The 44792-nt window shown below is 50.9% G+C and carries 43 protein-coding genes and 3 pseudogenes; 29 read left to right on the forward strand and 17 right to left on the reverse strand.

Features of this window, described 5'->3' with window-relative positions:
* Nucleotides 1-158: 158 nt before the first annotated feature.
* Together ACOI6Z_RS25615 and sopA are read right to left on the reverse strand one after the other, a co-directional pair.
* A complete protein-coding gene (locus ACOI6Z_RS25615; protein ID WP_004206785.1) occupies nt 159-1130 on the reverse strand; it encodes a ParB/RepB/Spo0J family plasmid partition protein in 972 nt (323 codons plus the stop codon).
* The gene (sopA, locus tag ACOI6Z_RS25620) at nt 1130-2296 is read right to left on the reverse strand and encodes a plasmid-partitioning protein SopA (RefSeq protein WP_000523812.1); all 1167 of its coding nucleotides are present in this window, start codon (nt 2294-2296) and stop codon (nt 1130-1132) included. The genes ACOI6Z_RS25615 and sopA overlap by 1 nt, the downstream gene beginning before the upstream one ends.
* Before the next feature lie 750 nt (nt 2297-3046).
* Here sopA and ACOI6Z_RS25625 point away from each other — a divergent pair.
* Nucleotides 3047-4057, forward strand: a complete 1011-nt coding sequence (locus ACOI6Z_RS25625; protein ID WP_038992771.1) for a replication initiation protein — start codon at nt 3047-3049, stop codon at nt 4055-4057.
* Nucleotides 4058-4774: 717 nt separating this feature from the next.
* On the opposite strand, the gene ACOI6Z_RS25630 is transcribed toward ACOI6Z_RS25625, so the two are convergent.
* Both ACOI6Z_RS25630 and ACOI6Z_RS25635 read right to left on the reverse strand, forming a co-directional pair.
* Nucleotides 4775-5515, reverse strand: coding sequence for a tyrosine-type recombinase/integrase (locus ACOI6Z_RS25630; RefSeq protein ID WP_001515717.1), 741 nt, complete (start codon nt 5513-5515; stop codon nt 4775-4777).
* 720 nt (nt 5516-6235) lie between these two features.
* On the reverse strand, nt 6236-7204 hold the full coding sequence (locus ACOI6Z_RS25635) for an IS5 family transposase (protein WP_077264187.1): 969 nt from the start codon (nt 7202-7204) through the stop codon (nt 6236-6238).
* 407 nt (nt 7205-7611) lie between these two features.
* Between ACOI6Z_RS25635 and ACOI6Z_RS25640 the strand changes: the two genes are divergently transcribed.
* The gene (locus ACOI6Z_RS25640; RefSeq protein WP_004098969.1) at nt 7612-8520 is read left to right on the forward strand and encodes an HNH endonuclease; all 909 of its coding nucleotides are present in this window, start codon (nt 7612-7614) and stop codon (nt 8518-8520) included.
* Nucleotides 8521-8928: 408 nt separating this feature from the next.
* On the opposite strand, the gene ACOI6Z_RS25645 is transcribed toward ACOI6Z_RS25640, so the two are convergent.
* The 4 genes from ACOI6Z_RS25645 to silR form a co-directional block, all read right to left on the reverse strand.
* Complete coding sequence (locus tag ACOI6Z_RS25645) at nt 8929-9279, reverse strand: DUF305 domain-containing protein (RefSeq protein ID WP_038992679.1); 351 nt, start codon at nt 9277-9279, stop codon at nt 8929-8931.
* A 143-nt stretch (nt 9280-9422) separates the two neighbouring features.
* Complete coding sequence (gene silE, locus ACOI6Z_RS25650; protein ID WP_000790483.1) at nt 9423-9854, reverse strand: silver-binding protein SilE; 432 nt, start codon at nt 9852-9854, stop codon at nt 9423-9425.
* Nucleotides 9855-10104: 250 nt separating this feature from the next.
* Nucleotides 10105-11580: a copper/silver sensor histidine kinase SilS gene (gene silS, locus ACOI6Z_RS25655; RefSeq protein ID WP_023316436.1), complete on the reverse strand. Its 1476-nt coding sequence runs from the start codon at nt 11578-11580 to the stop codon at nt 10105-10107.
* Nucleotides 11573-12253, reverse strand: coding sequence for a copper/silver response regulator transcription factor SilR (gene silR / locus ACOI6Z_RS25660; RefSeq protein ID WP_000697969.1), 681 nt, complete (start codon nt 12251-12253; stop codon nt 11573-11575). The genes silS and silR overlap by 8 nt, the downstream gene beginning before the upstream one ends.
* A gap of 189 nt (nt 12254-12442) precedes the next feature.
* Between silR and silC the strand changes: the two genes are divergently transcribed.
* From silC to ACOI6Z_RS25695, 7 genes are all read left to right on the forward strand, one after another.
* Nucleotides 12443-13828, forward strand: a complete 1386-nt coding sequence (silC, locus tag ACOI6Z_RS25665) for a Cu(+)/Ag(+) efflux RND transporter outer membrane channel SilC (protein WP_023316435.1) — start codon at nt 12443-12445, stop codon at nt 13826-13828.
* 28 nt (nt 13829-13856) lie between these two features.
* Complete coding sequence (gene cusF / locus ACOI6Z_RS25670; RefSeq protein ID WP_001246153.1) at nt 13857-14210, forward strand: cation efflux system protein CusF; 354 nt, start codon at nt 13857-13859, stop codon at nt 14208-14210.
* Nucleotides 14211-14323: 113 nt separating this feature from the next.
* Nucleotides 14324-15616, forward strand: coding sequence for a Cu(+)/Ag(+) efflux RND transporter periplasmic adaptor subunit SilB (gene silB / locus ACOI6Z_RS25675; protein ID WP_004098959.1), 1293 nt, complete (start codon nt 14324-14326; stop codon nt 15614-15616).
* Between the two features lie 10 nt (nt 15617-15626).
* The gene (gene silA, locus ACOI6Z_RS25680) at nt 15627-18773 is read left to right on the forward strand and encodes a Cu(+)/Ag(+) efflux RND transporter permease subunit SilA (RefSeq protein WP_004098958.1); all 3147 of its coding nucleotides are present in this window, start codon (nt 15627-15629) and stop codon (nt 18771-18773) included.
* Between the two features lie 86 nt (nt 18774-18859).
* Nucleotides 18860-19300, forward strand: coding sequence for a DUF411 domain-containing protein (locus ACOI6Z_RS25685; protein WP_000758228.1), 441 nt, complete (start codon nt 18860-18862; stop codon nt 19298-19300).
* Nucleotides 19301-19426: 126 nt separating this feature from the next.
* Entirely contained in the window at nt 19427-21874 is a 2448-nt protein-coding gene (gene silP, locus ACOI6Z_RS25690) for an Ag(+)-translocating P-type ATPase SilP (RefSeq protein ID WP_004098955.1), read from the forward strand.
* Between the two features lie 40 nt (nt 21875-21914).
* Nucleotides 21915-22112 (forward strand): DUF2933 domain-containing protein, encoded by a 198-nt coding sequence (locus tag ACOI6Z_RS25695; RefSeq protein ID WP_000843497.1) that lies wholly within the window; start codon nt 21915-21917, stop codon nt 22110-22112.
* Nucleotides 22113-22145: 33 nt separating this feature from the next.
* Here ACOI6Z_RS25695 and ACOI6Z_RS25700 read toward each other — a convergent pair whose 3' ends face one another.
* Nucleotides 22146-22883, reverse strand: a complete 738-nt coding sequence (locus tag ACOI6Z_RS25700; protein WP_004118669.1) for a peptidoglycan DD-metalloendopeptidase family protein — start codon at nt 22881-22883, stop codon at nt 22146-22148.
* 288 nt (nt 22884-23171) lie between these two features.
* Complete coding sequence (locus ACOI6Z_RS25705) at nt 23172-23621, reverse strand: copper resistance protein (protein ID WP_001023257.1); 450 nt, start codon at nt 23619-23621, stop codon at nt 23172-23174.
* A gap of 233 nt (nt 23622-23854) precedes the next feature.
* On the opposite strand from ACOI6Z_RS25705, the gene pcoA reads away from it, so the two are divergent.
* From pcoA to pcoE, 7 genes are all read left to right on the forward strand, one after another.
* Nucleotides 23855-25672: a multicopper oxidase PcoA gene (gene pcoA / locus ACOI6Z_RS25710; protein ID WP_000925242.1), complete on the forward strand. Its 1818-nt coding sequence runs from the start codon at nt 23855-23857 to the stop codon at nt 25670-25672.
* Nucleotides 25673-25677: 5 nt separating this feature from the next.
* A complete protein-coding gene (gene pcoB / locus ACOI6Z_RS25715; RefSeq protein WP_001378118.1) occupies nt 25678-26568 on the forward strand; it encodes a copper resistance outer membrane transporter PcoB in 891 nt (296 codons plus the stop codon).
* A 39-nt stretch (nt 26569-26607) separates the two neighbouring features.
* Nucleotides 26608-26988, forward strand: a complete 381-nt coding sequence (gene pcoC, locus ACOI6Z_RS25720) for a copper resistance system metallochaperone PcoC (protein ID WP_000025662.1) — start codon at nt 26608-26610, stop codon at nt 26986-26988.
* Between the two features lie 55 nt (nt 26989-27043).
* The gene (pcoD, locus tag ACOI6Z_RS25725) at nt 27044-27922 is read left to right on the forward strand and encodes a copper resistance inner membrane protein PcoD (RefSeq protein WP_080821469.1); all 879 of its coding nucleotides are present in this window, start codon (nt 27044-27046) and stop codon (nt 27920-27922) included.
* A gap of 54 nt (nt 27923-27976) precedes the next feature.
* Entirely contained in the window at nt 27977-28657 is a 681-nt protein-coding gene (pcoR, locus tag ACOI6Z_RS25730; protein ID WP_001188930.1) for a copper response regulator transcription factor PcoR, read from the forward strand.
* Entirely contained in the window at nt 28654-30054 is a 1401-nt protein-coding gene (pcoS, locus tag ACOI6Z_RS25735) for a copper resistance membrane spanning protein PcoS (RefSeq protein ID WP_001211180.1), read from the forward strand. Before pcoR ends, pcoS begins: the two co-directional genes overlap by 4 nt.
* A gap of 217 nt (nt 30055-30271) precedes the next feature.
* Complete coding sequence (gene pcoE / locus ACOI6Z_RS25740; RefSeq protein WP_023292111.1) at nt 30272-30706, forward strand: copper resistance system metallochaperone PcoE; 435 nt, start codon at nt 30272-30274, stop codon at nt 30704-30706.
* A gap of 179 nt (nt 30707-30885) precedes the next feature.
* Here pcoE and ACOI6Z_RS25745 read toward each other — a convergent pair.
* Nucleotides 30886-31048: pseudogene (locus ACOI6Z_RS25745) on the reverse strand (type II toxin-antitoxin system RelE/ParE family toxin).
* A 36-nt stretch (nt 31049-31084) separates the two neighbouring features.
* Entirely contained in the window at nt 31085-31204 is a 120-nt protein-coding gene (locus ACOI6Z_RS25750) for a type II toxin-antitoxin system RelE/ParE family toxin (RefSeq protein ID WP_009654306.1), read from the reverse strand.
* Between the two features lie 83 nt (nt 31205-31287).
* Here ACOI6Z_RS25750 and tnpA point away from each other — a divergent pair, with 83 nt between their 5' ends.
* The 6 genes and pseudogenes from tnpA (at nt 31288) to ACOI6Z_RS25780 (ending at nt 36220) form a co-directional block, all read left to right on the forward strand.
* Nucleotides 31288-31692 (forward strand): IS66-like element accessory protein TnpA, encoded by a 405-nt coding sequence (tnpA, locus tag ACOI6Z_RS25755; protein WP_023290559.1) that lies wholly within the window; start codon nt 31288-31290, stop codon nt 31690-31692.
* Complete coding sequence (tnpB, locus tag ACOI6Z_RS25760; protein ID WP_196038058.1) at nt 31689-32036, forward strand: IS66 family insertion sequence element accessory protein TnpB; 348 nt, start codon at nt 31689-31691, stop codon at nt 32034-32036. The genes tnpA and tnpB overlap by 4 nt, the downstream gene beginning before the upstream one ends.
* Before the next feature lie 48 nt (nt 32037-32084).
* Nucleotides 32085-33623, forward strand: coding sequence for an IS66-like element ISKpn24 family transposase (locus tag ACOI6Z_RS25765; protein ID WP_070611373.1), 1539 nt, complete (start codon nt 32085-32087; stop codon nt 33621-33623).
* Between the two features lie 38 nt (nt 33624-33661).
* Nucleotides 33662-33895: pseudogene (locus ACOI6Z_RS25770) on the forward strand (arsenic metallochaperone ArsD family protein); the annotation flags it as partial.
* An 18-nt stretch (nt 33896-33913) separates the two neighbouring features.
* Nucleotides 33914-35671, forward strand: coding sequence for an arsenical pump-driving ATPase (gene arsA, locus ACOI6Z_RS25775; protein ID WP_023292112.1), 1758 nt, complete (start codon nt 33914-33916; stop codon nt 35669-35671).
* 121 nt (nt 35672-35792) lie between these two features.
* Nucleotides 35793-36220: pseudogene (locus ACOI6Z_RS25780) on the forward strand (GNAT family N-acetyltransferase).
* A gap of 32 nt (nt 36221-36252) precedes the next feature.
* Here the strand turns inward: ACOI6Z_RS25780 and arsC are convergent.
* Genes arsC through arsR form a run of 5 tightly spaced genes read right to left on the reverse strand, consistent with a single transcriptional unit; the run spans nt 36253 to nt 40561 of the window.
* On the reverse strand, nt 36253-36678 hold the full coding sequence (gene arsC, locus ACOI6Z_RS25785; RefSeq protein WP_007779002.1) for a glutaredoxin-dependent arsenate reductase: 426 nt from the start codon (nt 36676-36678) through the stop codon (nt 36253-36255).
* Between the two features lie 12 nt (nt 36679-36690).
* Complete coding sequence (arsB, locus tag ACOI6Z_RS25790; RefSeq protein ID WP_023292114.1) at nt 36691-37980, reverse strand: arsenite efflux transporter membrane subunit ArsB; 1290 nt, start codon at nt 37978-37980, stop codon at nt 36691-36693.
* A gap of 47 nt (nt 37981-38027) precedes the next feature.
* On the reverse strand, nt 38028-39779 hold the full coding sequence (arsA, locus tag ACOI6Z_RS25795) for an arsenite efflux transporter ATPase subunit ArsA (protein ID WP_016151356.1): 1752 nt from the start codon (nt 39777-39779) through the stop codon (nt 38028-38030).
* A gap of 17 nt (nt 39780-39796) precedes the next feature.
* Nucleotides 39797-40159: an arsenite efflux transporter metallochaperone ArsD gene (gene arsD, locus ACOI6Z_RS25800; RefSeq protein ID WP_004206665.1), complete on the reverse strand. Its 363-nt coding sequence runs from the start codon at nt 40157-40159 to the stop codon at nt 39797-39799.
* 51 nt (nt 40160-40210) lie between these two features.
* Nucleotides 40211-40561 carry an As(III)-sensing metalloregulatory transcriptional repressor ArsR gene (gene arsR / locus ACOI6Z_RS25805; RefSeq protein WP_004206664.1) on the reverse strand — a complete coding sequence of 117 codons (351 nt, stop codon included), beginning with the start codon at nt 40559-40561 and terminating at the stop codon, nt 40211-40213.
* A gap of 357 nt (nt 40562-40918) precedes the next feature.
* Between arsR and ACOI6Z_RS25810 the strand changes: the two genes are divergently transcribed.
* The 7 genes from ACOI6Z_RS25810 to ACOI6Z_RS25840 all read left to right on the forward strand — a co-directional run bounded on the left by ACOI6Z_RS25810 (nt 40919) and on the right by ACOI6Z_RS25840 (nt 44689).
* On the forward strand, nt 40919-41167 hold the full coding sequence (locus tag ACOI6Z_RS25810) for a hypothetical protein (RefSeq protein WP_004193994.1): 249 nt from the start codon (nt 40919-40921) through the stop codon (nt 41165-41167).
* On the forward strand, nt 41164-42375 hold the full coding sequence (locus ACOI6Z_RS25815) for a hypothetical protein (RefSeq protein WP_032415728.1): 1212 nt from the start codon (nt 41164-41166) through the stop codon (nt 42373-42375). Before ACOI6Z_RS25810 ends, ACOI6Z_RS25815 begins: the two co-directional genes overlap by 4 nt.
* A gap of 133 nt (nt 42376-42508) precedes the next feature.
* Nucleotides 42509-43000 (forward strand): hypothetical protein, encoded by a 492-nt coding sequence (locus ACOI6Z_RS25820; RefSeq protein WP_004206662.1) that lies wholly within the window; start codon nt 42509-42511, stop codon nt 42998-43000.
* A gap of 60 nt (nt 43001-43060) precedes the next feature.
* Complete coding sequence (locus tag ACOI6Z_RS25825; protein ID WP_004206661.1) at nt 43061-43264, forward strand: HHA domain-containing protein; 204 nt, start codon at nt 43061-43063, stop codon at nt 43262-43264.
* Nucleotides 43265-43277: 13 nt separating this feature from the next.
* Nucleotides 43278-43508: a hypothetical protein gene (locus tag ACOI6Z_RS25830; protein ID WP_004206660.1), complete on the forward strand. Its 231-nt coding sequence runs from the start codon at nt 43278-43280 to the stop codon at nt 43506-43508.
* A gap of 444 nt (nt 43509-43952) precedes the next feature.
* The gene (locus tag ACOI6Z_RS25835; RefSeq protein WP_003026799.1) at nt 43953-44219 is read left to right on the forward strand and encodes a DUF1778 domain-containing protein; all 267 of its coding nucleotides are present in this window, start codon (nt 43953-43955) and stop codon (nt 44217-44219) included.
* Nucleotides 44207-44689: a GNAT family N-acetyltransferase gene (locus tag ACOI6Z_RS25840; protein ID WP_032429294.1), complete on the forward strand. Its 483-nt coding sequence runs from the start codon at nt 44207-44209 to the stop codon at nt 44687-44689. The genes ACOI6Z_RS25835 and ACOI6Z_RS25840 overlap by 13 nt, the downstream gene beginning before the upstream one ends.
* Nucleotides 44690-44792: the final 103 nt, after the last annotated feature.

A 44792-nucleotide genomic window follows, 5' to 3' on the forward strand; every position in this document is an offset into this window, starting at 1 on the left:
GCGATGCAGGTGGGACCGTGGTCCAAGGCAGATAAGCTGACAGATGACGCAGGTGGGACCGTGGTCCCAGAGAGAATATTCAGGCCAGTTATGTTTTCTGGCCTGTGAGAAAGGAAATGAAGTAAAGGGAGATCACCGTAGAATAATGCGTGTCCGCATCAGACTCCTGGTTTCTCAAGCTCCTTAAGAATGGCTTCTATTTTCTCTATACACTCCGCAGGAATGCGGGACTTATCCAGGTTAAGCACCATTTTATCGCCCTTATACAATGCTGTTGCCCCTGGAGCAAACTGATGACGTGAGCTCAGATTAACTCTTGATGCGGGAGATTGTTTCAGTACGGATGTTAAAAGACTAATGACCTCTTCAGCTTCAAAGATTAGTCCCGCTTTCTTCTGATCGTGGAGAGTCTCAGCCTGCTGCTTCAGTAATTCTTCTTTATCTGCAAAAGCCTTCTGAAGGGCTTCACCTGACCGGGCAGACAGTTCTCCAGGATGTGCAAACAGGGCAACAACGGATTTAGGCAGTTTGGCCGTATTAATACAGCGGGTAATGATCTTACGAGAAATGTTTTCCGCATCGGCAAGCGCAGAAATATTTCCTGCAAACTCATTCTGCAGCCGGCTTGTATAACGCAGGCCACGTTCATAAGCACTCGTCGGCCGATAATCGTTACCCAGTCGGGACAATGCAGCCATCTGCTCATCGTCCAGTTCACCAACCAGAACGCGATAATCACTTTCCGTCAGGATTGCGGCTTTACGGCGACGGCTGCCGTCTGCAATTTCTATGACATCAGAAACCCGGCGGCCGAAAGCTGGAGTCTGCTGACCGGTCAGTAAAAATGAAGGAATGAGATCATCCAGAGCATCTTCGGTAAGTAGTTCCTGATCGCGCTCATTGCCTGACCATACGCGTGAAGCGCTCTCAACAGAGTCTCCCCGGAGCACCTCAAGGGTAAATTTTACTTCCCGCCCACTTACCGGAAGAGAGATTGCATTACCGCGGGCCATAGCACCCACGCGCGCAATTAATGAATCCACCATCGGCGCGGCCGGCGCCGGTGATGAAGTATCTTCAGTCGATTGAGTATGTGTGGTATGTCTTGGAATGACAGGAGCACGCTTCATTATCTAATCTCCCAGCGTGGTTTAATCAGACGATCAAAAATCTCATTGCAAACAGGCTCCCAGATAGAGAGGGCATTACGCCAGGCACCGGTTGAAGAACGTTGATCAATAGCCTGTTCAAAAACGGTTCTCATACGGATCTGACCTTTGCCGACTTCATCCGTTTCGCGCACAACATTTTTAAGGACCATGCTTCCCCAGGCATCCCGAATTTGTTCTTCCATCCACGGGGACTGCGAGCCATTATTATTACTGTATTTGGTAAGCAGAATACGGACATCTGGCTCGAAGCCTTTAAGATCCACGTTCTTAAGCAGGTCACGAAGCATATCGAAAAACTGCAGTGCGGAGGTGTAGTCGAACAGCTCTGCCGGAGTAGGGACAATCAGAACATCAGCAGCGCATACAACATTTATCGTACCGATACCAAGGTTGGGTGCGCTGTCGATAACTATCACGTCATAATCATGAGCGACAGTTTCAATGGCCAGACGGAGCATCAGGTGCGGGTCAGCAGGTAATTTGCCTTCGTCAAATTTCCCCATCAGCTCGGTTTCAATGCGGTGCAGTGCCAGACAGGACGGGATGATATCAAGGCCAGGCCAGCAGGTGGGCTTTATAGCGTAGCTGGCGTCATCCTTTTCCCCAAGATAAAAGGGCAGGAGAGTGTCCTCAGCATGAATATGAAGATCGGGCACCCATCCGTGATACATAGAAGCAGTTCCCTGTGGGTCATTGCCTTCAACAAGCAGAACACGGAGTCCTTTCAGAGCAAGATCCTGAGCCAGGTGAACGGATACTGAGGTTTTGTAAACACCACCTTTGTGAGCTGCAACGCCAATCACCGGCGGAAACGCATCTTCAGCACGGCGCAGTCGTGTACCAAATACATCCCGCATGTGATTGATTTGTTCGATGGTATAACCAACGCGTTGCTCAACTCTCCCACGGGTTTCCATATCAGGGTGCGGCAGCCGGCCAGCTTTCTCGGCATCCCTGATAGCCTGAGATGACACGCCAACTAAATCTGCCGCTTCACCAATCCTCCAGCGCCGGGTTATTTTCCGGGCTTCCGGACTGTCATCATTAAACTGTGCAATGGCGATTGCTTTCGTCATTTCATGACCAGCACTTATGCACTGGTTGAGTGTATCCATGAGTCCCATACTGAACATCCTTTAATCATCACTTTGCATTATTTTATTAAATCTTGGAATTTATTGCAAAGCAACAATAAAATCGCAAAGTGCACGAAAAAGTGCAAAGTGAACCACATTGGGTAATGAAAGAACGCAGGGGATTACAAAAGAGTACATACCGCAGTCAATATTAATCACTGCCGCTCGCCGCAGTAAGCGATCTCACACAGTGAGAAAGCGGCGAGGAAGCGGAAAATCACAGAATTCACAGATTGCACGTACGTCGGGTTGCTAAAGATGGCTCGGGATCAGCCAGTTATAATGAAATTGACTGCGGTATGTAATATATTGACTATGGTATGATGCTTACCGCATCTGTGTCGAGGAAGAGGAAAGACGACTCAGCATACCGCAGTCAATGTTTCATTGTTGTACTTGTAGATCTCAATCTTCCAGAGCGTATTCAGGAAAATAAGGCCAGGGTTCTGGATATCTGGCGTGGCGCTTCCGGGCTTGTATCTGGGTTATTCATGGTCTCGATCCAATAATTGATCCCAAGGAGATCATAATGAGATCCAAAAGAGATCCCCGGATCGCTCCAGCATGCGCTGTAACTGGCTTTAACGTCTGTCTGGATCGACTGTGGAATGTAAAATGTTGACTGTTATATGCATAATCTAATACTGTGATATGCAACGGTATTTACTGAGGTATGTATATCCGTTGACTGCGATACGTATTACTACATCCTTTTGTGGATAACCGTTGAGGATCAAGATGACGAGCGAAAATAACAGCTTACTTCTGAACCTTCAGGAGGTTGATAAGACAACCGGTGAAGTTGTTAAGCTGGATGTCAACAGCACCAGTACCGTGCAGCCAGTAGCGCTCATGAGACTCGGTCTCTTCGTCCCAACTCTGAAATCAACAGGGAAGAGCAAGGCGAACCGGAAAAACGTTACAGACGCGACTGAGGAGCTTGTACAGCTGTCCATTGCCAAAAGCGAAGGATACACTGACGTTAAGATCACCGGTTCGCGTCTTGATATGGACACGGATTTTAAAGTCTGGCTGGGGATAATTCGCTCCATGTCGGAGTATGGGGTAAAAAGTGACACCCTGGAACTGTCGTTCGTCGAATTCGTTAAGATGTGCGGATTTGACTCCCGTCGTTCAAACAAAAAAATGCGCGATCGCATCAGTAATTCCCTGTTTAAACTCGCCTCGGTTACGCTGAAGTTCCAGAGCGAGACCAAAGGATGGACCACACATCTGGTGCAGTCAGCCTATTATGACATCAACGAGGATATCGTTGAGATCAAGGCTGAACCTAAGCTGTTTGAGCTTTACCACATGGACAGAAGGGTACTGCTGCGGCTGAAAGCCATTGACGCCCTGCAGCGCAAGGAATCAGCCCAGGCGCTTTATACCTACATCGAAAGTCTTCCCCCGAATCCTGCACCTATTTCCATGAAACGGATGCGTGACCGGCTGAATCTCACCTCAAATGTCTATACGCAGAACCACACGGTGCGTAAGGCGATGGAGCAGCTGCGGGATATTGGTTATCTGGATTACACCGAGTTTAAACGTGGCCGAGCCACCTATTTCAGCGTGCATTATCGCAACCCCAAACTCATCAGTGGCCCTGTGAAGGTTCCGCGCAATGAGGAAGAAGAGAAGGCGCCAGAGCAAAATTATGACGAAGTCATTAAGGCGCTGAAGGCTGCGGGCATCGATCCTCTTAAACTGGCTGAAGCCCTCTCAGCGATGAAGCCAGAAAATTGACTGCGATATGCATATCATGACTGCCGTATGCCGCTAAGGACATTCCATTGACTGTGATATGCATCACGCATACCGCAGTCAATATTTATTCTCTATCATGTCTGCCCGGATCGAACAATATTGACTGTAATATGTGATTTCGGGTCTTGATACGCAGATATTGACTACGGCATGCGGGTTTAACGGGGGTATTCCCTGGTCTGTTCACTATTTCATGGGTGATAACATGCCACAGTCAATTTTTCAGTAAAGCTCTATACCCCTTACGAAGATCTCAATCGGATGCTGAGACGGTCATGTTACCTGATGGTATCCGTTCCCCTGTGTACTGCAGATTTAGCCCGGCAGGATGAGACTGCAGCTGTTTGTATAACCCGGCGCCAGCTTCACGCTGCTAAATGCGATCAGGAAACGGGAGCCGGATGGCAGAAAAATGTGGGCCACAGATGGTCAATGACTGTCGCAGTTAACGGGATGATTCGCTGAGCTTTCAGGAAATAACGCACCGTGGGATGCACGGCCAGAATGCCTGCATTGTGCCCTGTCTTGTCTGCGGTATGTTGATGCCTGCAGGATTGCAGGTCACCGGGTAAGACCACGGCGGTTCAGTCATCAGCATGATGGACTGGTGTGCTGGAGCAGGGAGGGGGCTGAATGCGCTCTGCTCCTGTATTCCGTATTAGCGGAATACAGGACGTCATGCCAGGCGTGCCAATCTCAGCCGGCCGGGGGCAGGGAGCGAAGGATCTCCGCGGCATCGCGACCGTCACCGGTAAAGGGAACGGCCAGGGTGGCAGCCATGTCCAGCGCAAATACCCGGGTATAGACTTCCATCGAGCGCGGATCCTTATGCCCGGCCAGTGCCTGGATGACCTTCCTGGGCTGCCGGTGATAAAGCATGTGCATAATATAGCTGTGACGGAAAGTATGCGGCGTCACGGGGATCGAAAAATGCACGCCGTCAGCTTCAGCCCGCTTCACCGCCTGTTTCAGCCAGTTGCGCATTGTCTCATCCGTGACCGGCCATAACGGCTCACGCCGGCGGGGGCGGGTGGTGACCATCCAGCTTTCCATCTGACGCACAAAACTGGCATCCGTCAGCGGCACCAGTCGCACTTCATCTTTTGGTGGCCGCCCGCGCCGCGCGCGCACTTTCTCCGACAGCACCCTAACAAACGGGCGCAGACCATCCAGGTCGAACGATTCCGGGGTGAGCGTCCGGGCTTCACCGATACGGATCCCGGTATTCCACATGGTGGCGAACAACATGTGGTGACGCTGGTCAGGCATATACCAGAGGAGGGCGCTCACTTCCGGCGCCAGGAGGTAAGCCGGCGTGGCACCTGTTGAGGTGGCCATCCGCCGGAGTGCCACCGCGGTCGCAAAATCAACGCCCGGGGCGATCGGCAGCAGGGAGACGCGTTCTGGTGAATTCTGCAGGGGAATGATGCTGTTCATGAGTTATTTTTCACGTAGCGCACGCACTGTTTATGGATACAGGTATTTTGCACCTGACGGGCCGATCCTGCCATGACAATAAATCGCAGCGCGCGGATCCTTTTGTTGTCTTATCCCGCATTATTGCGGGTAAAACCAAATACGTAAAGGATCCTTTTTCTGCTCAGATCCTCCATGAAGCCAGTCATGACGCGGGTTGATGGCTGTTTTACGGTTTTTGGGAGAATTGGGGTAATGCCAGGAAAACAGGATCGAACCAAAAAAGGAAGGAAGCAGAGAAGGGGAGGATGCGCTACGTGAATTCTGACCTGGTACACCCCTGTAACCCTGTCAGTTTTCACGCAGCGCAATGTAGTCACTGACTAGTGTCAGTTAAGATGACGGCCTGCATCCTGATGCTGACTTAATATACGGATAATAAAAATTTCAGTATTAGTATGCAGAAAATAAAGCATATACCGTTCAACGGGTAGTGCCAATATGTATTCTCCAGTTCAGGAAAGGGGAGCGATATTATGGTCACTCAAAAACAAAAAATACCGGAGAGCAAATTAATATATCTTTCGGCCCGCTCCTCATCGAAATGGTGGTACCCGTAATACCAGATATCCTCAAGATCCTGGTTGGCTTCCGGTGTGAGTTTAACAGTTTTCACCAGCAGGTCGGCTTTGTTGAATAAATCAGATTTCGGGTAAGTCTCCCCCGTAGCGGGTTGTGTTTTCAGGTAATACGCACGCTTTCAGGCATACCTGCTTTCGTCATTTTGTTCAGCGCTCGTACCAGGGCCATAGCCTCCGCAACCTGACTATCGTAGTCACGCAGCGTCAGTGAACCCCCGAACAGCTGTTTTACCCGGTACATCGCCGTTTCCGCTATCGAGCGACGGTTGTAATCTGTTGTCCATTTCCACCGCGCATTACTCCCGGTCATTCGCTGATTAGCCACTGCACGGTTACGGTCTGCATATTCACCGGGCCAGTAACCCGCACCTTTTCGGGGAGGGATAAGCGCGCTGATTTTCTTACGCCGCAGTTCATCGTGACATAGCCGGGTATCGTAAGCGCCATCGGCGGCGGCTGACCTGATTTTCCGGTGGGTTTGCCGGATAAGACCCGGGAAGGCTTCTGAGTCCGTCACATTGTTCAGCGACAGGTCAGGGCAGATGATTTCATGTGTTTTACTGTCAACGGCGAGATGCAGCTTACGCCAGATACGGCGGCGTTCCTGGCCATGCTTTTTGACTTTCCACTCGCCTTCACCGAAGACCTTCAGCCCGGTGGAATCAATCACCAGATGCGCGATTTCACCCCGGGTGAACGTTTTGAAACTGACATTAACCGACTTTGCGCGCTTGCTGACACTGGTGTAATCCGGGCAGCGCAACGGAACATTCATCAGTGTAAAAATGGAATCAATAAAACCCTGTGCAGCCCGCAGGGTCAACCTGAACACGCGTTTAATGACCAGCACAGTCGTGATGGCAAGGTCAGAATAGCGCTGAGGTCTGCCTCGTGAAGAAGGTGTTGCTGACTCATACCAGGCCTGAATAGCTTCATCATCCAGCCAGAAAGTTATGGAGCCACGGTTGATGAGGGCTTTATTGTAGGTGGGCCAGTTGGTGATTTTGAACTTTTGCTTTGCCACGGAACGGTCTGCGTTGTCGGGAAGATACGTGATCTGATCCTTCAACTCAGCAAAAGTTCGATTTATTCAACAAAGCCTATCCACCCGTTAAACAAAATGATTAATATTTAAAAATACTCGTTGAACACCCGTGCCGTAATAATGAAGTACATTAAAAACGTTATCCGGTCATGTGAAGCTGAGACCGTCTCTTCGTCATGTAAAATGCCGTACTTTCTTTGTCGTGAAGAATGACCGGGTTAAGTCCATAAGGTTGAGAGGAAGTCTGCTGATGTGATACGCTCAAGGCGAGATTTATCTCAGTGAGAACTCACGGCAACAAAAAGTTTTTGGACAACAAAACACAAAGTTGTTTTGGACTGTAGGAGTCCAAGAGACAATGACATTACATACAACGCCGTGTAACGGATTTTACATTATTACAAAGCCTGTGTTACAAGAGAGTTATGGACATGATTGAAAAAATATGTGAAGTAATTGATGGTGAATACGTCTGTGATATAGATATTAGCGTTGAAGAATGGAAGATTTTATTAAGGGATAAAAAAGTTTTTGATGACAAAAGTATTGCAGCGTTAAAAAAATGGTTCATTGAGCCAGACCATTCCTGTACATGTTTCGATATCGGCAAGAAGTACGACCTGCACAGTATGAGTGCTAATGGTGTAATCAATGGGTTGGGTGGAAGAGTTCAGAAGCAGCTTGGCCGATTCGAGGTTAAAGGAGTCGGAAAGATTGCTTCCGGGACAAAATTCATTACAGTCATGAAAAGTAGAGAAATTAAAGGAAACCCAAAGCGAAATTTATGGACTATCCGTGAAGAACTTGTTCAGGCAATAAAAGAACTAGATTTTTTTAGTACGAACGAAAGCTCAAGCATTGATTTTTACTCAGATAATGATTTGATCACTGCTCTAGAAGAAAGTAATCACTTTGACGTTACTCAGACATTTGAGTATAGCGAAAAAGCGAAACCTAAGAAAGCTGCAATAGAAGTCAAAAATGGACTCTCATACCCAAGAAGTAAATCTGTTTCAAAAAATGCGCTTAACAAAGCTGATTATAAATGTGAAATTAATTGCGACCATCCAACGTTCAGAAGGCGAAACTCTCCTCTAAATTACACAGAACCTCATCACATTGTCCCGATGTCAAAGCAAGACTATTTTGAGAATTCACTGGATGTGGAAGAGAATATCATATCACTATGTTGCAACTGCCATAAACAAATTCATCTTGGCAAGGGGTTTGAAGATATGTTGAGGAAAATATATGCCGAGCGGAAAGATGTATTAAAAAAAGCGGGAATCGAGATATTATTAGAGGATTTGATTCTTTTTTACAAGATGGAAGATAATTAATCTTCGAGAAGATGCATGCTTATTTTTATTTTTTTAGCAATGAATGTGAAATACTGCCTGACTATCAATCCTGTCATGTGGTTCAGATTTATGGGGGAGGATTTTAATATTTAACCAGCATGGCATGTCGATCAATCGGTTAAGTATAGCGCCAGGTAACCAGACGGATTTTCCCTCTCAGGCGGGAGTCGTTATCCATCGTCCAGTACCTGATTAAAAGTAGGAGTAATTACAAGAAAATTAAATTGTATGACTATTATTTCCGTTCAGAAAAGAAAGTTACATTTAAAACCCGAAATGTTACATTAAAAACCCGAAATTATTCGGGTTTTTAATTAGTTAAGTGCTATATATTTTCGTGTCCGGGGGTACCCTAAGAGGGTGCGCAAGACAACACTCCAGTGTTCATTATTTATGTCTGTCAAGCCATTTATTCATCTGCTCAATTTCACCTTTTTGAGCTTTAATGATGTCCTGCGCAAGCTTTCTCATTTCGGGATCTTTTCCGTATTTGAGCTCGGTCTCAGCCATTGCGATTGCCCCTTCATGGTGTGCGATCATACCTTTTGCAAAGGCCTTATCGGGATTGGATTCATTAACGGCGGCCATCATTTTTTCATGCATATTTTTCATGCCAGCCATATATTCCTGTGATGATGCCGATGAGTGCATATCTGACATTTTCATTTCCGAATGTTCAGCAGAAATGGCTGGCAGGGATAACATTAATATTACAAAAAGGGTGTTTTTGATTTTCATATAATAATTCCTTTCAGACAGGTACCGGTTAAGTGTAGCTGAGTCAGACAAAAAAGCCCCCTGACGGGGGGCAAAAATGTAGCAACGTTGTTTCAGGAAAATCTATCAGGGAAAAGGTAACAGCACGGATACTACCGTCGCATTCAGCCTGCATTGATCATGCGGCGGTGCGCTTCGGCCATGGCCTGATGTGGGCCGGATTGCCCGTTATTCATGAATTCATGGGCAACCGCTGCTCTTTCATGCTCATTCATCGCCGCGTAAGACGTTGACGGGACGGTCGTGGATACCGTGTTATTTCCCATCATCTTCTGATGACTTTCCACCATTTTCTGGTGCGCATCCGCCGAGCCGTTCGTCATGGTCTCATGAGCAATAATGGCCTGTTCATGCTGGTCCATACCGGTCATACGAGGAGCAGTCCCCTGGATCCCGACAGGAGCCGCAGCAGACTGCATCTGGTGAGCAGGAGCCTGTGCATTGTTGACGCGATCATGGATATTCACGGTTTCAGTGGCCCAGGCCGATGAAATTAAACCAAAGCCCAGCAAAGATGCTAATACGATATTTTTCATGATAACTCTCCATTTCTGAATTAGTGATGTCCGGGGAAGTACAACCGGTGTTTTCAGTTCCATAACTGAAACAAGTTCGGCAGCGTTTATTTCTCCGGAAGAGGGCTGGATATTCATTTCCTGGCGTACTCTGACGCCGGGTATTGATGAAGCAATCCAGCCTTCCTGATAAGTTGCACTAATTATATCGAATGGCTTCTGTTTGCTGCATGACAGGCTAATGACATCTTTGTCATTTACATCTTTATTTTCAGCATTGGGTTTCCGGGATCATTTTCTCCAGTCTGGGCACGGATAAGATAAAACGCGTGGAGCGTACGTCTGATTCCACCTGCACTCTTCCGTGATGTGCTTCCACGATTGACTTCACAATCGCAAGGCCGATGCCGCTGCCTTCTCCTTTTCGTTGTCTGGATGGATCCACCCGATAAAAACGGTCAAACAGCCTTGATAAATGTTCTTCAGGGATCGGTTTCCCCGGATTTTCAATCACAAGGTCAAAAAAGCTCTCCTGCTCTCTTATTGAGACGGTGATTGCCTGTCCCTCCGGGGTATAACGCAGGGCATTGGATAACAGATTATTGATCGCCCTTCTGAACATTTGTGGATCTCCCTCAACCAGGCAGGGCATCCCGTTAAATTTGAGCGTGATATTGCGTTCTTCGGCCCAGGCTTCGAAAAACTCGAAGACTTTCATGACTTCCGCTCTGAGGTCAAACATGACCCTGTCAGGTATCAGCTGATTATTATCTGCCTGTGCCAGGAACAGCATATCGCTGACCATTTTGGTCATCCGGTTATACTCTTCAAGACTGGAATAGAGGACATCCTCAAGTTCCCTCTGTGTTCGATCCTGACTCAGTGCGATTTCAGTCTGCGTCACCAGATTGGTGATGGGCGTTCTGATCTCATGCGCGATATCGGCAGAGAAATTGGCCTGGCGGGTAAAGACATCCTCAATCTTTCCAATCATATGATTGAACGAGATAACCAGTTGCTCCAGCTCAATGGGAACGCGTGTCGGTTCCAGTCGCGCATCAAGATTCTCGGAGGTGATGTTTTTAATGGCATTGCTGACATTACGAAGGGGCAGGTGCCCCTGACGGACAGCGATTCGAATGATCAGAACAATCAACAGGCTTATCACGACGGCAATCGCAATCAGGTTCTTTTTCAGCGCATCGAGGTAATGGAGATGGAAATTAATGGATAGGCCAGTCAGCATGACATAGTTCTGCTGTTTGCCCTGAAATATCGCCTGACCAGAGGAGGCGATAATCCTGTATGTTTCCATCTTCATTTCGGACCCGGTATCCATCGGTCCCGCAGGATCCTCCACCGTCCAGAGAAAGACATCCCGTGCGCGGCTGTGCTCGCTAAAATCTGCTGAATTCACTGCCGGGCGTAGTGCCGCCCCCTGAGCTGAGCTAAAGAGCACTTCACCCCTGGGATTGAAGAGCAAAAGGGCAACGTTGCGGTAGCTGGCAATTGATTCCTTTATTTTGCTTATTTTTTTATCATCCGGATCCACCGGGGACTGCAGTATACGGTTCAGTGTGGTGCTGATTTGTTGAAGATCGCTGACATCCTGCTCGGCAAAATGATTTTCAACAGAATGCAGCATAAACCAGGTGAAGGCGATAAAAGCCAGTATCGTGGACAGGCTGATAAAAAAGGTCAGCCGCAGAGCGAGTGAGAAAGGGCGTCTGGAAGGTTTGCTATGCATCCGGGACCTCCAGCATGTAGCCCACGCCCCGGACTGTCTGGATCAGCTTTGTCCCGTAATCGTTGTCTATTTTAGCGCGGAGTCGCTTTACTGCGACATCGATCGCATTAGTGTCGCTGTCAAAATTCATGTCCCAGACCTGAGAGGCAATCAGGGAGCGGGGAAGAACCTCTCCCTGATGGCGAATGAAGAATTCCAGCAGGCTGAACTCTTTACTGGTGAGCACAATGCGGTTTCCGGCGCGACTGACTTTTCTGGATACGAGATCAATCGAGAGGTCAGCCACCTTAAACTGGCTTTCCGTGATCATCGTGTTTCCCCGCCTCAGAAGGGTTCTCACCCGGGCGAGCAGTTCGGCAAACGCAAAGGGTTTAACCAGATAATCGTCCGCACCCAGTTCCAGTCCTTTGACCCTGTGTTCGATCGTGCCGAGGGCTGTCAGCAGTAAGACCGGCATACCCTTTCCGGCAGTGCGCAGCATGCGGATGATATCCCAGCCGTTCACATCAGGTAGCATGATATCCAGAATGACTAAATCATACTCGGCTGTCATGGCGAGATGATATCCGGTAAGACCATTATCAGCGTGATCCACTACGAACCCTGCCTCTGTAAGCCCTTTGCTGAGATATTCACCTGTTTTAATTTCGTCTTCGACGATCAATATTTTCATCTTGCTCCCCGGCTGGCTGCTAATGTCATTTTATTGCGCCCACGATCGTTATCAACGGATTACAGCAAAAATGACAACATTGTCATTATCCTGTCACCCGGCAAACAGAGAGCGTTCGGTAAAGTATCCCTATCAATACTCTGGATTTCGTTTGAACCATTTACCAGGTCTGCCTGTACGAGAAGCGTTATGTTCAAATTAAAATTACTCAGCATCAGTACCATATTCATCCTGGCTGGTTGTGTTTCTCTGGCACCTGAATATCAGCGTCCGCCAGCTCCGGTTCCCCAGCAGTTTTCATTGTCTAAAAACAGTCTGACGCCTGCGGTAAACAGCTATCAGGATACGGGCTGGCGAAACTTTTTTGTCGATCCCCAGGTCAGCAGGCTGATCGGTGAAGCCCTGACTAATAACCGTGATTTGAGAATGGCTGCCCTGAAGGTTGAAGAGGCCCGGGCCCAGTTCAACGTCACGGATGCAGATCGTTATCCCCAGCTGAATGCCTCATCCGGGATCACATACAACGGTGGTCTGAAAGGTGACAAGCCGACCACACAGGAGTACGACGCGGGTCTGGAGCTCAGCTATGAGCTCGATTTTTTCGGCAAACTTAAGAACATGAGTGATGCTGACCGCCAGAACTACTTTGCCAGCGAAGAAGCCCGTCGGGCCGTACACATCCTGCTGGTCTCCAGCGTTTCACAGAGCTATTTCAGCCAGCAACTGGCGTACGAACAACTCCGTATTGCGCGGGAAACGCTGAAAAATTATGAACAGTCCTATGCTTTCGTTGAGCAACAGCTCGTGACCGGGAGTACGAACGTTCTGGCACTTGAACAGGCGAGAGGACAAATCGAAAGTACCCGCGCCGAAATAGCCAAACGAGAAGGCGATCTGGCTCAGGCAAACAATGCCCTGCAACTGGTGCTGGGAACGTACCGCGCACTTCCGTCAGAAAAAGGGATGAAAGGCGGGGAGATCGCACCAGTAAAATTGCCACCAAATCTGTCGTCACAAATTTTGCTGCAGCGACCGGATATTATGGAAGCGGAATATCAGCTGAAAGCGGCTGATGCCAATATTGGCGCAGCGCGAGCGGCCTTTTTCCCCTCCATTACCCTGACCAGTGGTCTTTCCGCAAGCAGTACGGAGCTGTCAAGCCTGTTTACGTCAGGAAGTGGAATGTGGAATTTTATCCCTAAAATTGAAATTCCTATTTTTAATGCTGGCAGGAATAAAGCCAATCTGAAGCTGGCTGAAATTCGCCAGCAACAATCGGTGGTTAATTACGAACAAAAAATTCAGTCAGCCTTTAAGGATGTTTCCGACACGCTTGCGCTGCGCGACAGCCTTAGCCAGCAACTTGAGTCACAGCAGCGTTATCTTGATTCACTTCAGATAACTCTCCAGCGTGCCAGAGGATTATATGCAAGTGGTGCTGTCAGTTACATCGAAGTGCTGGATGCAGAACGTTCCCTCTTCGCTACGCAGCAAACCATTCTCGATCTTACCTATTCCCGACAGGTTAACGAAATTAATCTGTTTACCGCGCTGGGTGGCGGTTGGGTAGAGTAAATTTATTTAATTAATCAGGAAATTAAAAATGCGTAATTCACTTAAAGCCGTTTTATTTGGTGCCTTCTCTGTCATGTTTTCTGCCGGTCTTCATGCTGAAACACATCAGCATGGCGATATGAATGCTGCCAGTGATGCTTCGGTACAGCAGGTTATCAAGGGCACCGGTGTCGTTAAAGACATTGATATGAATAGTAAAAAGATTACCATTTCGCACGAAGCAATCCCTGCTGTGGGCTGGCCTGCAATGACCATGCGCTTCACTTTTGTTAATGCAGACGACGCTATCAATGCCCTGAAAACCGGCAACCATGTCGATTTCTCGTTTATTCAGCAGGGCAATATCTCCTTACTCAAAAGCATTAACGTTACGCAATCCTGATTATCAGTCCGGAGCGAATACATCCAGTGCGCCTGAACATTCATTAAGGGATTGCTGTGAATGAATGATCGGGCGCATATGCCAGGTGTTTTGATTTTTCAGCGAGAAATTGTATGGCTTCTTTAAAGATAAAATATGCTGCAATAATTATCAGCAGCCTCATAGCAGGGGGGCTGATATCGGTTACTGCCTGGCAGTATGTAAACTCATCACAAAAAACAGTACAAACCGAACAAAAGGCACCGGAGCGAAAGGTACTTTTCTGGTATGACCCGATGAAACCGGATACCAAATTTGATAAACCCGGAAAATCTCCCTTTATGGATATGGACCTGGTGCCGAAATATGCTGATGAAAGTGGCGATAAAAGCAGTGGCGGGATCCGTATCGATCCAACGCAGGTTCAGAATCTGGGATTAAAAACGCAAAAAGTCACGCGAGGAATGCTGAATTATTCCCAGACAATCCCGGCTAATGTCAGTTACAACGAGTATCAGTTTGTCATTGTGCAGGCGCGCTCTGACGGTTTCGTCGAAAAAGTGTATCCCCTGACGATTGGCGATCATGTGAAGAAAGGCACTCCGCTTATCGATATCACCATTCCTGAATGGGTTGAGGCACAAAGTGAGTTCCTGCTGTTATCCGGTACAGGCGGTACGTCAACCCAGATAAAAGGGGTTCTGGAGCGACTTCGTCTGGCTGGTATGCCGGAAGAGGATATTCAAAGGCTGCGTTCAACCCGCACAATCCAGACCCGTTTTACCATTAAAGCACCTATTGATGGTGTCATTACTGCGTTTGACCTGCGCACCGGCATGAATATTTCGAAAGATAAAGTAGTGGCTCAGATTCAGGGGATGGACCCGGTCTGGATCAGCGCTGCAGTGCCAGAATCTATCGCATATCTGCTGAAAGATACGTCGCAGTTTGAAATTTCGGTACCGGCTTATCCGGATAAAACATTCCATGTCGAAAAATGGAACATTCTTCCCAGCGTGGATCAGACAACCCGTACGCTTCAGGTCCGTCTCCAGGTTTCTAATAAGGATGAGTTTCTCAAGCCGGGCATGAATGCCTATCTGAAACTGAATACCAAGAGCCAGGAGATGCTGCTGATACCAAGCCAGGCCGTTATCGATACCGGCAAAGAACAGCGCGTGATTACTGTTGATGATGAAGGCAAGTTTGTGCCGAAACAGATCCACGTTCTGCATGAATCACAGCAACAGTCCGGCATCGGTTCCGGCCTGAATGAAGGCGATACCGTGGTGGTCAGTGGCCTGTTCCTCATTGACTCCGAAGCCAATATTACGGGCGCGCTGGAACGTATGCGCCACCCTGAAAAAACAGAAAGCAGTATGCCAGCAATGTCTGACCAGCCTGTAAATATGCATTCAGGGCACTGAGGAGACGACGATGATTGAATGGATTATCCGGCGCTCTGTCGCCAACCGTTTCCTGGTCATGATGGGGGCCCTGTTTCTCAGCATCTGGGGTACATGGACGATTATTAACACGCCGGTCGATGCCTTGCCTGACCTGTCAGATGTACAGGTCATTATCAAAACCAGCTATCCCGGCCAGGCCCCGCAGATTGTAGAAAACCAGGTCACCTATCCACTTACCACCACCATGCTGTCCGTACCTGGCGCAAAAACCGTGCGTGGTTTTTCACAGTTCGGGGATTCGTATGTGTATGTCATTTTTGAAGACGGCACCGATCTGTACTGGGCCCGTTCCCGCGTGCTGGAATATCTGAATCAGGTTCAGGGAAAACTGCCTGCCGGTGTGAGTTCTGAAATCGGTCCTGATGCCACGGGTGTGGGCTGGATTTTTGAATATGCCCTTGTCGATCGCAACGGAAAACACGACCTTTCAGAACTGCGCTCTCTGCAGGACTGGTTCCTGAAATTTGAGCTGAAAACCATCCCGAACGTGGCTGAGGTCGCTTCGGTTGGCGGCGTGGTGAAACAGTACCAGATTCAGGTCAATCCGGTAAAACTGTCCCAGTACGGTATCAGCCTGCCCGAAGTGAAACAGGCACTTGAATCGTCTAACCAGGAGGCCGGTGGCTCATCCGTTGAAATGGCCGAAGCGGAGTATATGGTCCGTGCCAGCGGTTATCTTCAGAGCATTGATGATTTTAATAACATCGTCCTGAAAACAGGTGAGAACGGCGTGCCGGTTTATCTGCGGGATGTTGCCCGCGTGCAGACCGGGCCCGAAATGAGGCGTGGTATTGCCGAGCTGAACGGCCAGGGAGAAGTCGCTGGCGGCGTGGTGATCCTGCGGTCGGGTAAAAATGCGCGCGACGTTATCACGGCAGTGAGGGATAAACTGGAGACGCTGAAGGCCAGCCTGCCGGAAGGCGTTGAAATCGTGACCACCTACGATCGCAGCCAGTTAATCGACCGGGCGATTGATAACCTCAGTTACAAGCTTCTTGAAGAGTTTATCGTTGTTGCTGTCGTTTGCGCACTGTTCCTCTGGCATGTCCGTTCTGCCCTGGTGGCGATTATTTCTCTGCCACTTGGCCTGTGTATCGCCTTTATCGTCATGCACTTCCAGGGACTGAACGCCAATATCATGTCGCTGGGAGGGATAGCGATTGCCGTCGGTGCGATGGTGGATGCCGCCATTGTGATGATTGAAAATGCGCACAAACGGCTTGAGGAGTGGGATCATCAGCATCCGGGTGAGCAGATTGACAACGCCACCCGCTGGAAGGTGATTACCGACGCCTCCGTGGAAGTGGGACCCGCGTTGTTCATTAGCCTGCTGATCATCACCCTGTCCTTTATTCCTATCTTTACCCTGGAAGGGCAGGAAGGTCGTCTGTTTGGCCCGCTGGCATTCACGAAAACGTACTCCATGGCGGGAGCGGCCGCACTGGCCATCATCGTCATTCCTATTCTGATGGGATTCTGGATCCGGGGGAAAATTCCTGCCGAGACAAGTAACCCCCTGAACCGGGTGCTGATCAAAGCGTATCATCCTTTGCTGCTGCGGGTCCTCCACTGGCCAAAAACAACCCTGCTGGTTGCGGCCTTGTCCATTTTCACGGTTATCTGGCCACTGAGTCAGGTGGGCGGTGAATTTCTGCCGAAGATTAACGAGGGCGATCTGCTGTATATGCCGTCGACCTTGCCTGGCGTCTCTCCGGCAGAAGCTGCAGCGCTCCTGCAGACAACAGACAAGTTAATCAAAAGCGTTCCTGAAGTGGCTTCTGTATTTGGCAAGACCGGTAAAGCAGAGACCGCAACGGATTCCGCGCCGCTCGAAATGGTGGAAACCACGATCCAGCTCAAACCTGAGGATCAGTGGCGTCCCGGCATGACAATTGACAAGATTATTGATGAACTCGACAGGACAGTCCGTTTACCGGGTCTGGCAAACCTCTGGGTGCCGCCTATCCGTAACCGTATTGATATGCTCTCAACCGGGATCAAAAGCCCGATAGGTATCAAAGTGTCCGGGACTGTTCTGTCCGATATCGACGCGACGGCGCAGAGTATCGAGGCGGTAGCCAAAACCGTGCCTGGCGTGGTGTCTGTCCTGGCTGAGCGACTTGAGGGCGGGCGCTACATCGATATCGATATCAACCGGGAGAAAGCTTCCCGGTACGGGATGACTGTGGGCGACGTCCAGCTGTTCGTCTCTTCAGCAATCGGTGGGGCTATGGTGGGTGAGACGGTTGAAGGCGTGGCCCGGTACCCTATTAACATTCGCTATCCGCAGGATTACCGTAACAGTCCGCAGGCGTTGAGAGAGATGCCAATCCTGACCCCAATGAAGCAGCAAATTACGCTGGGCGATGTTGCCGATATTAAGGTCGTTTCCGGACCAACCATGCTGAAAACCGAAAATGCCCGGCCAGCCAGCTGGATTTATGTTGATGCCCGCGGCAGGGACATGGTGTCGGTGGTGAACGATATTAAGACGGCCATCAGTGAGAAAGTGAAACTGAGACCGGGGACCAGTGTGGCATTCTCAGGACAGTTTGAATTACTCGAGCACGCCAATAAGAAATTAAAACTGATGGTACCGATGACGGTGATGATCATCTTCATCCTGTTATATCTGGCATTCCGCCGGGCTGATGAGGCCTTACTTATTCTGATGAGCCTGCCGTTTGCCCTGGTTGGCGGGATATGGTTCCTGTACTGGCAGGGCTTCCATATGTCAGTGGCGACCGGAACCGGGTTTATCGCCCTGGCCGGGGTGGCAGCAGAGTTTGGCGTGGTCATGCTGATGTATCTGCGTCATGCCATTGAAGCGCACCCGGAATTGTCCCGTAAAGAGACGTTCACACCGGAAGGCCTTGATGAAGCCCTCTATCATGGTGCCGTACTGCGTGTCCGGCCGAAAGCCATGACCGTGGCGGTGATCATTGCGGGTCTGCTGCCAATACTCTGGGGAACCGGTGCAGGTTCAGAAGTCATGAGCCGTATCGCGGCACCCATGATTGGTGGGATGATCACGGCTCCGCTGCTGTCCCTGTTCATTATTCCTGCCGCCTACAAATTAATCTGGCTGCGCAGACATAAAAAAAGCGTGTCCTGAACCTGAAAGGGCACCCCCTGTGGGTGTCCTTCTTTACTGATTCACCCTGACGTCAGGGTTTATATCGATAATATACAGAGGTGAGTATGAAAAAAGTGGTTCTAATGGCGCTGGCTCTCGGCCTTTCACTACCCGCGATGGCGAGTGAAAAAGTGATTGATATGTACAAATCTGAAAACTGTGGCTGTTGTTCCCTGTGGGGCAAAGCGATGGAAAAAGACGGGTTTGAAGTACGAACTCACGTCATGAATGATCAGGCGCTGTCAGCCCTGAAAGAAAAGCATGCTATTCCTGCAGGACTACGAAGTTGTCATACCGCGGTTGCCGGTAATTTGATCATTGAAGGCCATGTGCCTGCGACAACGATACATAAGGCAATGCAGTCTGGTTCGGGTATATACGGTCTCGCCACCCCCGGTATGCCAGCAGGAAGTCCTGGAATGGAGATGGGAGCCCGAAAAGAGGCTTACGATGTTATCGCATTCTCACCGGATGGAAGTAAAAAAGTCTTCCAGCGAATCGAATAGTCAGCGGAACGGCTGATAACGGGACGCCGGTAGCAGGCACTCCTGTGCCGGCGATATTCGTGGTAATCGCATCCATGACATACCCTGAAGACAGAAGATGCTTCGGTATGCATAAGGAGAGTTACTGTGAAAAATGACAATGCAGTGCAACACAACAACCAGACTGCTTCTGAGCAGACATTATCCCCGGACGAGGGCCACGTATTGCATAAGGTGAGAGATCCCGTGTGCGGGATGGCCATCCTGCCCGACAGGGCGCACAGCAGCATTCGATACCAGGACCACCAACTTTATTTCTGCTCCGCCAGCTGTGAGAGTAAATTTAAAGCCCATCCCGATCGTTATCTTACCGAAGATGCCAGTGAACATTCCCATCACCATCACCACGATCATCACGAAGTCAGCCCTGATCAGATAAAACAGCCTCACAACCAGGCGGAAAAAGAGAATTCTGAAGGTGTGTGGACATGTCCGATGCACCCGGAGATACGCCGCAGTGGTCCCGGAAGCTGTCCTGTCTGTGGAATGGCACTGGAGCCGCTCGTAGCTACGGCATCCACGGGGCCGAGTGATGAACTTCACGACATGACAAGACGCTTCTGGCTGGGGTTGTTGCTGGCGTTTCCGGTTCTGGTACTCGAAATGGGATCTCATCTGTTTCCCGACTTGAGGAATACAGTACCGCCACAGTACAACACATGGCTGCAGTTGCTTCTGGCCTCCCCTGTCGTGTTGTGGTGTGGCTGGCCATTCTTCGCCCGGGCCGGAATGTCGTTACGTAACCGCTCCCTGAATATGTTTACCCTTGTTGCAATGGGGACCGGCGTAGCCTGGGTTTACAGCGTCATTGCAACCGTCTTCCCCTCCTGGTTTCCTGCATCGTTCAGAAACATGGATGGCCTGGTGGCCGTTTATTTTGAAGCCGCAGCAGTTATTACGGTGCTTGTTCTGCTGGGACAGGTTCTTGAGCTGCGGGCACGGGAACAAACCTCAGGCGCCATTACTGCGCTTCTGAACCTTGCCCCCAAAACCGCCAGACGGCTGGATCATGACGGTCATGAAACGGATATTAATGCGGAAGATGTCCTGCCTGGCGATAAGCTCCGCATCAGACCTGGAGAGAGTATTCCGGTCGACGGTATCGTGATCGAAGGCAAAACAACCGTTGATGAATCGATGGTGACCGGGGAGTCTATGCCGGTTACCAAAACGAAGGGTGACCCTGTCATTGGGGGGACGATTAATCAGACAGGTAGTCTTATCATCCGTGCAGAGAAAGTCGGTGATGAAACGATGCTCTCACGAATTGTTCAGATGGTCGCTGATGCACAGCGTTCGCGTGCCCCCATCCAGAGAATGGCAGACAGCGTTTCAGGCTGGTTTGTTCCTCTGGTGATACTTATCGCGGTTGTTGCTTTCTTGATCTGGTCTGTCTGGGGGCCCGAGCCCAGGATGGCGCACGGTCTCATTGCGGCTGTGTCGGTCCTGATTATTGCCTGTCCCTGCGCGCTGGGACTGGCCACGCCGATGTCGATAATGGTGGGGGTGGGCAAAGGCGCCCAGGCCGGGGTGTTAATCAAGAATGCCGAAGCCCTTGAGCGTCTTGAAAAAGTGGACACGCTGGTTGTCGACAAAACAGGCACGCTCACGGAAGGTTCGCCTACGGTGACAGGGATTATCAGTCTCAGTCCGGGTGGGGAAATATCTCTTTTACGTGTAACAGCTGCAGTGGAAAAAGGTTCGCAGCATCCGTTGGGTATGGCTGTTGTCAGAGCCGCGCATGAAAAGGGGATCGTGATACCTGCCGTCAGTAATTTCAATGCCCCGTCGGGGAAAGGTGTCTCAGGCGATGTCGAAGGTCAACGGGTTGTTATTGGTAATGAACTGGCTATGCAGGAAAACAGTATCGTTATTGATAATCAAAAGGCCGTTGCGGATACGTTGCGGATGGAAGGCGCTACCGTTATCTATGTGGCCACAGACGGGAACCTTGCAGGCCTGATAGCTATCTCGGATCCCGTGAAAGCAACCACGCCGGATGCGCTTAAAGCTTTGCGTCAGGCGGGGATCCGCATTGTTATGCTCACCGGGGATAACCAGCTTACTGCTGAAGCAGTCGCACGGAAACTGGGAATAGATGAGGTTGAAGCCGGGATTCTGCCGGATGGCAAAAAAGCAGTGATAACCCGACTGAAAGCGTCTGGCCATGTGGTTGCGATGGCCGGAGACGGTGTGAATGATGCCCCGGCGCTGGCAGCGGCTGACGTGGGTATAGCCATGGGAACGGGTACAGATGTGGCAATAGAAAGTGCTGGCGTTACCCTTCTCAAAGGCGATTTGATGATACTCAACAGGGCCCGTCATCTGTCAGAAATCACCATGAAAAATATCCGGCAGAATCTGTTTTTTGCGTTTATCTACAATGCTCTTGGGGTGCCTGTAGCTGCAGGTCTGCTTTATCCTGTGTATGGAATACTGCTGTCGCCAGTTATTGCGGCGGCGGCTATGGCCCTTTCCTCCGTTAGCGTCATTGCAAATGCGTTGCGTCTGAAAAGTGTCAGGCTCGGGAAATAACCCTGAATGAAGGGTCTGTTACTAACAGAAGGAGTCCGGTATGAAAAGTACCACCTATGCGCTTATTGCTGTCGCCGCGATTGCGGCATTTGCCCTCCTGCGCGAACACTGGTCACATGTGGCAGGTTACTGGCCATATCTGTTATTGCTGGTCTGCCCGCTAATGCATCTTTTCCACGGCCACGGAGGGCATGGAGATCATCAACATCAAGGAAGTGAAAACGATAAAAAAAATTAATCCGGCAGACGGGGCCGCGTCGCGGCCCCGTTATCAGTCCAGGTATCGTTCGTAGTCTCTGGCATGCGCAAAGGCATGCTGTTCAAGTTTGTTATCAGCGGGTGCCGCTGCCCGGAACGCCAGTGAGTTAACAGGATTGTTATTGATGACCAGCTCGTAATGCAGATGAGGACCGGATGAACGTCCGCTGTTACCGGATAACGCAATAGCGTCTCCCCGGGTAACCCTGGCCCCTTTAGTAACGAGTATTTTATTGAGGTGGAGATAGCGAGTTTTAACACCGGCTTTTCCTGTTACTTCAACAAAATATCCCATGGTGCTGTTGTATTCGGCCCGGGTGATTTTTCCGTCGATGACGCTGACTATTTTCGTGTTCATGGGCATGGAATAATCAATGCCATTATGGGGACTCACTTTTCCCGATACCGGGTTAAGTCTTGCAGGATTGAAAGGCGAACTGAGTCTTGCTGTGGCCGGTAACGGATAATCGAGACTGCCTTTCCCGGAAGTATCGGAAAGGTTATAGAACTTTTTATCTGATATACGATACGCCGTGTAATTAAATGAACCGGACGTAAATTTATAGGCCACGACACGTGATTTTCCCGCTTTCTTTTGCAGTACGAGTTTTAATGATTCATTTTTTTTCAAATGCCGCAGATTAAACCGGGAAGGCAAGGAGCGCTGAAGAGTAGCGATCTCGTTCGATTCCAGCCCCGAGCGGGTGGCTGAAAGGTAGGCATTTTCTTTTACGACATCGGTAGAATACATTTACTGGAATTCGCCGTTAGCATGAACACTGCGGCGTATGCTAGGGGTTTTCAGGAGGCGTGTCATCTGTCAGTTAATCGGGAGCACCGTTGATGGTCGTCATTTTTGTAACATATCTTGTTTCCCGTTTGCTCCTGAAGCTCTGGGAACTGTATGACCAGCCCGACGGTGATGATTAACGGGACTGAAACAGGTTACGGCAGAGCAATATGGGGCTCATGTCCTGCTACGTAACCCGTCAGTAAAGCCCTGCTGCGCACCTGACGCTAAGCTCTAACCCGCCTGCAGTTACCTGGTCGAATACAGCCCGCGAAGCTTTCTTGCCTGCGTCTGATGTGCTTCCGCACCGGCATTATTGACCTGCTCATGCACGAGAGCGGCTTTTTCTCCGGCATTCAGTTCGTTAAAAGAAGAAGACGAGGTCTTTGAATTTGCATCACTGCCGGACAGCATTTTTTTATGTTCCTCAATCATTTTCTGATGCGCATAGGACGCGCTGTTGTTCATAAATGAATGAGCAACAATGGCCCTTTCATGTTCATTCATTTCAGAGAATGAGGGCGTGTTGTTTTTATTAACCCTGTCCGGTAAGTTTTCATGCGTCGAGGAGTTCACATGACTGACGGCTGAGGCATTATTAACAAATCGATGTGCTTCATGGGCAATATCACTGGACTGAGCAAAAGCTGCCCCACAAAATAAAGCTGTAAACGCAGTGGTCGTGATTAATATATTCATGTGTAATTACCTTCTGAGGTACATAAAAGATGTCCTTATGATCATATATAAAAAAATCAACCTGTGGGGAAGATGACGTAAATGTAATACAGCCACGTACATTACACGATTGTAATGAATTTGTTTCTTAAGGTGTGCTAGATTCATTTCATTGTAAGTGGATGAACCAGTAATTTAATTTAAATCGGTTCTCGAATTCTGTCAGTAACCATACTTTAAATAAGGGAATGCGCATGCTGTTGAAAACGTCTCGACGAACTTTCCTGAAGGGGTTAACCCTCTCTGGCGTAGCCGGAAGTCTTGGCGTATGGAGTTTCAATGCGCGTTCCAGTCTGAGCCTGCCAGTTGCCGCATCCCTGCAGGGTACTCAGTTTGACCTGACCATTGGTGAAACGGCCGTCAATATCACGGGCAGTGAGCGTCAGGCCAAAACAATCAATGGAGGCCTGCCGGGGCCCGTTCTTCGCTGGAAAGAAGGTGACACCATTACCCTGAAGGTCAAAAACCGTCTTAATGAACAGACGTCCATTCACTGGCACGGCATTATTCTTCCGGCCAATATGGATGGTGTTCCGGGGCTGAGTTTTATGGGCATAGAGCCTGATGATACCTACGTTTACACCTTTAAGGTTAAGCAGAACGGGACTTACTGGTACCACAGCCATTCCGGTCTGCAGGAACAGGAGGGGGTATACGGTGCCATTATCATCGATGCCAGGGAGCCAGAACCGTTTGCTTACGATCGTGAGCATGTGGTCATGTTGTCTGACTGGACCGATGAAAATCCTCACAGCCTGCTGAAAAAATTAAAAAAACAGTCGGATTACTACAATTTCAATAAACCAACCGTTGGCTCTTTTTTCCGCGACGTGAATACCAGGGGGCTGTCAGCCACCATTGCCGATCGGAAAATGTGGGCTGAAATGAAAATGAATCCGACTGACCTCGCGGATGTCAGTGGCTACACCTACACCTATCTCATGAACGGGCAGGCCCCGCTGAAAAACTGGACCGGACTGTTCCGTCCCGGTGAAAAGATACGCTTACGGTTTATCAACGGCTCGGCAATGACCTATTTCGATATCCGTATCCCCGGGCTGAAAATGACGGTCGTGGCTGCAGATGGCCAGTATGTAAACCCGGTTACCGTTGACGAATTCAGGATTGCCGTTGCCGAAACCTATGATGTCATTGTGGAGCCTCAGGGTGAGGCCTATACCATCTTCGCACAATCCATGGACAGGACCGGTTACGCTCGAGGGACACTGGCCACGAGAGAAGGGTTAAGTGCTGCCGTTCCCCCCCTCGATCCCCGTCCTCTGTTGACCATGGAAGATATGGGTATGGGGGGAATGGGACATGATATGGCAGGAATGGACCACAGCCAGATGGGAGGCATGGATAACAGCGGAGAGATGATGTCTATGGACGGTGCTGACCTTCCGGATAGCGGGACATCCTCCGCGCCCATGGATCACAGCAGCATGGCCGGTATGGATCATTCCCGGATGGCCGGAATGCCGGGTATGCAAAGTCATCCTGCGTCAGAAACGGATAACCCACTGGTTGATATGCAGGCGATGAGCGTCTCTCCGAAATTAAATGATCCGGGTATTGGTCTTCGAAATAACGGAAGAAAGGTTCTCACGTACGCGGATTTGAAAAGCCGCTTTGAGGATCCTGACGGACGTGAACCTGGCCGTACCATAGAACTGCATTTAACCGGCCACATGGAAAAGTTTGCCTGGTCATTTAACGGAATCAAGTTTTCAGATGCCGCACCGGTGCTGCTGAAATACGGTGAGCGGCTCAGGATCACGCTGATCAACGATACCATGATGACTCACCCCATTCACCTGCATGGTATGTGGAGCGATCTGGAAGATGAAAACGGTAATTTCATGGTTCGTAAACACACAATAGATGTTCCCCCTGGTACAAAACGCAGTTACAGAGTGACAGCAGATGCGCTTGGCCGCTGGGCGTATCACTGCCATTTGCTCTATCACATGGAAATGGGAATGTTTCGTGAAGTCCGGGTGGAGGAATGATGCGAATGAAGAGAAATTTGAAGGCCATACCTGTTCTGGTCGCCGGTTTGTTTACCTCACAGCTTTCTATTGCGGCGGGCTCCGTCTCTGCAGATCCCCACGCCGGGCACGACATGTCTGCCATGCAGATGCCAGCAGATGAGAATTTCACTGAGATGACGTCAATGGAGCCCATTGTAACTGAGAGCAGAACGCCAATTCCGCCTGTTACCGATGCCGACCGGAAGGCTGCATTCGGCAATTTACAGGGGCATGCGATTCACGACAGTGCGATTAATTATCTGGTTCTGCTGGATCAACTGGAATGGCAACGGTCGGATAACACCAACAATTTCAGCTGGAGTGTTAACAGCTGGATTGGAGGCGACACAGATCGGATTTGGCTAAAGAGTGAAGGTGAACGAAGCAATGGGGAAACGGAGGCGGCTGAAGCGCAGTTACTCTGGGGACATGCGGTTGGCCCATGGTGGGATTTGGTTGCGGGTGTCAGGCAGGATTTCAGACCTGCTTCTGCCCGGACCTGGGCTGCTGTCGGTTTTCAGGGGCTGGCACTCTATAATTTTGAGTCTGAAATTACGGGTTTTGTCAGTAATGGCGGAAAAGCAGCCCTTCGTCTGGGAGGAGAATACGACGTTTTACTGACTAACCGGCTCATACTCCAGCCATCCTATGAGGTGAATTTCTACAGTCAGGATGATGAATCGCGGGGTCGCGGCAGGGGACTGACTGACACAGAGCTGGGGCTCCGGCTGCGCTATGAAATACGCCGTGAGTTTGCACCCTATATAGGCGTTTCCTGGAATCAACTTTACGGGAAAACATCCGATATGGCGAAAAGAGAAGGTGAGAAAGACCATCAGGTAGTATTCCTGGCGGGAGCCAGAATCTGGTTTTAACGCACTGATATAAAACACTCAACTAAACAGGTAAATAAAATGTCGATTTTAAATAAAGCCATTCTTACAGGTGGCCTCGTTATGGGCGTTGCTTTCTCTGCTATGGCCCATCCGGAATTAAAAAGCTCTGTGCCACAGGCTGATTCAGCCGTAGCGGCCCCGGAAAAGATTCAGCTTAATTTCTCGGAAAATCTGACCGTGAAATTCTCAGGTGCAAAATTAACGATGACGGGTATGAAAGGCATGTCATCACATTCTCCGATGCCGGTCGCGGCAAAAGTGGCGCCAGGCGCTGACCCTAAATCGATGGTCATTATTCCGCGAGAGCCTTTACCCGCTGGCACTTATCGTGTTGACTGGCGCGCGGTTTCTTCAGATACGCACCCTATTACCGGTAATTATACCTTTACAGTGAAGTAATATTATGAACGACCTGATTATGATTGTTATTCGTTTTCTTCTTTATCTGGATTTGATGGTAATATTTGGATTGCCATTTTTTCAGATATATGGAATAAGCGGTGTCAGACATGAAACCTATAACCTGACTAATTTCAGGTCGTTTATAACCTTTGCTGTTGTTACAGGCATCATTCTTACTGGCATTAATATGCTCCTGGTATCTAATGCCATGAGTGGAGTAACTGACCTCAGAGAATTATCCATCCATGTTATCGAGATGGTGATAGAAGAAACTGATGTGGGTATTAGCTGGATTGTCAGGCTCTGTGCCCTGTTTACCACACTCGGTGCTTTGTTCCTTTACACTAATAAGAGAGTATTGTCCTGCCTGCTGATGACGATGAGTGGGGGCGTGGCGCTGGCTACACTTGCCTGGGGAGGACACGCCGTTATGCATGACGGTCTGCATTACTATCTCCATTTACTGAGCGATCTGACCCATCTCGGCGCTGCAGGTGCCTGGACAGGTGCTCTGGTTGCATTTGCTATCCTGCTGATGCGCAGAAACGAGCATAATGCACAGAGCGTCATTGTGATATCTGACTCCCTGGCAAAATTTGCCACGGCAGGAACGGTGATTGTTGTAGCCCTGATCCTGAGTGCGCTGGTCAACTATCTGTATATTGCTGAGGGTAACTTAACTCCCTTATTCAACAGTTCCTGGGGGAGGATATTGCTTGCCAAGACGGCTCTGTTTGTTCTGATGCTTCTTCTGGCTGCAGCAAACCGGTTTCACCTGGGTCCCCGGCTTGAAGTTATGGTCAGGGAAGGGAATTATGATCGCAGCGTTGCCCTGATGCGAAACAGCATCCTGACAGAATTCGTTGTTGCGATTATCATTCTGGGCGCCGTAGCGTGGCTTGGAATGCTTGCTCCGTCTCAGATCAGCTAGGGGACAGCCAAAGCTCATGCGTGAGATTTTTACTTTCATATCAGCGAGTTGACCATGCAGCGTATTTTAATCGTTGAAGACGAACAAAAAACAGGTCGTTACCTGCAGCAGGGACTGGTTGAGGAAGGCTATCAGGCCGATCTCTTTAATAATGGCCGCGATGGTCTCGGGGCCGCGTCGAAGGGACAGTATGATTTGATAATACTGGACGTGATGCTGCCTTTCCTCGACGGGTGGCAAATCATCAGCGCACTGAGGGAGTCCGGGCACGAAGAACCGGTCCTGTTTTTAACCGCAAAGGACAACGTGCGGGACAAAGTGAAAGGACTGGAGCTTGGCGCAGATGACTACCTGATTAAGCCCTTTGATTTTACGGAGCTGGTTGCACGTGTAAGAACCCTACTGCGCCGGGCACGCTCGCAGGCCGCAACAGTCTGCACCATCGCCGATATGACCGTTGATATGGTGCGCCGGACCGTGATCCGTTCGGGGAAGAAGATCCATCTCACCGGTAAAGAATACGTTCTGCTTGAGTTGCTGCTGCAACGCACCGGAGAAGTGTTACCCAGGAGTCTTATCTCGTCCCTGGTCTGGAACATGAATTTTGACAGTGATACGAATGTGATTGATGTCGCCGTGAGACGTCTGAGAAGTAAAATTGATGATGACTTTGAGCCAAAACTGATCCATACCGTTCGCGGTGCCGGATATGTCCTGGAGATCAGAGAAGAGTGAGGTTCAAAATTTCCCTGACCACACGCCTGAGCCTGATTTTTTCTGCGGTGATGCTTACGGTATGGTGGTTATCAAGTTTTATCCTGATTAGCACCCTGAATGGCTATTTCGATAATCAGGACCGCGATTTTCTGACAGGTAAACTTCAGCTCACCGAAGAGTTTCTTAAAACAGAGACGTTCAGGAACAAAACGGATATTAAGTCATTATCAGAAAAAATAAACGATGCGATGGTGGGGCACAATGGCTTATTCATTTCTATAAAAAACATGGAAAATGAAAAAATTGTTGAACTCTATGCCAAAAATTCTGTTGTTCCAGCGGTCCTGCTTAATAAGTCGGGTGATATTCTCGACTATATGATCCAGACGGAAGAAAATAACACCGTGTACCGCAGTATCTCGCGGCGGGTTGCCGTGACGCCGGAACAGGGTAAAAGCAAACATGTCATCATTACGGTTGCCACGGATACTGGGTATCACACCCTGTTTATGGACAAACTCAGTACCTGGCTGTTCTGGTTCAATATCGGTCTGGTCTTTATTTCTGTTTTTCTGGGCTGGCTGACCACACGTATTGGTCTGAAACCGCTACGGGAAATGACCAGTCTGGCTTCCTCCATGACCGTACACAGCCTGGATCAGCGTCTAAATCCCGATCTGGCTCCGCCGGAAATCTCTGAGACCATGCAGGAGTTCAATAATATGTTTGATCGCCTGGAGGGGGCATTCCGGAAACTGTCAGATTTCTCGTCTGACATCGCGCATGAGCTGCGCACACCAGTCAGTAATCTGATGATGCAGACGCAGTTTGCACTGGCTAAGGAAAGGGATGTTTCGCATTACCGCGAAATTTTATTCGCTAACCTGGAAGAACTGAAAAGGTTGTCACGAATGACCAGTGACATGCTTTTTCTGGCACGTTCAGAGCATGGTCTGCTGCGGCTGGATAAACATGATGTGGATCTGGCAGCCGAACTGAATGAATTACGTGAGTTGTTCGAGCCCCTGGCAGACGAAACAGGAAAGACAATCACGGTTGAAGGAGAGGGCGTTGTTGCCGGAGACAGCGATATGCTCCGACGTGCTTTCAGTAACCTGCTTTCCAATGCAATCAAGTATTCTCCCGATAACACCTGTACAGCGATACACCTTGAGCGTGACAGTGACTGTGTGAACGTGATGATTACGAATACGATGTCCGGCCAGGTTCCCGCTAATCTGGAACGTTTGTTTGACCGGTTCTATCGCGCAGACTCATCAAGGTTCTACAACACGGAAGGCGCGGGGCTGGGATTATCAATTACAAGGTCGATCATTCATGCTCACGGCGGCGAGCTGTCAGCAGAACAGCAGGGGCGTGAAATTGTGTTCAAAGTGCGCCTGTTAATGGATTAATCCCGTTGTTCAGGAGAAACCTGGAAGGTGACAAAATTGTCATCATTCAGTCACGCGATAAACAGAGGCGGTTTTTTATAATTATTCATAAATCAGGAGCAGCGTGATAACACAATCACCTGGTTCCTGGCGTGATGATTAACCCGCCCTGAGATCAACTGCTTTCTCTGTTATAAGCCATTGATTGTTTGGGTATGTAAACACCGGAGACCCAACCATGAAAAAGATTCTCGTATCATTTGTTGCCATTATGGCTGTCGCTTCATCCGCCATGGCTGCAGAGACAATGAACATGCATGACCAGGTAAATAATGCACAGGCTCCTGCCCATCAGATGCAGTCATCTGCTGAAAAAAGCGCAGTTCAGGGAGACAGCATGACAATGATGGATATGAGCAGTCACGATCAGGCCGCAATGTCCCATGAAATGATGCAAAACGGCAATTCTGCTGCCCATCAGGACATGGCTGAAATGCATAAAAAAATGATGAAATCCAAGCCAGCAGCTTCTAACGAAACAGCAAAATCATTTTCCGAAATGAACGAGCATGAGAAAGCCGCTGTTGTGCATGAGAAGGCGAATAATGGTCTATCTTCCGTTATTCATCAGCAGCAGGCTGAAAAGCATCGCAGCCAGATCACCCAGAATTAACCCGCAGCTCCACTTGTCAGACCCTCATTTGACGCCGAAGTCACTGGCTTACGCTCCCGATCGGGAGCGTTTTTTTTATAAGCGAAATGAATAATAATGAAAGAGTCCATACACAATGTTTTTTTTGGTCATGTCGACCTCACAATTAACTTATATTGTTTGAGAATCCTGTTCCCCGGTCATCTCCAGGGTGCATGTCGCGCTGTATCCTGAGACTGGCTGAGAATACGAATGACCGTAACCATAGAATGTGATGATACAAAATAGATCGTATGCCGGTTCTACCGGCAGTGTGCAGATATCGTCTCCCAGCTCTGCACAATGCGTGCCGATATCATGCATGGCCAGCACATCAAATACTGCAGCTATACGACCGATCTATGCATCCGCCTGAACAACCCCGATCTGTCTGAAGCTGAAGTCCCAGATGGCCTCCAGATCCTCTTCTGCTTTGGGTGTCAGCTCAATCTCTTTCATTTGCCACCCTGGCCCTGACATTCGTAAGCGTCGTCTCAGCACCGTCTGGCAGATCCTGATATTCCTGAGAGGATAGTGGACACCAAATATGGTGGACGCTATCCATGAAATCATTAACCGCAGTGCGTAAAAAAAGCCCTAATTATCCCGTTGAGTTCAAAATCAAAATGGTTGAACTCTCGCATCGACCAGAGATCTCCGTAGCGCAACTCGCTCGTGAGCATGGGATCAACGATAATTTGCTGTTCAAGTGGCGCCAGTACTGGCGCGAAGGAAAACTACGTCCTCCTTCAACAATAGAAAACAACGTGCCTGAGCTGCTCCCGATAACACTTGATGCCGAAGATGTTGTCCCTGCAACCTCCCCCCGGTCACAACCTGTAGCTGCTGCGGCACCTGAATCACTCAATATCAGCTGTGAAGTGACGTTCCGGCACGGATCACTCCGTCTGAATGGTGCCATCAGCGAAAATATCCTGAACCTGCTGATACGGGAGCTCAAACGTTGATCCCATTACCATCAGGGACAAAGATCTGGCTGGTCGCTGGCATCACCGATATGAGAAACGGCTTCAACGGCCTGGCGGCAAAGGTGCAGACGACGCTGAAAGACGATCCGATGTCAGGTCACGTTTTTATCTTCCGTGGGCGTAATGGCAGTCAGGTAAAGCTCCTCTGGTCTACCGGCGATGGACTGTGTCTGCTGACCAAACGGCTGGAGCGCGGCCGCTTCGCCTGGCCGTCAGCCCGGGATGGCAAAGTGTTCCTCACATCGGCACAGCTGGCGATGCTCCTTGAAGGTATCGACTGGCGGCAGCCTAAAAGACTGCTTACGTCACTGACTATGTTGTAGGCCTCTTTATCCTGGTCGACGCTGAATGAGCCAGGTAATATACCCGGTATGAACAGCTTACTTCCTGACAATATCGATGAACTGAAACGTCTCCTTGCCGAACAGGAGGCGCTGAACCGTGCCCTTCTGGAAAAGCTGAACGAGCGTGAACGCGAAATAGATCACCTGCAGGCGCAACTGGATAAGCTGCGCCGGATGAACTTCGGCAGCCGCTCCGAAAAAGTCTCCCGCCGTATCGCGCAGATGGAAGCCGACCTTAAGCAGTTGCAGAAAGAAAGCGATACCCTTACCGGCCGGGTGGATGACCCGGCCGTGCAGCGCCCGCTGCGGCAGACCCGTACCCGCAAACCGTTCCCTGAATCACTTCCCCGTGACGAAAAACGGCTGCTGCCGGCAGCGTCATGCTGCCCGGAATGTGGTGGTACGCTGAGTTACCTGGGTGAAGATGCCGCCGAACAGCTGGAGCTGATGCGCAGCGCCTTCCGGGTTATCCGGACAGTACGTGAAAAGCATGCCTGTACTCAGTGCGATGCCATCGTGCAGGCCCCCGCGCCTTCACGGCCCATCGAGCGGGGTATCGCAGGACCGGGGCTGCTGGCCCGCGTGCTGAGTTCAAAGTATGCAGAGCACACCCCGCTGTACCGCCAGTCTGAAATATACGGCCGCCAGAGTGTGGAGCTGAGCCGCTCACTGCTGTCGGGCTGGATGGATGCGTGTTGCCGGCTACTGTCACCGCTGGAAGGGGCGCTTCAGGACTATGTGCTGACTGACGGTAAGCTCCATGCTGATGACACGCCTGTCCCGGTGCTGTTGCCAGGTAATAAGAAAACGAAGACCGGGCGGTTATGGACCTACGTTCGTGACGACCGTAACGCCGGGTCAGAGCTGGCGCCGGCAGTGTGGTTCGCTTACAGCCCGGACAGAAAAGGTATCCACCCGCAGAGCCATCTCGCTGGCTTCAGCGGTGTTCTGCAGGCGGATGCGTACGCCGGGTTCAACGAACTGTACCGCAATGGACAGATAACGGAAGCTGCCTGCTGGGCTCATGCCCGCCGCAAGATCCACGATGTGCACGTTCGCACCCCGTCAGCGCTGACGGAGGAAGCCCTGAAACGGATCGGTGAGTTATATGCCATCGAGGCGGAAATAAGGGGGATGCCGGCGAAGCGACGCCTTGCAGAACGTCAGCAAAAAGCTAAACCGCGGCTGAAATCCCTGGAAAGCTGGCTGCGTGAAAAGGTGAAAACGCTGTCGCGACACTCAGAACTGGCGAAAGCGTTCACGTACGTACTGAACCAGTGGCCGGCGCTGGCTTACTATACTGACGACGGCTGGGCCGAGGCAGATAACAACATAGCTGAGAATGCGCTACGGATGGTCAGCCTGGGCCGCAAAAACTACCTGTTCTTCGGTTCGGATCATGGAGGAGAGCGGGGAGCGCTGCTGTACAGCCTGATCGGGACATGCAAACTGAACGGAGTGGAGCCAGAAAGCTACCTCCGTTATGTCCTTGACGTCATTGCTGACTGGCCGATAAACCGGGTCAGCGAGCTACTCCCCTGGCGCGTAGCACTGCCAACTGAATAACACATCCCCGTCAATACGGTTCTCGCTGCACGCTTACTTACAGCCTGGCAAAGAACCCGCAGCAGTTCCTGAATACGCCCGTCATCAGGGCCTTCCTGAACACGTCAGGAATGGAGTCCCTTCCCGCTACCCTGCTTGACGGCCAGCTGGTGATGGCGGGCAAGCTCCCGTCCCGGGAAGATATCGCCCGCTGGGCCGGTATTTCCCTCACGCAGGACTGGAATGAAGACAGCACGCAGCCGCGCTGCTGCAGAATTCCCCGTATGCCTTAATCCCGGAGGAGCTCAACAATGACGATGCCATTTTTACAGAATATCCCCCCGTTTATCTTCTTCACCGGCAAAGGCGGCGTGGGGAAAACCTCTCTGGCCTGCGCGACGGCGGTATGGCTGGCTGACCAGGGCCGGAGAACGCTTCTGGTCAGTACCGATCCGGCCTCCAATGTCGGTCAGGTCTTCAGCCAGACTGTGGGCCACCGGATCACTGGTATCCGCACCGTGGAAAACCTTGCGGCAATGGAAGTTGACCCGATGGCGGCCGCGCAGGCTTACCGCGATCGCGTGCTCGATCCTGTTCGTGAACTGATGCCTGCCGATGTTATCAGCAGCATTGAAGAACAGCTTTCCGGTTCATGTACCACCGAGATCGCGGCATTTGATGAATTTACCGCGCTGCTGACCAGTCATGAACTGCGCGAAAAATATGATCATATCGTCTTTGATACTGCACCAACCGGACACACCATCCGTATGCTTGAGCTGCCGGGCGCCTGGAGCGGGTATCTCGATGCACATCCTGATGCTGCGGCGAACCTCGGCCCTCTGGTGGGGCTGGAGAAACAACAGGACCAGTACGCTGACGCAGTGAAAGCCCTCTCTGATACGGCACTCACGCGACTGGTTCTGGTTGCCCGCGCCCAGGCGTCGACCCTGAAAGAGGTCTCCCATACCCACGAGGAGCTGTCGGCTATCGGTCTGCAGCATCAGCACCTTGCCATCAATGGCGTGCTGCCTCCCTTTGCCGGTGAACGGGATCCGCTGGCGCACAGTATTCTGGCGCGGGAGGAACGGGCCTTACGGGCCATGCCTGAAAACCTCGCGCATCTTCCCCGGTCGATGCTGTATCTGAAGCCTTTTAATCTGGTTGGTCTGGACGCCCTGAGGGCGCTGTTTACAGAGAGCACACCTGTTCTGCCGGATCCGGGAGCCACGCTCACGACGGTCGATTTACCGGAGCTTGCCTCCTTGGTGGAGGACCTCAGCCGGGCGGGAAAAGGGCTGGTCATGACAATGGGAAAAGGGGGCGTGGGAAAAACCACGGTGGCGGCTGCGGTCGCGGTCTCGCTGGCCAGACGCGGTCATAAAGTCCACCTGACCACCTCCGATCCGGCAGCCCACCTGTCTTACACCCTGGATGGCTCGCTGCCAGGCCTTCAGGTCAGCCGTATCGATCCAAAGGCAGAGACTGAGCGCTATCGTCGCTTTGTGCTGGAAAATCAGGGAAAAGGGCTGGATGCGGAGGGACTGGCGGTACTGGAGGAAGATCTCCGTTCCCCCTGCACCGAAGAGATTGCCGTGTTTCAGGCATTCTCCCGGATCATCAAAGAGGCCAACGACCATTTTGTCATTATGGACACTGCGCCCACCGGGCATACGCTGCTGTTGCTGGATGCAACCGGGGCCTATCACCGGGAAATGGTGCGCCAGATGGGGCAGGCTCACGATCACGTGATAACGCCAATGATGCAGCTGCAGGATCCGGAGAAGACCAGAGTCATTATCGTGACGCTTGCCGAAACCACGCCGGTACTGGAAGCGGCCGGGCTGCAGCAGGACTTACGCCGGGCCGGGATTGAACCCTGGGCGTGGGTCATCAATAACAGCCTCGCGGCCGCGAAGCCGTCCTCCCCGTTCCTGGTCACCCGTGCCCGTCGCGAACTGCCGCTGATCGACGACGTTGCCGGGCATTATGCACAGCGCATTGCCCTGACGCCACTGCTGAAGGACGACCCGGTAGGCGTGGACCTGCTGGCTGAAATGGCGGGCTGACAGGTGGGGCGACGCCCCACCTCCACTTAAAACATTTCCTTATACAGGTCATAAGATGAAGCGCTTAATCTGCCGTCGCGAATTCCGGTAGTGTGTCAGTCAACGTCACAGGAGTCATACAATGCACATTATCAATGCTGAAGAGCAGCACATTCCCGCCATACGCCGCATTTACGCCCATCATGTCCTGCACGGCACAGGCAGCTTCGAGACGCCCCCCCGAACACGCAGGAAATGCTTGCCCGGGTGAAAAACGTTCAGTCACGTGGATTTCCCTAGTATATCGCCCTGCAGGGGGGCGGAAAAGCCTTACTCGATCATGCCTTAACATGGGCCCGGTCTCAGGGATACCGCCAGATGATAGCGGTTGTGGGGGACTGTGCGAACGTCGCGTCTGTAGCGCTGCATCTTCGCTCCGGATTTACTGAAATCGGCACGCTGAAGGACATCGGTTTCAAGCATGGCCGCTGGCTGGACACGGTGTTGCTGCAGTGTCAGCTGGGAAAAGGGAGCTGTACGCTGCCGGACAGTCCGGTACCCGGACGCTGAGGCAGGAGAAAGGGGGCATCGCCCCCTTTCGGTTATTTCAGCCGTTTCCCTGCCTCATCTACTACTTTCTCGCCGTCTTCCTTAGCAAATGCGCCTTTTTGCGCATCCGGAAGAATATCCAGTACCACTTCGGAAGGGCGGCACAGACGCGTTCCCAACGGTGTCACCACAATCGGACGGTTAATCAGGATCGGATGCTGAAGCATAAAATCGATTAACTGATCGTCAGTAAACTTATCTTCCGCAAGCCCCAGTTCTTCATAAGGCTCGACGTTTTTGCGCAGCAAAGCCCGGACTGAAATGCCCATATCTGCAATGAGTTTGACCAGCTCATCGCGTGACGGTGGATTTTCAAGGTAATGAATAACGGTCGGTTCATTACCACTGTTGCGGATCATCTCCAGCGTATTACGCGACGTGCCGCAGGCCGGGTTGTGATAAATGGTGATGTTGCTCATATCAGTATCTCATTACAAAGTGAAAGAGAGACGTAGCGCCAGCGCTGCCAGCGTTACAAACAGCACAGGCAGAGTCATAACGATCCCGGTGCGGAAATAGTATCCCCAGGTGATGGTCATATTCTTCTGTGAAAGGACATGCAGCCAGAGCAGCGTTGCCAGGCTACCAATAGGTGTAATTTTAGGTCCCAGATCGCAGCCAATCACGTTGGCGTAGATCATCGCTTCTTTGATAACGCCTGTTGCGGTGCTTCCATCGATAGAAAGAGCGCCAACCAGCACGGTAGGCATGTTGTTCATGATGGAAGACAGGAAGGCCGTCAGGAAGCCAGTACCCAGCGTCGCAGCCCAGAGTCCTTTATCCGCCAGTACATTCAGCACACCTGAAAGGTATTCGGTTAGCCCGGCGTTGCGCAGACCGTAGACCACCAGGTACATCCCCAATGAGAAGATGACGATCTGCCATGGCGCGCCGCGCAGCACTTTGCCAGTGTTAATGGAATGGCCTCGTTTAGCTACTGCAAACAGGATCACAGCGCCAACAGCCGCAATCGCGCTAACGGGAATACCGAGCGGCTCAAGGACAAAGAACCCAACCAGCAGAAGTATTAAAACTATCCAGCCGGTTCTGAAGGTTGCCAGATCTTTAATCGCTTTTGCCGGTGCTTTCAGAAGAGACAGGGCGTAAGTCGGTGGGATATCCTTGCGGAAGAACAGATGCAGCATAACCAGCGTGGCAACAATGGCTGCAATATCCACCGGCACCATTACCGACGCATACTCGGTGAAGCCCAGTCCAAAGAAGTCTGCAGAAACGATGTTAACCAGGTTGGACACGATAAGCGGCAGGCTGGATGTATCGGCAATAAACCCGGCAGCCATGACGAATGCCAGTGTCGTGCCTTTGCTGAACCCTAATGCCAGCAGCATGGCGATGACTATCGGCGTCAGAATAAGTGCCGCACCATCGTTGGCAAACAGTGCCGCCACCGCTGCACCAAGCAGAACGATATACGTAAAGAGCAAACGGCCACGACCGTTACCCCAGCGCGAAACATGCAATGCCGCCCATTCGAAAAAGCCGGACTCATCAAGCAGCAGGCTGATAATAATTACGGCAATAAAGGTCGCCGTCGCGTTCCAGACGATATTCCACACCACCGGAATATCGCCCACATGCACAACGCCAGATATCAGAGCCAGTCCCGCGCCCAGCATTGCACTCCAGCCGATCCCTAATCCCTTTGGTTGCCAGATAACCAAAACAATGGTCAGGACAAAAATAGCGCCTGCCAGTAACATAAAACCTCCTGACAGGGCGACTTTGTCGCCCTGTATATGTCAAAAAATTAGCTCATCAACTCTCTGAGCTTTTCAATACCGGCGGGCTCTGACGCCAGCACCGGAACAAGCGCTATACGGTCAGCATGCTGATCCTTAACAGCCTCAATCTGAGGCAATTCCTGATGAGCACGCTGACAAAGCAACGGAGAACGCGTATCCGCAATGGAAAGGCTGTTATTGATAATCCAGCCCCACGGATGAATCCCCGCTCTTTCAAGGTCAGCCTGCAGGTTTGCCGCTTCCAGGACCGGTGTGGTTTCAGGAAGCGTAACCAGCAGAACTTTGGTTCTATCCGGGTCCTGAAGCTGCATCATGGGGGTAGTAAAATGACCTTTACTCCCCATTTTTTTGGCAATCTCTCGGTGGTAAGCCCCGGTCGCATCCAGCAACAGCAGCGTGTGTCCGGTAGGGGCGGTATCCATGACAACAAAGCGCTTACCCGCTTCACGAATTACACGGGAGAAGGCCTGAAACACGGCAATTTCTTCTGTACAAGGAGAGCGTAAATCCTCTTCCAGTAACCGTTTCCCTGCTTCGTCCAGATCTCTTCCCTTCGTCTCAAGAACATGCTGGCGATAGCGTTCGGTTTCATCGTGAGGGTTGATGCGGCTGACCTGCAGGTTTTTGAGGCTGCCGTTCAGCGTTGTACTCAGGTGCGCAGCAGGATCAGAGGTCGTGAGATGCACGTCAAATCCCATGTCTGCCAGCCTGACGGCGATGGCAGCAGCCATCGTGGTTTTCCCTACACCACCTTTGCCCATCAGCATAATCAGGCCGTGTTCACTGCGAGCGATATCATCGACCAGGCCAGAGAGAGATAAGTTTTCAGGCGTGTACAGGATATTCGTTACCGGGAGCGGTAATGCCTCAGAACGGGTATCCAGCAGTCCCTTCAATGCTGAAACACCAACCATATTGACTGGCTGGAGTAACAGGGTATCTGTCGGTAGCTCAGATAAACCGGCAGGAAGATTTGCCAGTGCCTCCTGCTCACGTTGCCATATCGCCGCGGCCAGGGCGTCATGTTCAGCTTCGGCTTCAGGCAGCACACCATTAATCACCAGATATTGATTTTTCAGGCCAATCTCAGCCAGTTCCTCATGAGTGCGGGCGACTTCCTGCAGCGTAGAATTTTGCAGTCGTGCAACCAGAACCAGGCGGGTACGTTCAGGATCGGACAAAGCCTCTACCGCATGAGCATACTGCTCACGCTGCTTTTCCAGCCCGGCCATTGGGCCAAGACAGGAAGCACCATCTGGATTACTTTCAATGAAGCTACTCCAGGCACCGGGAAGCTGGAGCAGACGAATCGTGTGGCCCGTCGGCGCTGTATCAAAAATGATGTGATCAAAGCGGGTCAGCAGGGAAGCGTCTGTTAGTAAGCCCGTGAATTCATCGAACGCAGCAATCTCAGTCGTACAGGCTCCTGAAAGCTGCTCGCTGATACTGTTAACAACGTCATCAGGCAAAAGACCTTTGATAGGATCAACGATTCTGGCACGATATTGCCGGGCGGCTTCCTGCGGGTCAATCTCCAGTGCGGAAAGTGCAGGAACTGCTGTCACAGGGCGAATCGTGTTACCGATAGCCTGATCGAATACCTGACCGACATTGGAGGCCGGGTCGGTACTGACCAGCAAAACCCGCTTACCCTGTTCGGCAAGGCGGATAGCCGTCGCGCAGGAAATGGAAGTTTTTCCTACACCTCCCTTGCCAGTAAAAAACAGGTAAGGCGGGATATTCTGTAAGAATTTCATATGTTCTCCTGACATATTCAGCAACAGGAAGTATTACCACCACAGCAACTGGTGGGAGCTAACCCTACCTTCTCCAGCGGAATACCGAACCAGCGAGCCAGCTCAGCGCGTTTTGGGTATCGCCCAGCCATCACCGTTTCGCCGTCCAGCAACAGCAGCGGAAGCCCTTCTGCGCCGGATGCGTCGAGGAAGGATTTCGCTTTCTCATTGTGAACAAAGCTCATGGGCTGCTGCGCCAGGTTGTAACGTTCAACCTGTACACCACGTTCTTTCAGCCACTGCACATCAGCAGAAAAATCAACCAGAACCTGATCGACATCTGAACCACATACACCGGTACTGCAGCACATTGCCGGGTCAAACACCGTTAACGTCTTCATTCTGAATACCTCATACATTCGAAAAAACACATATGTTCAGGCAAATTTTTTTTAGATGCAAACAGCCTTACCGCTACCAGAGCAGTTTGCCGATGCCAGCTTACGGGCGATGGCCTGTACGTCGTCCTGTTGGCTTAACCAGGCCTGCTCAATCACCTGAGCAGCCCAGGAAGGAATATGCGGGGATAAGCGATAATGAACCCATTTCCCCTGCTTGCGATCCAGCAATAGACCGCTTTCCCGGAGCATTGCCAGATGACGGGAAATCTTGGGCTGGGACTCATCCAACGCCGTGCAGAAATCGCAGACGCACAGTTCTCCCATCTCCCTGAGCAGCAGGACAATACCCAGACGGGTTTCATCGGACAGGTTTTTGAAAAGCTTAAGGGCTGTAAGGGTCATTATTCCTCCTGTTCGGTTGCGTAAAGCATACGCCCGGAGACAAAAAAAACAACCATACATTCGGAAAATCGAATGTGTGAAAGTGTCAGATGACGCTGTCACGCTGGTATACGTCCGTTACTTTCCGGGGAAAATATATGTGTGTTACAGAGATCCGACTTAGACAATTTCCGGATCTGCACGGCGGGAAACCTGCCATTGATATGATAATCGTACTAAACACATAAAATCATACTGAATGTGATATTTATCATTAATCATAAAATCACATCTGATATGATGTTTTCTAAATGCGATGTAAATTATACGAAGTATGATTTTTGATTAAACCGGACATGTTCAGACGGAGTGTGCAGGATGTATGAAGATATGTTGTTTTCGCTCAGCTATGAGCAGATGACGCAGATGGCAGAAGAGGAAATAAAGCAATGCGATTTTCGCAGGGATGGCACCCATTATGTCTGGGAAGTGAACAAGGCTCATGACATCCTCCGCTTCTGGTATCTCCTGGCGCTGCGCGGACACACTGGCCTGGCCACAACACGGGTCGAAGCAGACTATAAACGGCTTAAAACGCTCATATCCGAGAGGGATGAGGGGCAATGATGCGGGAAAAATCCCGACGTCCGTCGCCGCTGCAGCGGCGGGTGCTGATTGTGCTGGCCGCCCTCGATGCGAAACGTCCTGGACCGGTGGCCACGCGGGATATTGAGCGGGTGCTGGAGCAGGGCGGGGACGCCCCGGTATACGGGCCGAACCTGCGTGCCTCCTGCCGGCGCATGGAAGCCGCGGGCTGGCTGCGCACCCTGCGCGCGCCGAACCTGCAGCTGGCCGTCGAGCTGACGGATGCCGGCCGTGCGCTGGCCGCCCCGTTTCTCGCTGACGAACAGGCGCGCGTCCTGGCGGAGCAGCGCGCGACGGCGATCCGGGTTCTGCCTCTGGTCCCGCCTGTCCAGGCAGATGAGGCTGACGACCGGCCGGTGGAGCTGGATGGTCGATGGCACCTGGCGTTGCGGGGTGACTACGTGATCCGTCTTGACGGCACCACCTGCCTGCAGCTGTGGAATGCGGCCGGGCAGGTGACACGCCTGGAAGGCGATCCCCTGCAGGTCGCCACCTGGCTGCAGTCCTGTCACGATGCGGGGATTGCGGTCCGGGTACAGATTAATGAGAGCGCCACGCCGGAGGCGGGCACGGTGGACGTTACCGCGCCGGCGGACCAGACCGGCACCTGGTGCCGTCAGCTGGACGCCGCGCTGCAGGCGGAGGGGATCACCGGGCTGACTGAGGATATTCAACTGGCCGTGGTCAGTCCTGAAGCGTCCCTGCGGATGCTGCCGGCACCGGCGCGCCTGCTGCACGTTCTGCGCGACGCGGACCCGCTCACTGCTGCCACATACGAGGAAGACACGGTGGCCGCGCTGGCTGACCTGCTGGCCCGCGCGGGGTTCACGGACGACCAGGCGCAGGAGCTGCAGTGGCACCGCATCCGCTGGCCGCTGATGAGTCAGGAAGAAGCTGACCGGCGCGAGCTGAACAGCCTGCTGGATGAACTGGAACAGCGACAGCTGTACTGCAACCGCGGGCAGCTGACGGAGATTGTGTTTTCGCCAGTTCGCAAACCCGGAGAGCGCTGGACTGAACGTCTGCAGTGGCTCCTGATGACGGATGGATTCGGGTTCCGCAGTCCGCTGTCGCGTGAAGCGGCCTCACGGGCGCTGGCTATCCTGGCCGGTTACACGGGACGGGAGGTGGCGGAGCATCTGGCCACGGTGATGGTGTGGAACGACGCCGAAGCAGGAGAGAGGCCCTGAGCCCATTGTCTTCAGCAGGCCACGTTCATCCTGGCGTGACCGGCTCGCGCTGCAAAAAATGACTGACGAACTCCGGCCTGGAGCATGAGAACCGGGACTGTACCCAACCACCACAAGGAACAAGAGCTAAAACATGAAAGTCACTGAAAACCGACTGGACACCCTGATCGATAACCTGAACACCCTGATTTGCGAGGACAGCCTGCTCACGCGCCAGGAGCGTGAAACCCTGGTGCGGGCCGTGGCCGCCATCGGCGCCATGAAAGCGCGCGTCGGCATGAAAAAGCCCGCGGTACCGGCATCGTCGAAACCGAAGGAAGAGAAACAGGCACCTGTACCTGACCCACGCTTTCCGAATGCCCGCCAGGCCTGGGTGGCTGAAGAGGAAACTTTATTACTGGATGCGCTCGATGGCGTCCCGAATGATGATATTGGTAAGCATCTTTTCTGGCTTTCCGAAAAACTGGGGAGAACGCCGTTCAGCGTCGCCTGCAAAATCGCGTCACAAAGACATCTGACAAATGGATGGAAAGAGCAGTTCAGGGAAGTTTCGGATAAAATTCGCTTGTCCGGCCTGAGCATCAGTGATTATCTTAAGCAGAACGGCACGGGCCATAACGCCTGAAAGAAATTTGCGTTATTTGTAAAATTAAATACCAGGGACGCCTCAGGATATAAAAAACTAATGACGAAACAGGAATGGATTTTACGACTACGGCGCTGTACATCGAAGGAAACCTTGGAAAGGATAATAGAAAAAAATAAATATTCTCTGTCAGATGATGAGCTTGAGCATTTCAATGCCGCGGTTGATCACCGGCTGGCGGAGATGACGATGGGAAAGTTGTATGACCGGGTACCGCCAGGTGTCTGGAAATTTGTGAAATAGAACAGGTGACCTTATGAGTTACGGCTGGCTCTTCGAAAATCCGGATGATGACATTTCGGGTTATAATCATATCAATCTGGAACACCTCCCTCCGGAGCTAAAACAGGTTGCTCTCCAGATAGTACAAAATCAGTTTGATCGTGATACTGCAGAGAAAAAACTGGCAGAATTAATCCAGCAACTCGAGTTTGATATAACTGCAGCAGAACTGTCAGCATATCTTTTTAAACCGGGCCATGCCTGACGGCTAACCCGGTAGCGATAATAGTGGAGACCGACGGAGGGCTTCACTTTGGCCGCGGGATCAGCGTCCTGCGGATGGTTTCCATCAGAAGTTGATAATGCACAGACTGGCTTTTATCCAGCCGCAGACCGTTCTTCCAGCATTCATCCGAAAATTGTTCCGCTTCATTACAGGTACGATCTTCAGGCTGCCGGCTCTCAAGCCAGCGAGTCTGTACTTCTTAAGCTGTTCTGTTCATTAACTTAGTCCTTGCCTCGTTAGGGGATGACATCCCTGATTGTGCTGTCATGACACGACAAACACATCAACTTATGTTACGAAATCGATTCAAGTAACTGATATTTAACATAAAACGCATTATCGGTACTTTGAGGTGTATAGCATTTGCTATACGTTCGTGTTGTGTTATTCTTGTATATCAATTGCTATACAAGAGAGGTGTGTATGAAATCAGATGTTCAACTCAACCTAAGAGCTAAAGAGTCTCAGAGAGCACTCATCGATGCTGCTGCAGAGATCCTTCATAAATCGCGAACCGACTTTATCCTGGAGATGGCCTGCAAGGCTGCGGAGAATGTGATCCTTGATCGCCGTGTTTTCAATTTTAACGACGAACAGTATGCAGAGTTCATCGATATGCTCGATGCACCAGTCGAGGATGAGCCCGCCATTAATAAACTACTGGCAAGGAAACCTCAGTGGGACGTATAACCACGCCCGAGCCGTTATCCAGCTCTCATCAGCTGGCTGAGTTCGTCAGTGGAGAGACAGTCCTCGATGAATGGCTAAAACAGAGAGGTTTAAAAAATCAAGCTCTTGGCGCTGCCCGAACGTTCGTTGTTTGCAAGACGGGTACGAAGCAAGTAGCTGCTTTTTACTCTTTGGCCACCGGTAGCGTTAACCATACGGAAGCGACAGGTAGTCTTCGGCGTAACATGCCAGATCCTATACCGGTGATTATACTCGCTCGCCTGGCGGTAGATGTCTCATTGCACGGAAAAGGGGTTGGCGCCGATTTACTCCACGATGCAGTTCTACGGTGTTATCGCGTAGCTGAGAACATTGGGGTTCGTGCGATAATGGTTCATGCGCTTACTGAAGAAGCCAAAGGTTTCTATGCTCACCATGGATTTAAGGCATCACAAACTCATGAGAGGACTCTGTTTCTAAAGCTTCCATGACTGGTTGCTGGAATGGGAAAGTAGCTGGTTACCGCCTTAAAATATTGATTTTTATGTTATTTATTTTAATATTTAACATAATCTTTGTTATGCGCACTGAATG

This window comes from Klebsiella sp. C239 (assembly GCF_048822715.1).
GTDB classification, from domain to species: domain Bacteria; phylum Pseudomonadota; class Gammaproteobacteria; order Enterobacterales; family Enterobacteriaceae; genus Klebsiella; species Klebsiella quasipneumoniae.

Excerpts from the sequence above, each read along its gene's own strand:
- ACOI6Z_RS25830 (WP_004206660.1), top strand. The coding sequence starts at position 43,278 with ATGAGTTACGGCTGGCTCTTCGAAAATCCGGATGATGACATTTCGGGT.
- ACOI6Z_RS25615 (WP_004206785.1), bottom strand. The coding sequence starts at position 1,130 with ATGAAGCGTGCTCCTGTCATTCCAAGACATACCACACATACTCAATCG.
- ACOI6Z_RS25750 (WP_009654306.1), bottom strand. The coding sequence starts at position 31,204 with ATGTCAGGGCCAGGGTGGCAAATGAAAGAGATTGAGCTGACACCCAAA.
- silC (WP_023316435.1), top strand. The coding sequence starts at position 12,443 with ATGTTCAAATTAAAATTACTCAGCATCAGTACCATATTCATCCTGGCT.
- ACOI6Z_RS25705 (WP_001023257.1), bottom strand. The coding sequence starts at position 23,621 with ATGAATATATTAATCACGACCACTGCGTTTACAGCTTTATTTTGTGGG.
- pcoA (WP_000925242.1), top strand. The coding sequence starts at position 23,855 with ATGCTGTTGAAAACGTCTCGACGAACTTTCCTGAAGGGGTTAACCCTC.
- ACOI6Z_RS25765 (WP_070611373.1), top strand. The coding sequence starts at position 32,085 with ATGAACAGCTTACTTCCTGACAATATCGATGAACTGAAACGTCTCCTT.
- ACOI6Z_RS25700 (WP_004118669.1), bottom strand. The coding sequence starts at position 22,883 with ATGTATTCTACCGATGTCGTAAAAGAAAATGCCTACCTTTCAGCCACC.
- arsA (WP_023292112.1), top strand. The coding sequence starts at position 33,914 with ATGACGATGCCATTTTTACAGAATATCCCCCCGTTTATCTTCTTCACC.
- ACOI6Z_RS25815 (WP_032415728.1), top strand. The coding sequence starts at position 41,164 with ATGATGCGGGAAAAATCCCGACGTCCGTCGCCGCTGCAGCGGCGGGTG.
- pcoB (WP_001378118.1), top strand. The coding sequence starts at position 25,678 with ATGAAGAGAAATTTGAAGGCCATACCTGTTCTGGTCGCCGGTTTGTTT.
- tnpA (WP_023290559.1), top strand. The coding sequence starts at position 31,288 with ATGAAATCATTAACCGCAGTGCGTAAAAAAAGCCCTAATTATCCCGTT.
- ACOI6Z_RS25820 (WP_004206662.1), top strand. The coding sequence starts at position 42,509 with ATGAAAGTCACTGAAAACCGACTGGACACCCTGATCGATAACCTGAAC.
- silR (WP_000697969.1), bottom strand. The coding sequence starts at position 12,253 with ATGAAAATATTGATCGTCGAAGACGAAATTAAAACAGGTGAATATCTC.
- silE (WP_000790483.1), bottom strand. The coding sequence starts at position 9,854 with ATGAAAAATATCGTATTAGCATCTTTGCTGGGCTTTGGTTTAATTTCA.
- pcoD (WP_080821469.1), top strand. The coding sequence starts at position 27,044 with ATGGTAATATTTGGATTGCCATTTTTTCAGATATATGGAATAAGCGGT.
- ACOI6Z_RS25640 (WP_004098969.1), top strand. The coding sequence starts at position 7,612 with ATGATTGAAAAAATATGTGAAGTAATTGATGGTGAATACGTCTGTGAT.
- ACOI6Z_RS25645 (WP_038992679.1), bottom strand. The coding sequence starts at position 9,279 with ATGAAAATCAAAAACACCCTTTTTGTAATATTAATGTTATCCCTGCCA.
- pcoE (WP_023292111.1), top strand. The coding sequence starts at position 30,272 with ATGAAAAAGATTCTCGTATCATTTGTTGCCATTATGGCTGTCGCTTCA.
- pcoR (WP_001188930.1), top strand. The coding sequence starts at position 27,977 with ATGCAGCGTATTTTAATCGTTGAAGACGAACAAAAAACAGGTCGTTAC.
- ACOI6Z_RS25685 (WP_000758228.1), top strand. The coding sequence starts at position 18,860 with ATGAAAAAAGTGGTTCTAATGGCGCTGGCTCTCGGCCTTTCACTACCC.
- ACOI6Z_RS25835 (WP_003026799.1), top strand. The coding sequence starts at position 43,953 with ATGAAATCAGATGTTCAACTCAACCTAAGAGCTAAAGAGTCTCAGAGA.
- silA (WP_004098958.1), top strand. The coding sequence starts at position 15,627 with ATGATTGAATGGATTATCCGGCGCTCTGTCGCCAACCGTTTCCTGGTC.
- arsA (WP_016151356.1), bottom strand. The coding sequence starts at position 39,779 with ATGAAATTCTTACAGAATATCCCGCCTTACCTGTTTTTTACTGGCAAG.
- silS (WP_023316436.1), bottom strand. The coding sequence starts at position 11,580 with ATGCATAGCAAACCTTCCAGACGCCCTTTCTCACTCGCTCTGCGGCTG.
- pcoC (WP_000025662.1), top strand. The coding sequence starts at position 26,608 with ATGTCGATTTTAAATAAAGCCATTCTTACAGGTGGCCTCGTTATGGGC.
- arsB (WP_023292114.1), bottom strand. The coding sequence starts at position 37,980 with ATGTTACTGGCAGGCGCTATTTTTGTCCTGACCATTGTTTTGGTTATC.
- ACOI6Z_RS25825 (WP_004206661.1), top strand. The coding sequence starts at position 43,061 with ATGACGAAACAGGAATGGATTTTACGACTACGGCGCTGTACATCGAAG.
- cusF (WP_001246153.1), top strand. The coding sequence starts at position 13,857 with ATGCGTAATTCACTTAAAGCCGTTTTATTTGGTGCCTTCTCTGTCATG.
- ACOI6Z_RS25695 (WP_000843497.1), top strand. The coding sequence starts at position 21,915 with ATGAAAAGTACCACCTATGCGCTTATTGCTGTCGCCGCGATTGCGGCA.
- silB (WP_004098959.1), top strand. The coding sequence starts at position 14,324 with ATGGCTTCTTTAAAGATAAAATATGCTGCAATAATTATCAGCAGCCTC.
- ACOI6Z_RS25810 (WP_004193994.1), top strand. The coding sequence starts at position 40,919 with ATGTATGAAGATATGTTGTTTTCGCTCAGCTATGAGCAGATGACGCAG.
- arsC (WP_007779002.1), bottom strand. The coding sequence starts at position 36,678 with ATGAGCAACATCACCATTTATCACAACCCGGCCTGCGGCACGTCGCGT.
- ACOI6Z_RS25625 (WP_038992771.1), top strand. The coding sequence starts at position 3,047 with ATGACGAGCGAAAATAACAGCTTACTTCTGAACCTTCAGGAGGTTGAT.
- arsR (WP_004206664.1), bottom strand. The coding sequence starts at position 40,561 with ATGACCCTTACAGCCCTTAAGCTTTTCAAAAACCTGTCCGATGAAACC.
- ACOI6Z_RS25630 (WP_001515717.1), bottom strand. The coding sequence starts at position 5,515 with ATGAACAGCATCATTCCCCTGCAGAATTCACCAGAACGCGTCTCCCTG.
- sopA (WP_000523812.1), bottom strand. The coding sequence starts at position 2,296 with ATGGGACTCATGGATACACTCAACCAGTGCATAAGTGCTGGTCATGAA.
- arsD (WP_004206665.1), bottom strand. The coding sequence starts at position 40,159 with ATGAAGACGTTAACGGTGTTTGACCCGGCAATGTGCTGCAGTACCGGT.